The 56,829-nt window shown below is 71.4% G+C and carries 48 protein-coding genes (1 of these 48 cut by a window edge); 33 read left to right on the top strand and 15 right to left on the bottom strand.

Annotated elements, in window-relative coordinates; all coding sequences use genetic code 11:
* On the bottom strand, window positions 1-565 hold the 5' portion of the coding sequence (locus tag ACWCPI_RS23605) for an alpha/beta fold hydrolase (RefSeq protein WP_451039959.1). 218 nt of this gene lie to the left of the window's left edge; 565 of the gene's 783 nt are visible here — the first part of the coding sequence; its start codon is at window positions 563-565; its stop codon lies beyond the left edge, outside the window.
* A 37-nt stretch (window positions 566-602) separates the two neighbouring features.
* Complete coding sequence (locus ACWCPI_RS23600; protein ID WP_451039958.1) at window positions 603-926, bottom strand: DUF427 domain-containing protein; 324 nt, start codon at window positions 924-926, stop codon at window positions 603-605.
* A gap of 50 nt (window positions 927-976) precedes the next feature.
* On the opposite strand from ACWCPI_RS23600, the gene ACWCPI_RS23595 reads away from it, so the two are divergent.
* The 5 genes from ACWCPI_RS23595 (at window position 977) to ACWCPI_RS23575 (ending at window position 8,024) form a co-directional block, all read left to right on the top strand.
* Complete coding sequence (locus ACWCPI_RS23595; RefSeq protein ID WP_451039957.1) at window positions 977-1,552, top strand: LOG family protein; 576 nt, start codon at window positions 977-979, stop codon at window positions 1,550-1,552.
* A gap of 16 nt (window positions 1,553-1,568) precedes the next feature.
* Window positions 1,569-2,258: an SDR family oxidoreductase gene (locus ACWCPI_RS23590; protein ID WP_451039956.1), complete on the top strand. Its 690-nt coding sequence runs from the start codon at window positions 1,569-1,571 to the stop codon at window positions 2,256-2,258.
* 50 nt (window positions 2,259-2,308) lie between these two features.
* A complete protein-coding gene (locus ACWCPI_RS23585) occupies window positions 2,309-3,316 on the top strand; it encodes a methionine synthase (protein ID WP_451039955.1) in 1,008 nt (335 codons plus the stop codon).
* 15 nt (window positions 3,317-3,331) lie between these two features.
* Window positions 3,332-5,527, top strand: a complete 2,196-nt coding sequence (gene ligA, locus ACWCPI_RS23580) for an NAD-dependent DNA ligase LigA (RefSeq protein ID WP_451039954.1) — start codon at window positions 3,332-3,334, stop codon at window positions 5,525-5,527.
* Window positions 5,528-5,789: 262 nt separating this feature from the next.
* On the top strand, window positions 5,790-8,024 hold the full coding sequence (locus tag ACWCPI_RS23575; protein WP_451039953.1) for a putative bifunctional diguanylate cyclase/phosphodiesterase: 2,235 nt from the start codon (window positions 5,790-5,792) through the stop codon (window positions 8,022-8,024).
* An 18-nt stretch (window positions 8,025-8,042) separates the two neighbouring features.
* Here the strand turns inward: ACWCPI_RS23575 and ACWCPI_RS23570 are convergent, their stop codons facing one another.
* Entirely contained in the window at window positions 8,043-8,624 is a 582-nt protein-coding gene (locus ACWCPI_RS23570) for a TetR/AcrR family transcriptional regulator (protein ID WP_451039952.1), read from the bottom strand.
* Between the two features lie 108 nt (window positions 8,625-8,732).
* Here ACWCPI_RS23570 and ACWCPI_RS23565 point away from each other — a divergent pair, with 108 nt between their 5' ends.
* From ACWCPI_RS23565 to gatB, 5 genes are all read left to right on the top strand, one after another.
* Window positions 8,733-9,104: a DUF4267 domain-containing protein gene (locus ACWCPI_RS23565; protein WP_451039951.1), complete on the top strand. Its 372-nt coding sequence runs from the start codon at window positions 8,733-8,735 to the stop codon at window positions 9,102-9,104.
* 159 nt (window positions 9,105-9,263) lie between these two features.
* Window positions 9,264-9,560 carry an Asp-tRNA(Asn)/Glu-tRNA(Gln) amidotransferase subunit GatC gene (gatC, locus tag ACWCPI_RS23560; RefSeq protein WP_019754397.1) on the top strand — a complete coding sequence of 99 codons (297 nt, stop codon included), beginning with the start codon at window positions 9,264-9,266 and terminating at the stop codon, window positions 9,558-9,560.
* 6 nt (window positions 9,561-9,566) lie between these two features.
* On the top strand, window positions 9,567-11,075 hold the full coding sequence (gene gatA, locus ACWCPI_RS23555) for an Asp-tRNA(Asn)/Glu-tRNA(Gln) amidotransferase subunit GatA (protein WP_451039950.1): 1,509 nt from the start codon (window positions 9,567-9,569) through the stop codon (window positions 11,073-11,075).
* On the top strand, window positions 11,072-11,314 hold the full coding sequence (locus ACWCPI_RS23550) for a hypothetical protein (protein WP_451039949.1): 243 nt from the start codon (window positions 11,072-11,074) through the stop codon (window positions 11,312-11,314). Before gatA ends, ACWCPI_RS23550 begins: the two co-directional genes overlap by 4 nt.
* Before the next feature lie 15 nt (window positions 11,315-11,329).
* Window positions 11,330-12,844, top strand: coding sequence for an Asp-tRNA(Asn)/Glu-tRNA(Gln) amidotransferase subunit GatB (gene gatB / locus ACWCPI_RS23545; protein WP_388801127.1), 1,515 nt, complete (start codon window positions 11,330-11,332; stop codon window positions 12,842-12,844).
* A gap of 62 nt (window positions 12,845-12,906) precedes the next feature.
* Here gatB and ACWCPI_RS23540 read toward each other — a convergent pair whose 3' ends face one another.
* Entirely contained in the window at window positions 12,907-13,710 is an 804-nt protein-coding gene (locus ACWCPI_RS23540) for a methyltransferase domain-containing protein (protein WP_451039948.1), read from the bottom strand.
* A gap of 187 nt (window positions 13,711-13,897) precedes the next feature.
* Between ACWCPI_RS23540 and ACWCPI_RS23535 the strand changes: the two genes are divergently transcribed.
* The 6 genes from ACWCPI_RS23535 (at window position 13,898) to ACWCPI_RS23510 (ending at window position 21,394) form a co-directional block, all read left to right on the top strand.
* Window positions 13,898-14,239: a hypothetical protein gene (locus ACWCPI_RS23535; protein WP_451039947.1), complete on the top strand. Its 342-nt coding sequence runs from the start codon at window positions 13,898-13,900 to the stop codon at window positions 14,237-14,239.
* Between the two features lie 211 nt (window positions 14,240-14,450).
* Window positions 14,451-16,697 (top strand): MMPL family transporter, encoded by a 2,247-nt coding sequence (locus ACWCPI_RS23530; RefSeq protein WP_451039946.1) that lies wholly within the window; start codon window positions 14,451-14,453, stop codon window positions 16,695-16,697.
* Entirely contained in the window at window positions 16,675-17,250 is a 576-nt protein-coding gene (locus tag ACWCPI_RS23525) for a GNAT family N-acetyltransferase (RefSeq protein ID WP_451039945.1), read from the top strand. The genes ACWCPI_RS23530 and ACWCPI_RS23525 overlap by 23 nt, the downstream gene beginning before the upstream one ends.
* A 35-nt stretch (window positions 17,251-17,285) precedes the next feature.
* Entirely contained in the window at window positions 17,286-17,867 is a 582-nt protein-coding gene (locus ACWCPI_RS23520; RefSeq protein ID WP_451039944.1) for a hypothetical protein, read from the top strand.
* A gap of 207 nt (window positions 17,868-18,074) precedes the next feature.
* A complete protein-coding gene (locus tag ACWCPI_RS23515; RefSeq protein ID WP_451039943.1) occupies window positions 18,075-18,269 on the top strand; it encodes a hypothetical protein in 195 nt (64 codons plus the stop codon).
* A gap of 77 nt (window positions 18,270-18,346) precedes the next feature.
* Window positions 18,347-21,394: a helix-turn-helix transcriptional regulator gene (locus ACWCPI_RS23510; protein WP_451040019.1), complete on the top strand. Its 3,048-nt coding sequence runs from the start codon at window positions 18,347-18,349 to the stop codon at window positions 21,392-21,394.
* A 49-nt stretch (window positions 21,395-21,443) separates the two neighbouring features.
* Here the strand turns inward: ACWCPI_RS23510 and ACWCPI_RS23505 are convergent, their stop codons facing one another.
* Complete coding sequence (locus tag ACWCPI_RS23505) at window positions 21,444-22,577, bottom strand: PQQ-dependent sugar dehydrogenase (protein WP_451040018.1); 1,134 nt, start codon at window positions 22,575-22,577, stop codon at window positions 21,444-21,446.
* A gap of 232 nt (window positions 22,578-22,809) precedes the next feature.
* Complete coding sequence (locus ACWCPI_RS23500) at window positions 22,810-23,808, bottom strand: aldo/keto reductase (protein WP_451039942.1); 999 nt, start codon at window positions 23,806-23,808, stop codon at window positions 22,810-22,812.
* 76 nt (window positions 23,809-23,884) lie between these two features.
* Between ACWCPI_RS23500 and ACWCPI_RS23495 the strand changes: the two genes are divergently transcribed.
* The 6 genes from ACWCPI_RS23495 (at window position 23,885) to serA (ending at window position 33,964) form a co-directional block, all read left to right on the top strand.
* Window positions 23,885-24,838: a 2-hydroxyacid dehydrogenase gene (locus tag ACWCPI_RS23495; protein WP_451039941.1), complete on the top strand. Its 954-nt coding sequence runs from the start codon at window positions 23,885-23,887 to the stop codon at window positions 24,836-24,838.
* 450 nt (window positions 24,839-25,288) lie between these two features.
* Window positions 25,289-28,324 (top strand): putative bifunctional diguanylate cyclase/phosphodiesterase, encoded by a 3,036-nt coding sequence (locus tag ACWCPI_RS23490; RefSeq protein ID WP_451039940.1) that lies wholly within the window; start codon window positions 25,289-25,291, stop codon window positions 28,322-28,324.
* 237 nt (window positions 28,325-28,561) lie between these two features.
* Window positions 28,562-30,418 (top strand): acetolactate synthase large subunit, encoded by a 1,857-nt coding sequence (locus ACWCPI_RS23485; RefSeq protein WP_451039939.1) that lies wholly within the window; start codon window positions 28,562-28,564, stop codon window positions 30,416-30,418.
* Between the two features lie 25 nt (window positions 30,419-30,443).
* Complete coding sequence (gene ilvN, locus ACWCPI_RS23480) at window positions 30,444-30,968, top strand: acetolactate synthase small subunit (protein ID WP_003997672.1); 525 nt, start codon at window positions 30,444-30,446, stop codon at window positions 30,966-30,968.
* Between the two features lie 118 nt (window positions 30,969-31,086).
* Window positions 31,087-32,085, top strand: a complete 999-nt coding sequence (ilvC, locus tag ACWCPI_RS23475) for a ketol-acid reductoisomerase (RefSeq protein WP_451039938.1) — start codon at window positions 31,087-31,089, stop codon at window positions 32,083-32,085.
* A 289-nt stretch (window positions 32,086-32,374) separates the two neighbouring features.
* A complete protein-coding gene (serA, locus tag ACWCPI_RS23470) occupies window positions 32,375-33,964 on the top strand; it encodes a phosphoglycerate dehydrogenase (protein ID WP_451039937.1) in 1,590 nt (529 codons plus the stop codon).
* Window positions 33,965-33,997: 33 nt separating this feature from the next.
* Here the strand turns inward: serA and ACWCPI_RS23465 are convergent, their stop codons facing one another.
* Window positions 33,998-35,557 carry an MFS transporter gene (locus ACWCPI_RS23465; protein ID WP_451039936.1) on the bottom strand — a complete coding sequence of 520 codons (1,560 nt, stop codon included), beginning with the start codon at window positions 35,555-35,557 and terminating at the stop codon, window positions 33,998-34,000.
* Window positions 35,558-35,654: 97 nt separating this feature from the next.
* Between ACWCPI_RS23465 and ACWCPI_RS23460 the strand changes: the two genes are divergently transcribed.
* Window positions 35,655-36,233, top strand: a complete 579-nt coding sequence (locus ACWCPI_RS23460) for a TetR/AcrR family transcriptional regulator (RefSeq protein WP_451039935.1) — start codon at window positions 35,655-35,657, stop codon at window positions 36,231-36,233.
* Here ACWCPI_RS23460 and ACWCPI_RS23455 read toward each other — a convergent pair.
* The 5 genes from ACWCPI_RS23455 to ACWCPI_RS23435 form a co-directional block, all read right to left on the bottom strand.
* Window positions 36,220-36,900 carry an ATP-binding cassette domain-containing protein gene (locus ACWCPI_RS23455; protein WP_451039934.1) on the bottom strand — a complete coding sequence of 227 codons (681 nt, stop codon included), beginning with the start codon at window positions 36,898-36,900 and terminating at the stop codon, window positions 36,220-36,222. The two genes, ACWCPI_RS23460 and ACWCPI_RS23455, sit on opposite strands and share 14 nt — an antisense overlap.
* Window positions 36,897-37,886, bottom strand: coding sequence for an ABC transporter ATP-binding protein (locus tag ACWCPI_RS23450; RefSeq protein WP_451039933.1), 990 nt, complete (start codon window positions 37,884-37,886; stop codon window positions 36,897-36,899). The genes ACWCPI_RS23455 and ACWCPI_RS23450 overlap by 4 nt, the downstream gene beginning before the upstream one ends.
* Window positions 37,876-39,684, bottom strand: a complete 1,809-nt coding sequence (locus ACWCPI_RS23445) for an ABC transporter permease subunit (protein ID WP_451039932.1) — start codon at window positions 39,682-39,684, stop codon at window positions 37,876-37,878. Before ACWCPI_RS23445 ends, ACWCPI_RS23450 begins: the two co-directional genes overlap by 11 nt.
* Complete coding sequence (locus ACWCPI_RS23440; RefSeq protein ID WP_451039931.1) at window positions 39,681-41,171, bottom strand: ABC transporter substrate-binding protein; 1,491 nt, start codon at window positions 41,169-41,171, stop codon at window positions 39,681-39,683. The genes ACWCPI_RS23445 and ACWCPI_RS23440 overlap by 4 nt, the downstream gene beginning before the upstream one ends.
* 98 nt (window positions 41,172-41,269) lie before the next feature.
* Window positions 41,270-42,475 carry a PucR family transcriptional regulator gene (locus tag ACWCPI_RS23435; protein ID WP_451039930.1) on the bottom strand — a complete coding sequence of 402 codons (1,206 nt, stop codon included), beginning with the start codon at window positions 42,473-42,475 and terminating at the stop codon, window positions 41,270-41,272.
* Between the two features lie 172 nt (window positions 42,476-42,647).
* Here ACWCPI_RS23435 and ACWCPI_RS23430 point away from each other — a divergent pair, with 172 nt between their 5' ends.
* Both ACWCPI_RS23430 and pruA read left to right on the top strand, forming a co-directional pair.
* Window positions 42,648-43,574 carry a proline dehydrogenase family protein gene (locus ACWCPI_RS23430; RefSeq protein WP_451039929.1) on the top strand — a complete coding sequence of 309 codons (927 nt, stop codon included), beginning with the start codon at window positions 42,648-42,650 and terminating at the stop codon, window positions 43,572-43,574.
* 52 nt (window positions 43,575-43,626) lie between these two features.
* Window positions 43,627-45,258, top strand: coding sequence for an L-glutamate gamma-semialdehyde dehydrogenase (gene pruA / locus ACWCPI_RS23425; RefSeq protein ID WP_451039928.1), 1,632 nt, complete (start codon window positions 43,627-43,629; stop codon window positions 45,256-45,258).
* A gap of 65 nt (window positions 45,259-45,323) precedes the next feature.
* Here the strand turns inward: pruA and ACWCPI_RS23420 are convergent, their stop codons facing one another.
* Window positions 45,324-45,530, bottom strand: coding sequence for a DUF5988 family protein (locus ACWCPI_RS23420; RefSeq protein ID WP_451039927.1), 207 nt, complete (start codon window positions 45,528-45,530; stop codon window positions 45,324-45,326).
* Between the two features lie 87 nt (window positions 45,531-45,617).
* Here ACWCPI_RS23420 and ACWCPI_RS23415 point away from each other — a divergent pair, with 87 nt between their 5' ends.
* Both ACWCPI_RS23415 and ACWCPI_RS23410 read left to right on the top strand, forming a co-directional pair.
* Complete coding sequence (locus ACWCPI_RS23415) at window positions 45,618-46,175, top strand: GNAT family N-acetyltransferase (protein ID WP_451039926.1); 558 nt, start codon at window positions 45,618-45,620, stop codon at window positions 46,173-46,175.
* Between the two features lie 259 nt (window positions 46,176-46,434).
* Window positions 46,435-46,575 carry a hypothetical protein gene (locus ACWCPI_RS23410; RefSeq protein WP_451039925.1) on the top strand — a complete coding sequence of 47 codons (141 nt, stop codon included), beginning with the start codon at window positions 46,435-46,437 and terminating at the stop codon, window positions 46,573-46,575.
* A gap of 68 nt (window positions 46,576-46,643) precedes the next feature.
* Here ACWCPI_RS23410 and ACWCPI_RS23405 read toward each other — a convergent pair whose 3' ends face one another.
* Window positions 46,644-48,200 (bottom strand): purple acid phosphatase family protein, encoded by a 1,557-nt coding sequence (locus ACWCPI_RS23405; protein ID WP_451039924.1) that lies wholly within the window; start codon window positions 48,198-48,200, stop codon window positions 46,644-46,646.
* Window positions 48,201-48,342: 142 nt separating this feature from the next.
* On the opposite strand from ACWCPI_RS23405, the gene ACWCPI_RS23400 reads away from it, so the two are divergent.
* Both ACWCPI_RS23400 and ACWCPI_RS23395 read left to right on the top strand, forming a co-directional pair.
* Window positions 48,343-49,386 carry a 3-isopropylmalate dehydrogenase gene (locus tag ACWCPI_RS23400; protein WP_451039923.1) on the top strand — a complete coding sequence of 348 codons (1,044 nt, stop codon included), beginning with the start codon at window positions 48,343-48,345 and terminating at the stop codon, window positions 49,384-49,386.
* Window positions 49,387-49,645: 259 nt separating this feature from the next.
* On the top strand, window positions 49,646-50,734 hold the full coding sequence (locus ACWCPI_RS23395; RefSeq protein WP_451039922.1) for a branched-chain amino acid aminotransferase: 1,089 nt from the start codon (window positions 49,646-49,648) through the stop codon (window positions 50,732-50,734).
* Here the strand turns inward: ACWCPI_RS23395 and ACWCPI_RS23390 are convergent.
* Window positions 50,731-52,182, bottom strand: a complete 1,452-nt coding sequence (locus tag ACWCPI_RS23390) for a cytosine permease (RefSeq protein ID WP_451039921.1) — start codon at window positions 52,180-52,182, stop codon at window positions 50,731-50,733. The genes ACWCPI_RS23395 and ACWCPI_RS23390 overlap by 4 nt on opposite strands.
* A gap of 143 nt (window positions 52,183-52,325) precedes the next feature.
* On the opposite strand from ACWCPI_RS23390, the gene ureA reads away from it, so the two are divergent.
* The 4 genes from ureA (at window position 52,326) to ACWCPI_RS23370 (ending at window position 56,533) form a co-directional block, all read left to right on the top strand.
* Complete coding sequence (ureA, locus tag ACWCPI_RS23385) at window positions 52,326-53,033, top strand: urease subunit gamma (RefSeq protein WP_451039920.1); 708 nt, start codon at window positions 52,326-52,328, stop codon at window positions 53,031-53,033.
* A complete protein-coding gene (locus ACWCPI_RS23380) occupies window positions 53,030-54,742 on the top strand; it encodes an urease subunit alpha (protein ID WP_451039919.1) in 1,713 nt (570 codons plus the stop codon). The genes ureA and ACWCPI_RS23380 overlap by 4 nt, the downstream gene beginning before the upstream one ends.
* A 25-nt stretch (window positions 54,743-54,767) precedes the next feature.
* The gene (locus ACWCPI_RS23375; RefSeq protein WP_451039918.1) at window positions 54,768-55,817 is read left to right on the top strand and encodes an agmatine deiminase family protein; all 1,050 of its coding nucleotides are present in this window, start codon (window positions 54,768-54,770) and stop codon (window positions 55,815-55,817) included.
* Between the two features lie 167 nt (window positions 55,818-55,984).
* Window positions 55,985-56,533 (top strand): TetR/AcrR family transcriptional regulator, encoded by a 549-nt coding sequence (locus ACWCPI_RS23370; RefSeq protein ID WP_451040017.1) that lies wholly within the window; start codon window positions 55,985-55,987, stop codon window positions 56,531-56,533.
* Window positions 56,534-56,829: the final 296 nt, after the last annotated feature.

The raw sequence follows: 56,829 nt of genomic DNA, 5'->3' as shown, positions 1-56,829 counted from the left end.
CGGCGTCGTCGTACGCCAGGCTCGGCGCGATCGCCTCCATACCGGCCCACAGGGGGGACTGGCGGGCGCCTTGGATGGTCTGCTCGGCCATGCCCGTGAGCCGCAGGAACAGTTCGACGGCGTCCCCCAGCCTGCCCTGCGCGAGCGCGTCGGTCAGGTTCGCCCTGTACTCGGCGTACAGGGCGGCGCCGTCTTCCAGGAAGTCTCCGAACGGCACCTCGTACACCGCCACCTGACGCACCGGCAGCCCGCTAGCCGCCGCCTCCAGCGCCAGGGCGCCGCCCGACGAGACGCCGCACAGCGCCGCCTCGCCGCCCACCGCCTCGATCAGCGCGGCGAGGTCCTCGACCTCCCGCTGCACCGCGTACGGCGCCGTGTCACCGCTCTCGCCTCGCCCTCGCCGGTCGTAGGCGACGACGCGGAAGTGCCGCGACAAAGGCACGGCCAGGGGCGCCACGGTGCCCCCGGTGGACATCGCGCCGCTGACGAGGATCACCGCGGGACCCGCGCCGGTGCTCTCGTAGGCGAGGGAGGTGCCGTCGGCCGAAATGGTCTTCTTGTCCATGTCTGTGCAGATTGCCGTACGGCACGGAACTAATCGCCTACGACACTTCGACTTCGTAGAAGCAGAGGTGGTCCTTGATCGCGGCGACGTCCGGCTTCGGGTCCGGGTACGCCCAGACGAGGTCGGCCGCGTCCGGCAGCGACCAGTAGGAGGCCGTTCCCTTGAACGGGCAGTAGGTGTGGGTGTCGGAGGGGATGAGCAGGTCGAGCCGTACGTCCTCGGGCGGGATGTAGTACCGCACGGGGCAGCCCGTCTCCCGCAGGACGAGCGGTCGGTCGGTCTGCGCGAGGACCTGGCCGCCGTGGACGACCCGTACGCTCCGCGTGCCCCGCTCGACCGTGATCGTGTGTCCGTGAGTCATGTCCGGGAAGCGTTCACGGGCCGCCGGTTCTTCCCGCGTACGGTGGCTGCATGCGAATCTGCGTCTTCCTCTCCGCCGCCGACCTCGACGACCGTTACACGCGTCCCGCGCGCGAGTTCGCGGAACTGCTGGGCAAGGGCGGCCACACGCTCGTGTGGGGCGGCTCCGACGTCGGACTGATGAAGGTCGTCGCGGACGGGGTGCAGGAGGCGGGCGGCCGGCTCGCGGGGGTCTCCGTCGAGTTCCTGGCCTCCAAGGTCCGCCCCGGCGTCGACGAGATGGTGATCGCCAAGGACCTCGCCGAGCGCAAGAAGCTGCTGCTGGAGAAGGCCGACGCGGTGGTGATCATGGTCGGTGGCACGGGCACGCTCGACGAGGCGACCGAGATCCTGGAGCTGAAGAAGCACGGCCGCGCGGACAAGCCCGTCGTCCTGCTGAACACCGCCGGCTTCTACGACGGCCTGAAGGAGCAGTTCCGCCGCATGGAGGACGAGGGCTTCCTGCCCCGCCCACTGGCGGACCTGGTGTTCTTCGCGGAGGAACCGGTGGACGCGCTCGCGTACCTGGAGGCTGTGACCTCGGCGGCCACCGCCGCGGGGCCAGGGAGCGGAGTGGGCCCGCACTGATGCGAGCATGGCGGTCATGGCTACTCATGTGATCACCGGAGCGGGCTCCGGCATCGGCGCGGCCGTCGCCCGCCGTCTGCACGAGCGCGGGGACGATCTCGTCCTCCACGCACGCGACGCGGGCCGCGCGAAGGAGCTGGCTGCCCAGTTCCCCGGCGCGAAGACGCTGGTGGGCGACCTGGCGGATCCGGACAAGCTGTCCTGGGCCTTCTCCCACCAGACGTTGCCGGACCGGGTGGACTCCCTGCTGCACATCGCCGGCGTCGTCGACCTGGGCCCGGTGGGCGACCTGACCCCCAAGTCCTGGCGCCACCAGCTCAACGTCAACCTGATCTCCCCGGCCGAGCTGACCCGCCACTTCCTGCCGCAACTGCGCGCCGCCCGCGGTCACGTGGTCTTCGTGAACTCGGGCGCCGGCCTCAACGCCCACGCCGACTGGTCCGCGTACGCCGCCTCCAAGCACGGCCTGAAGGCCCTGGCCGACTCCCTGCGCCACGAGGAGCACGGCAACGGCGTCAGGGTGACCACGGTCTACCCCGGCCGGACGGCCAGCCCCATGCAGGCCAAGGTGCACCAGCAGGAGGGCAAGGAGTACGACCCGTCGAAGTGGATCGACCCCGAGTCGGTGGCGACGGCGATCCTGATGGCCCTGGACCTGCCGAGGGACGCGGAGGTCAACGACCTGACGGTGCGGCCGGGGCGCTGACGCGGCCGCACGGTTGAAGGCTCGCGGGCGGGGTTGCATAGGCTGCCCGGGTGAGTGAAAACAGTCCGTTCACCTTCGCCCCCGCCACCGGGATCGGTTCCCTGCCCGGCGGCGACGCCCGCGAGGCCGCCAAGGCCGCCACCGGATCCTTCGACGACTTCCCCTTCCTCGCCGAGCTGCCCGCCCGTGGTCCCGGCGCGGACATGATCGGGCGGACCGCCGGGATGCTCGTCGAGCTGTACGCGCGCGTGGAGCCCAGCGGCTGGCGGATCGGGGACCGGCCGGGACGGGACACCAAGCGGGCCCGGTCGTGGCTGGGGGAGGACCTGGACGCGCTGGAGGAATTCACCCAGGGCCACCAGGGGCTGTTGAAGGTCCAGGCCGTGGGCCCCTGGACCCTGGCCGCCGCGCTGGAGCTGAAGAACGGCGAGGCCGCGCTGTCCGACCCGGGCGCCTGCCGCGACCTCGCCGCCTCGCTCGCCGAGGGGCTGCGACTGCACCTGGAGGAGATCCGGCGCCGCGTCCCCGGCGCCCGGGTCGTCCTCCAGCTCGACGAACCCTCCCTCGTCGCCGTGCTGCGCGGCCAGGTGAGGACCGCCAGCGGGTACCGGACCCACCGGGCGGTGGACCGGCAGATCGTCGAGGCCACGCTCCGCGACGTCGTCGGGGTTCACGGAGACGGCCCCGTCGTGGTGCACTCGTGCGCACCGGACGTCCCGTTCGCCCTGCTGCGCCGGGCGGGCGCGGCGGCGATCTCCTTCGACTTCTCCCTGCTCACCGAGCGTGACGACGAAGCGATCGGTGAGGCGGTGGAAGCGGGGACCCGGCTCTTCGCCGGTGTCGTCCCCGGCACGGACGGCCCGTTGTCGGACCCTGCCGGTAGCGTCATGGGTGTCAGGACGCTGTGGCGCAGGCTGGGGCTGTCACCGGGGCTTCTCGCGGAGGCGGTCACCATCACGCCGTCGTGCGGACTCGCGGGGGCCTCCCCGCAGTACGCGCGCCGGGCCCTCGCCCACTGCGCCCGGGCGGCGAGATCCCTCGCGGACAACCCAGAGTAACGGGAGGACAACACGGTGGCCGGCGACAAGCAGGCGGAGACGACGGCGGTGCCAGCCGAGGCCCGCGAAGAGCACGCGAAGCTGGCGGAGCAGGTCGAGGAGCACCGCTTCCGGTACTACGTGAAGGACGCGCCGGTCATCAGCGACGCGGACTTCGACAAACTGCTGAAGACGCTGGAGGCCCTGGAGGAGAAGCACCCGGAGCTGCGCACGCCGGACTCCCCGACCCAGAAGGTCGCCGGGTCCTACGAGACGGAGTTCACGGCCGTCGAGCACCGCCAGCGGATGCTCTCGCTCGACAACACCTTCAACGACGACGAACTCGCCGCCTGGGCCGACCGCATCGCGCGGGAACTGGGCGAGCAGGAGTACCACTTCCTGTGCGAGCTGAAGGTCGACGGCCTCGCCGTCAACCTCACGTACGTCAACGGCCGGCTCACCCGCGCCGCGACCCGGGGTGACGGCCGCACCGGCGAGGACATCACCCCGAACGTCCGGACCATCGCGGAGATCCCGGACCGGCTCACAGGCGACGACGTCCCCGACCTGGTGGAGATCCGCGGCGAGGTCTACTTCCCGATGGAGAAGTTCCTCGACCTCAACGAGCGACTGGTCGCCGCGGGCGACAAGCCCTTCGCCAACCCCCGTAACGCCGCCGCCGGTTCGCTGCGCCAGAAGGACCCGCGGGTCACCGCCACCCGCCCGCTGCACATGGTCGTCCACGGCATCGGCGCCCTGGAGGGCTTCACGGGCATGACCCGCCTCTCCCAGGCCTACGACCTCCTCAAGACCTGGGGCCTGCCCACCTCGCGGCACAACCGGGTGGTCGACGACCTCGGCGGCGTACGGGAGTTCATCGCCCACTACGGCGAGAACCGCCACTCCGTCGAGCACGAGATCGACGGAGTCGTCGTCAAGCTCGACGAGATCCGCCTGCAGGGCCGCCTCGGCTCCACCGCGCGCGCGCCGCGCTGGGCGATCGCGTACAAGTACGCGCCGGAGGAGGTCAACACCAAGCTCGTCGACATCAAGGTCGGCGTCGGGCGCACCGGCCGGGTCACCCCGTACGCCCAGGTCGAGCCGGTCACCGTCGCGGGCAGTGAGGTCGAGTTCGCGACCCTGCACAACCAGGAGGTCGTCAAGGCCAAGGGCGTGCTCATCGGAGACACCGTGGTCATCCGCAAGGCCGGGGACGTCATCCCGGAGATCCTCGGCCCGGTCGTCGACCTGCGTGACGGCAGCGAGCGGGAGTTCGTGATGCCGGGCGAGTGCCCCGAATGCGGTACACCGCTCAGGCCCATGAAGGAGGGCGACATCGACCTCCGGTGCCCCAACGCCCGTACCTGCCCGGCCCAGTTGCGGGAGCGGGTCTCCTACCTCGCCGGCCGCGAGTGCCTGGACATCGAGCACTTCGGTGACGTGGCCGCCGCCGCGCTCACCCGTCCGCTGGAGCCGGCCGACCCGCCGCTGGTCGACGAGGGCGACCTGTTCGACCTGACGGTCGAGAAGCTGCTGCCGATCAGGGCCTATGTCCTCGATCCGGACAGCGGCCTGCCGAAGCGGGACCCCAAGACCGGCGAGGAGAAGGTCGTCACGGTCTTCGCCAACCAGAAGGGCGAGCCGAAGAAGAACACCCTCGCCCTGCTGGCGAACATCGAGGCGGCGAAGCAGCGTCCGCTGGCCCGGTTCCTCAACGGCCTGTCCATCCGGCACGTCGGACCGGTGGCGGCGCAGGCCCTCGCGCGGGAGTTCCGCTCGGTGGACCGCATCGAGCAGGCCACGGAAGAGGAGTTGGCGGGGACCAGCGGTGTCGGCCCCATCATCGCGGCCGCGCTCAAGGAATGGTTCGCCGAGGAGTGGCACCGCGAGATCGTCCGCAAGTGGAAGGCCGCCGGAGTCCCGCTGGAGGAACAGTCCACCGGAGAGGACGAAGGGCCCCGTCCGCTGGAAGGGCTTACCGTCGTCGTCACCGGCACGCTGGAGAACTTCACCCGTGACGGCGCCAAGGAGGCACTGCAAAGTCGCGGGGCGAAGGTGACCGGTTCGGTTTCGAAGAAGACCTCCTTTGTGGTCGTCGGTGACAGTCCTGGGTCCAAATACGACAAGGCCATGCAGCTCAAGGTGCCTGTTCTGAACGAGGACGGTTTCGGGGTCCTGCTGGAACAGGGACCCGAAGCGGCGGCCGAAGTCGCACTGCCGACGGAGCAGTAGCGGTTGAACTCGCCCTGATCGGCGCATACCAGATGCATACGGGTGGCTGGGGCGCATTCGGGCAACCGTCGACGACCGCTGCCCGTGGAAGCGTTCTGCGGCCTACTGTTGAGGGGTGCGCCTGCCGTGCCCAGCTGCGGTCGGGGCATCCCCCTTGCTCCTCGGGGGCGGGGGAAGGGTTTTCCATCGCGGTGCCGTTGAGGGTTGTCGTCGGGCATCGGGCCGCGTGGCGTGGGCACCGCCGGTTGTGAGAGGGACGGGAATGGAACCGACCGATAGCGCCGCCCCGCACTCACGGCTGCGCCGGATGACGGGCGTGTGGCGGGGGCGCGCGGCGCGCACCGCGGAGCGTTCGCGGGTGGAAAGTGGCGCGGGGAGGGCGGGGCGGCGCACCGTGGCGGAGACGCACACCGTCGCCGTGCAGCGCGACGCCGAGCGCGCCGACGCACTGGCGGGCTCCGACCACGACCGGCACCTGTCCTGGCCCGCGCTGCCCGCGGCGGTCGTCGCGGCCGCCGGGTTCGTTCTCGGCGCGGGGTTCTACCGGGCGTTCACCGGCGACCAAGCCCTCTTCCCGTCCGGCACCGTCGGCTGGTCCCTGGCCGTGCTGACCGGCATCATCGTCGGCCACCTCGTCGCCCTCGGGCGCGCCCGCTGGTGGGGCGGCACCGGCTCCGGCGCCGCCCTCACCCTCGCCGTGCTCATGCTGTACGGCTGGGTGCCCGCCGGCATGGTCAGCCTCACCGTCGTCGTCCTGGTCGGGGCCGCCCGCCGGGGCCGCTGGCGACAGGGCGTGCTGCACGGGTCCGTGGACATCCTCGGCATCGCCGCCGGTGCCCTCGTGCTGGCCGCCTTCGGACGTGTCCCGACGGTCGAGAACCCCTGGGACCCGGACACCTGGACCCTCTACACCCTCCCCGGGGTGGTGCTGGTCGCCGCCGCCTACCTCGCGGTCACCCGAGTCCTGATCTGGTATCTGCACGCCCCGCGCGGCGGTCTGCCCACCGTCGCCCGTACCGCGCTGGTCAGACAGGGCCTCGTCGCCGTCGCACTGCTCGGCATCGCACCGCTGGTGTGCGTGGTGGCCACCGCCAAGCCCCTTCTGCTGCCCCTGTTCGCCATCCCGCTCATCGCCCTCGACTCCACGCTGTGGATAGCCCGGGCCCGGGCGGAGGAGCAGCTGCGCGACCCGCTGACCGGGCTGCCCAACCGGCAGTGGCTGCTGGAGCGCATCTGGACCGCGCTCGACGACGCCGAGCGCATCGGCGCCCGGTCCGCCCTGATGCTGATCGACCTCGACCGTTTCCGATCGGTCAATGACACGCTCGGCCATCTCGCCGGTGACCGGTTGCTTCTGCAGATCGCCGACCGGCTGCGACTCGCACTGCCGCGCGGAGCGGAGGCCGCGCGGCTCGGTGGCGACGAGTTCGCCGTCTTACTGCCGGTCGCCGACTCCACGACGTCCGCCACCCGGGTCGCCCGTGGTCTCGTCGCGGCCCTCAGCTCCCCGCTCGACCTCGACGGCCTCACCCTGGTCCTGGAAGCCAGCGCCGGCGTCGCCGTCTTCCCCGACCACGCCCTCGACGCCGAGGGGCTGCTCCGGCGGGCCGACGTCGCGATGTACCAGGCGAAGCGGGACCGTACGGGCGTGGAGGTCTACGAATCGAAGCGGGACTCGAACACCCCGGACCGCCTGGGTCTGCTGGGCGATCTGCGCCGCGCCCTCGACGCGCACGAGGTCGACCTGCACTACCAGCCGAAGGTCCGCTTCGACGGACAGGTAGCCGGCCTGGAGGCGCTGGTCCGCTGGGTGCACCCCGAGCGCGGGAAGGTGCCGCCGGACGAGTTCATAGCGATCGCCGAGTCGTCGGGCCTGATGCCGCATCTGACCGAGTACGTGCTGGAGACGGCGCTCGGGCAGGTGGCGCAGTGGCGCTCCCAGGGCCTGTACGTGCCGGTCGCGGTCAACGTCTCCCCGCGTGACGTCCACACACCCGGATTCGCGGGCTCGGTCGCGGCGCGGCTCGCCCGGCACGGAGTCCCCGCGGGGGCGCTCCAGCTGGAGATAACGGAACACGTCCTCCTGGAGGACCCGCAGCGTGCCGCGGACACCCTCGCCGGTCTGACCGGTCACGGCGTGAAGATGTCGCTGGACGACTTCGGCACCGGGTACTCCTCGCTCGTGCACCTGAGACGGCTGCCCGTGAGCGAGCTGAAGATCGACCGCTCGTTCGTGGCCCGGCTCGCGGTGGACAACGAGGACGCGGAGATCGTGCGCTGCACCGTGGATCTGGCGCACTCCCTCGGCCTGCTCGTGGTCGCCGAAGGTGTCGAGGACGACGAGACGTGGGAGCGGCTGCGGGACCTCGGCTGCGACGCCGTCCAGGGCTGGCTGGTCGCGGCGGCGATGCCCGCGGAGGAGACGACGGCCTGGCTGCGGGCGCGGGGGTCGCGCGGATGGCAGCGCCCCCGGGCCGCGTTGCCGGCCGCCGAGTGACCCGTCCACCCCGCCGCCCTACGTTCCCGCGGTGAAGTGCCCCGTCAGCAGCTCCAGTCGCCGTTCGTGCGCCCCCTCCGGCAGCCGTCCGCTGCGCATCAGCGTCACCAGGCCGTGCAGACCCGCCCAGTAGGTCTCCGTCAGCAGACCCAGGTCCTCACCCTCCCGCGCGATCGGCTCCACGGCTCGCCGTAGCTCACCGAAGGCTTCCTGCAGCGGCGCCGGTGCCTCCGGCGTGGCGAACGGCAGGTCCACCCGGTGGGTGAACATCGCGTCGTACAACGCCGGTCGGCGCCGCGCGAACGCCGTGTAGGCCTCGCCCACCGCCGCGAGCGCTGCGCGCCTGCCGTTCGCCGCCGCGCGCGCCGTACGCAACTCGGCGGCCATCTCGGCGCAGCCCTGCACGGCCACCGCCGCCATGATCGCGTCCTTGCCCTTGAAGTGGCTGTAGAGGACGGGCTGGCTGTACTCGATCTCCGCGGCCAGGCGGCGTGTGGTGACCGCTTCCCAGCCCTCCGCCTCCGCCAGCTCCTGCGCGGCCCTGACGATCAGCCGCTCGCGCTCCGCTCGTTCGCGCTCCCGGCGCGTCTGGATGGACATGACCGTCATCCTAGCAGCGCTAGCCAATCTGTCATTGCTCTGCTAGCTTCGCTCTTGTCGCTAGCACTGCTAGCGACACCGCCCCGGCCACCGACGAGGAGACCCGCCATGACCGTGACCGCGTACACCCTGGCCGTCGTGCTCAACCTGTTCGTCCTGTACATCGGGGCCCGCTTCCTCCTTCAGCCCCGCCCCTCCGCCGCCGGCTACGGCGTCCCGGCCGATCCCGACGGCGACGCCTCCGCGTACCTCACGGTCAAGGGGCTGCGCGACGGCACCCTGGGGCTGCTGGGCCTGGCGCTGCTGGCGTTCGCCGGTGCCGAGGCCGAAGCGTGGTTCATGCTCTGCGTGGCGGTGATCCCGCTGTGCGACACCGTGATCGTGCTGCGCCACGGCGGGAAGAAGGCGGTGGCGTTCGGGGTCCACTTCGCCACGGCCGTCGTCGTGCTGATCAGCGCGGCGCTGCTGTTCACCGTCTGAGCCGGCGGATCCGCCGGGCGGCGAGCGACGAGTGTCGGCCGCCGGGGGACGTACCGCTGGATGCCGCACCGCCGGGCGGGGCGAAACCGTTTCACGCGCATCGGTCCCCGCCCCATAGGATTGCGCCAAACCACACACACTCACCCAGAGGATCGCTGCATGCCTGGCATCACGCGCGAGGAGGTCGCCCACCTCGCCCGGCTGGCGCGTCTGGAGCTGAAGCCCGAAGAGCTCGACCACTTCGCAGGCCAGCTCGACGACATCATCGGCGCGGTCGCCCGCGTCAGCGAGGTCGCCGACCAAGACGTACCGCCGACCTCGCACCCGCTCCCGCTGACGAACGTCATGCGCGAGGACGAGGTCCGTCCCTCGCTCACCCCCGAGCAGGCGCTCTCCGGCGCCCCGGCCCAGGAGCAGCAGCGTTTCAAGGTGCCGCAGATCCTGGGGGAGGACTAAGAAGCCATGACGGCCAAGAACATCGAATACTGCATCAAGCTCACCGCCGCCGAGACCGCCGAGAAGATCGCCTCCGGCGAGCTCACCGCGGTCGAGGTCACCGAGGCCCACCTGGCCCGCATCGAGGCCGTCGACGAGAAGGTGCACGCCTTCCTGCACGTCGACCGAGAGGGTGCCCTCGCGCAGGCCCGCGCCGTCGACGAGAAGCGGGCCAAGGGGGAGAAGCTCGGTCCGCTGGCCGGTGTCCCCCTCGCGCTCAAGGACATCTTCACCACCGAGGGCATCCCCACGACCGTCGGCTCGAAGATCCTCGAAGGGTGGATCCCGCCGTACGACGCCACCCTCACCAAGAAGCTCAAGGCCGCTGACGTCGTCATCCTCGGCAAGACCAACATGGACGAGTTCGCCATGGGGTCCTCGACCGAGAACAGCGCCTACGGGCCGACCGGCAACCCCTGGGACCTCACCAAGATCCCCGGTGGTTCGGGCGGTGGCTCCTCCGCCGCGCTCGCCTCCTTCCAGGCGCCCCTCGCCATCGGCACCGACACCGGCGGCTCCATCCGCCAGCCGGCCGCCGTCACCGGCACGGTCGGCGTCAAGCCGACGTACGGGGCCGTGTCCCGCTACGGCATGGTCGCCTTCTCCTCCTCCCTCGACCAGGGCGGGCCCTGCGCCCGTACGGTCCTGGACGCGGCCCTGCTCCACGAGGTCATCGCCGGGCACGACCCGCTGGACTCGACCTCCATCGACGCCCCGGTCCCGCCGGTCGTCGAGGCCGCCCGCAACGGCAGCGTCCAGGGCATGCGCGTCGGCGTCGTCAAGCAGTTCCGCGGCGAGGGCTACCAGGCCGGAGTCATCCAGCGGTTCGACGAGTCCGTCGAGCTGCTGAAGGAACTCGGCGCCGAGATCGTCGAGCTGGACTGCCCGTCCTTCGACCTCGCGCTGTCGGCGTACTACCTGATCGCCCCCTCCGAGTGCTCCTCCAACCTCGCCCGCTTCGACGGCCTGCGCTACGGCCTGCGGACCGGCGACGACGGCACGCACTCCGCCGAGGAGGTCACCTCGCTCACCCGTGAGGCGGGCTTCGGCCCGGAGGTGAAGCGCCGCATCATGCTCGGCACGTACGCCCTGAGCTCCGGCTACTACGACGCGTACTACGGCAGCGCCCAGAAGGTCCGCACGCTCATCACGCGCGACTTCGAGAAGGCCTTCGAGCAGGTCGACGTGATCGTCTCCCCGACGACGCCGACCACCGCCTTCGCGATCGGCGAGCGTGCCGACGACCCGATGGCGATGTACCTCGCCGACCTGTGCACCATCCCGACGAACCTCGCGGGCAACGCGGCCATGTCGCTGCCCTGCGGTCTGGCACCGGAGGACAACCTCCCGGTCGGCCTGCAGATCATCGCCCCGGCGATGAAGGACGACCGCCTGTACAAGGTCGGGGCGGCCGTCGAGGCGGCCTTCGTGGAAAAGTGGGGTCACCCGCTGATCGAGGAGGCTCCGTCGCTGTGAGTAAGGCAATGTCCAAGGCCAAGGGCTTCAAGAAGTCCAAGTCCGGCCTGTACCTGTCCATGGCCACCACCGCGTTCGGTGCGGTCAACGTCGTCAAGCAGGCCAAGAAGGCCCGCCTGGAGAGCGACACGCTGCGCCTGATCGACGCCGCAGTGTCCGCCACCGCCATCGTCACCGGCCTCGCCATCCTCTACCGCGAGCTGAAGCGGCTGGGCGACGACGACGTCCTGCTGGGCTGAGAGGGAAGTTTCACCGTGACCACCACGACCGACCTGGTGTCGTACGAGGACGCGCTGGCGTCGTACGACCCCGTCATGGGCCTTGAGGTCCATGTCGAACTCGGCACCAAGACCAAGATGTTCTGCGGCTGTTCGACCGCCCTCGGGCAGGACGCCAACACCCAGACCTGCCCCGTCTGCCTCGGCCTGCCCGGCGCGCTCCCGGTCGTCAACGCGACCGGCGTCGAGTCCGCGATCAAGATCGGTCTCGCGCTGAACTGCGAGATCGCCGAGTGGTGCCGCTTCGCCCGGAAGAACTACTTCTATCCGGACATGCCGAAGAACTTCCAGACCTCCCAGTACGACGAGCCGATCGCCTTCAACGGTTACCTCGACGTCCAGCTGGAGGACGGCGAGACCTTCCGCGTGGAGATCGAGCGCGCCCACATGGAGGAGGACACCGGCAAGTCGACGCACGTCGGCGGCGCCACCGGCCGTATCCACGGCGCGTCCCACTCCCTGCTGGACTACAACCGCGCCGGCATCCCGCTCATCGAGATCGTCACCAAGCCGATCGTGGGCGCGGGCGAGCGCGCCCCCGAGGTGGCGAAGGCGTACGTCCGTGAGCTGCGCGAGCTCATCAGGTCGCTCGGCGTCTCCGAGGCCCGCATGGAGATGGGCCAGATGCGCTGCGACGTGAACCTGTCGCTGCGCCCGAACGGCACCGAGAAGTTCGGCACGCGCTCCGAGACGAAGAACGTCAACTCGCTGCGTTCCGTGGAGCGGGCCTGCCGTTACGAGATCCAGCGCCATGCGGCGGTGCTGTCGTCCGGCGGCACGATCGTCCAGGAGACCCGCCACTTCCACGAGGACACCGGGTCCACGACCTCGGGCCGGGTGAAGGAGGAGGCCGAGGACTACCGGTACTTCCCCGAGCCGGACCTGGTGCCGGTGGCCCCCTCGCGCGAGTGGGTCGAGGAGATCCGGGCGGCCCTGCCCGAGCTGCCGCTGGCCCGCCGTACCCGGCTCCTCGCGGAGTGGGGCATCTCTGCCGTCGACATGCAGGCGATCCTCAACGCCGGTGCCCTGGACCTGATCGTCGCCACGATCGACGCCGGTGCCGACGCGGCCTCCGCCCGCAAGTGGTGGATGGGCGAACTGGCCCGCAGCGCCAACGAGTCGGGCAAGGCGCTCGACGAGCTGGCGATCACTCCGGCGCAGGTCGCCCGGGTCACCGAGCTGGTCTCGAAGGGTGACCTGAACGACAAGCTGGCCCGCCAGGTCATCGAGGGCGTCCTCGCGGGCGAGGGCACCCCGGACGAGGTCGTCGACAAGCGCGGTCTGAAGGTCGTCTCCGACGAGGGCGCGCTCACCGCCGCCGTCGAGGAGGCCATCGCCGGCAACCCGGCCATCGCCGACAAGATCCGCGGCGGCAAGGTGGCCGCGGCCGGCGCCCTGGTCGGCGCGGTCATGAAGGCCACTCGTGGTCAGGCGGACGCGGCCCGCGTCAAGGAGCTGATCCTTCAGAAGCTGGGCGTCAGCGAGGGCTGAGGCCCGCCCTTTCACCAGCGAGGGGGACACACCGCGACCGGTGTGTCCCCCTCGGCTCGTTCTCAGTAACGGCGTCCCACGAGTCGTACGAAGCCCAGCGCGCGGCCCTCGTCCGCCCGCACCAGGTCGCCGTTCCGGCGGGCCATCGTGCGGTGGAACTCCTCGGGGCTCTCCTCGGCGACCACCTCGCACCACAGCAGCCAGTCCCGCCAGCCGTCCTCCAGCCAGTCGGCGGCCTCGACCTCGACGGCTGCGCTGCGGGTCCAGTGGCGCCGCCACCACCCGGCGGAGTGGAAGGACCAGAAGTCGGGCTCCCACCACGGCTCGAGGTGCTCCGGCGGCTCGGTGCCCGCCGGCTCCTCCCGGAGTGCGGGAACGACGACACCGATCCGCCCGCCGGGCTTCAGCAGCCGGGTGAGCGTGGGCAGATAGAGATCGTTCGTGCCGAAGTAGTGGTAGGCGTCGATGCTCACGATCGCATCGAAGCTGCCCTCGGCGAACGGCAGGTCGTGCGCCTCGGCGTGCACGGGCAGCACGCGGTCGGCGAACCCGGCCTCGGCGATGCGCCCGGCGTTGTCGTCGGGCTTGATCCACAGATCGGCGGCGGTGACCTGGACGTCGTACTCCCTGGCCAGGAAGATCGACGTCATCGCCCGGCCGCAGCCCAGGTCGAGGACGCGAGCGCCGGGGCGCAGGGCGTCCAGGCCGAGCGCGGGGGCCAGCCACTCCAGCAGCCACAGCGCGTTCGGGCCCATCTCGTTCTCGATGACCCAGCGGGGGTCGTAGCCGTTGCTGCGCGGGTAGCAGGCGTGGGTCAGCCGCTTGTGGAGGTCCTCACTCGAGGTCCTCGGGGTGATGTCCGGCATCGGTGAACGGGCTCCTTGAGTCCGGTGAAGCGGAAAGGGGTACGTCGGAGCTCGATCGGACGCTCAAACAATGCACCTGCCCAGGTCGGCGGCGATGTGCCGCGGGACGGCCGACCTTCGGAAGCTAGCAGCCGGCGCCACCGCCCCGCCTCCGGTTTTCCGGCGCGACGCGCTACGCTCGCCCGCCATGAGTGGACGCGGTGATTCCGAAATAGCCGAGACTGTGGAGGAGCAGTCCGACCTGGGCGACGCGGAGGCCCTGGAGGACGACGAGGACCCGGCGCACGAGGCGCGGCGGGCCCGTTGGACGGCTGCCGGGACCGGGGCGCTTCTGGCCCTCGCCGGGCTGGCCGCCGCGGCGCTGCGCATCACCGGTTCCGCCCCGGCCCTCGTCCCGGCCGCCTACGCCTTCGGCGCCGCCGTCTGCGCGCTCGCCGCCGCCCTCGGCCATCGGGGGCGGACCCGGCGGGCGCTGTGGCTGCTGATCGCCGGGGTGATGGTGATGGCGCTGGGGGACCAGTTCGACTGATGTGAAAGGCGTCACTCCCGCACGACAGAGCGGCCGTGACTGTCCTGTGATCTGCCTCCCACTTGTGTGAATAACCCCACGAACGCGGCAAACGATCATTTTCGCCTGCGAGAGTTTGCTTCACATCGCTCAAGCGTTCTTTGCGGGCTGTTCACTTCATGGACGACTGTTCCCGATCAAAGATCCACACATCGCCCCCGGGAGCACGTTCGTGGCAGCCCTTGCACGCTGGTGTGTCCAACGCCGCCTCGTCGCCGTACTGCTCTGGCTGCTCGCCTTCGGCGGGGTGTCCGCGGCCGCGGTCGTGACGGGCACCGCGTACTCGAACGACTACGAGGTCCCCGGCACCGAGTCGGGCCGTGCCACCCAGCTGCTCCAGGACGGTTTCCCCGGCCTCGGCGGCGACAGCGACACCGTCGTCTGGCACACCACGTCCGGCACCGTCCGCGCCCCCGACGTCGAGCAGACCATGACCCGGACGCTGGACAGGATCGCGCAACTGCCCGGCGTCGCGGCCGTCGGCAGCCCGTACGACAAGCAGGGCGCCCCCCAGATCAGCGCGGACGGGCACACGGCGTACGCCACCGTCACCTTCGACGACAGCGCGGAGAACCTCGACGAGGGCGAGGCCGAGGCCGTCGTGAGCGCCGCCGAGGCCGCCGAGGGCGACGGGCTCCGGGTGGAGCTGGGCGGCAGCGCCGTCGGGCTCACCGAATCACCGGGCGGGCACCTCGCCGAGGTCGTCGGGGTCGCCGTGGCGGCGGTGGTGCTGTTCCTCGCCTTCGGCTCGCTCGCCGCCTCCGTGCTGCCCATCGCGACCGCGCTGGTGAGCGTCGGCACCGCCTATTCCGGGATCGCGCTGCTCGGGCACGCCATGACCGTCGCCGACTTCGCGCCCATGCTCGGCATGCTCATCGGACTCGGCGTCGGCATCGACTACGCGCTGTTCATCGTCACCAGACACCGGCGCGGGCTCAAACGCGGTCTGCCCGTCGCCGAGTCGATCACGAACGCCGTGGCCACCACCGGACGCGCGGTGGTGTTCGCGGGCGCGACGGTCTGCATAGCCCTGCTCGGCATGCTGATCCTCCAGCTCAGCTTCCTGGGCGGCGTCGCGATCGCCGCCTCGCTGACCGTGGTCCTCACGGTCGCCGCCTCCGTGACCCTGCTGCCCGCCCTGCTGTCCTTCATCGGCATGCGCGCCCTCAGCCGCCGTGAGCGCCGCCGGCTCGCCGAGCACGGGCCCGAGCCCGAGCTGCCGACCGGGTTCGCCGCGCGCTGGTCGGCGTTCGTCGAGCGCCACCCCAAGGCGCTCGGCGCGACAGCCCTCGCCGTGATCACCGTCCTCACCCTGCCCACCTTCGGTCTGCGCCTCGGCACCTCGGACCAGGGCAACAACCCGCAGACCTCCACCACCCGCCAGGCCTACGACCTCCTCGCCGACGGCTTCGGCCCCGGCGTGAACGGCCCGCTCACCCTGGTCACCGAGGTCGACGGCGGCCACGACAAGCTCGCCCTCGACAACCTCGACGCCACCCTGCGCACCACCGAGGGCGTCGCGTCGGTGACTCCCGTGACGTTCGACGCGGGCGGGGACATCGCGTACCTCACCGTCGTACCCACGTCCTCCCCGCAGTCGCAGCAGACCAGCGACCTCGTCGACCGGCTGCGCTCCGAGGTCCTGCCGCGCGCCGAGACCGGCACCTCGCTCGACGTGCACGTCGGGGGCATGACGGCCGGCTACGACGACTTCGCCGACGTGATCGTCGGCAAGCTGCCGCTGTTCGTCGGCGTCGTCATCGGCCTCGGCTGTCTGCTGCTCCTGCTCGCCTTCCGGTCCGTCGGCATCCCGCTCAAGGCCGCCGCGATGAACGTCGCCGCCGTCGCCGCCGCCTTCGGAGTCGTCGTGGCGATCTTCCAGTGGGGGTGGGGGAGCGAACTGCTGGGCCTCGGCCGCGCGGGCCCGATCGAGCCCTTCCTCCCCGTGATCATGGTGTCCGTCCTCTTCGGCCTGTCCATGGACTACCAGGTCTTCCTGGTCAGCCGGATGTACGAGGAGTGGCTGGAGACCGGCGACAACCGGCGTGCCGTCCGGGTCGGCCTCGCCGAGACCAGCCGGGTGATCAACTCCGCCGCGGTCATCATGATCTCGGTCTTCCTCGCCTTCGTCCTCAGCGGTGACCGCGTGATCGCCATGTTCGGCATCGCCCTGGCCGCCGCCGTCGCCCTGGACGCCTTCGTCCTGCGCACCCTCCTCGTCCCCGCCCTGATGCACCTGCTCGGCGGCGCCAACTGGTGGCTGCCCCGCTGGCTCGACAAGCGCATGCCGCGCATCAGCATCGAGCCGCCCGAGTCCCGTGCCGCCCATGAGAGGCTGGCCGCCGCGACGGACGCCGAGGTGGCGGACGTGCTGGCGGAGGAGGAACGACAGCGGGATGTACGCGATATCGCTGGGTGACGACGGAGCCGAGCTGCGCCCCCTGGAGCTCTGGCACGCCGAGGAGTTCCTGGCCCACCTGGAGCGGGGAAGGGACTTCATCAACCAGTACGTGCCCTTCGGCTCGACGGCCACGGACCCGGCGTCGGCGCGGGAGGTGCTCCAGCGGTACGCCGACATGCGTGCCGCCGACACCGGGTCCCTGCACGGCCTGTGGCTGGAGGAGAAGCTGGTGGGCGGTGTGCTCTTCCTCAACTTCGACGCCGAGAACGCCAACTGCGAGGTCGGCTGCTGGCTGGAGCCCGCCGGCACCGGGCGAGGGCTCGTCACGCGCGCGATGCGGGTGCTCATCGACTTCGCGATCGAGCGGCGCGGCATCCACCGCGTCGAGTGGATCGCCTCCGCCGGGAACACGCCGAGCCTGAACGTGGCCCGGCGGCTGGGCATGACCTGCGAGGGCGTGCGCCGGGAGAGCTACCCCTATCGTGGGGTGCGGCACGACCTCGAGGTCTGGTCGATCCTGGCCCCCGAGTGGCGTGAGGCACGCACGCGTGCCGCCCACGAGGATCATTAAGCAACCTCTCAGACAGCGTCCGTACGGTGCGAGGCATGGGAACGAAGACAGTGGACGAGACCGGCGCCGACACCGGCACCAAGGCGAAGACCGACGACGAGAACGTGGACACGGTCGAGACGACCGACACCCACACCGACGCCGGTGCCGCCGGTGAGGCGACGGAGCACGACGACGCCGAGGCCGGGGGCGAGGTGACCGCTCAGGCCACGGAAGAAGGCCCCTCCGGCGTCGGCCAGGGCGCGGGCGCGGTCGTCTCCGCGGCGCTCGGACTCGTCTCCCTGACCGGCAGCTGGGTGGGCACGATCGCCACCGCGCGCGAGAACCTCCTCGGTCAGCTGGAGAACTCCTCCAACTCGAACGTCGACAAGCTGATCCAGGAGGGCTATGTCGACGGCTGGCACGCCGCCGCCCTCTGGGGCGGGCTGTTCGCGCTCGCCGGGCTGCTCGTGGGCGTCTTCGTGCTCATCCGGCCCGCGTTCGGGGCACCCGGCAAGCCGCAGGCCGGATGGATCAAGGCGGTCGCCTGGGGCGGTGTCACGCTCGGTGTCATCGGCCTGCTGCTGGCGGTTCTGAAGTACACCGACGTGCTGCTCGGCATCCCGTCCGTGGGCTGAGACGCCGCGAGAACCCGGGGCCTCAGAGCCACCGTAAGGACCTCTTACGGCGGCTCTGAGGCCCCTTACGCATGTCCGGAGCCCCGCCCGCCGCGGAAGATGCGGAACTCTCCCGATGTGCCGGACCCCCCTGGGCGGCGAAGGTGGGGACATCGCGTCGAACGACGCCGAAGCCCCTCCCTCACCAGGAAAGACAAGGGATCCGTCATGTACGAGTACGAGTTCCACCACCTCCGTTCCGTCGAGCTGATCCGGCAGGCCGAGCACGAGCGCCTGGTCCGGGAGGCCGCCCGTGTCCGCCGTGCCGCGCGCCGTGCGGCCGCGAAGCGCTCCGCGGATGAGGGGGAAGCGGAGGCGCATACGCCGCGCCTCCGGCGGCACCGTCACGCGCGCGCCGCGTGACGGTTCAGGCCGGGCGGACCGGTCGGGCTCGTCCGGCGGACGAGCCCGGGACCGCCCGGTTGTCGGCGCCGCATGCGATGCTCGGCCCCGTGGAGACCAGGTCAGTCAGTCCCGTGTTCGTCGGTCGGACAGCCGAGTTGGAGACGCTCGACGACGCGCTCGCCCGTGCCGCCACGGGCGAGCCGCAGGCGTTGGTGATCGGCGGCGAAGCCGGCGTCGGCAAGACCCGCCTCGTCGAGGAGTTCGCCGCCGCCGCCGTACGCGAGGGCGCCGTCGTCGCACTCGGCGGCTGCGTCGAGATCGGCGCCGACGGGCTGCCGTTCGCCCCCATCTCCACCGCGCTGCGCGCCCTGCGCCGCGAACTGCCCGACGAACTGGCCACCGCCGCCGCCGGCCAGGAGGAGGAACTGGCCCGACTGCTGCCCGAGTTGGGGGAGACGGCGCCACCCCGGGGATCCGACCGGTCCGACGAGGAGGGCATGGCCCGCCTCTTCGAACTCACCGCCCGCCTCCTGGAACGGGTCGCCGCCACCCGCACCGTCGTCGTCGCCCTGGAGGACCTGCACTGGGCCGACGCCTCCACCCGCCACCTGCTCGCCTACCTGTACCGCACCTTGCGCACCGGCCGCCTGGTCGTCCTGGCCACCTACCGCTCCGACGACATCCACCGCCGGCACCCGCTGCGCCCGCTCCTCGCCGAACTCGACCGTGTGCGCACCGTCCGCCGTATCGAACTCGGCCGCTTCACCCGCGCCGAGGTCGGCCGGCAGATCGCCGGCATCCTCGCCGCCCGACCCGACCCGGCCCAGGTCGACGAGATATTCGAACGCTCCGACGGCAACGCCTTCTTCGTCGAGGAACTGGCGGTCGCCGCCCATGAGGGCTGCCGCACCGGCCTCACCGAATCCCTGCGGGACCTGCTCCTCGTCCGGGTGGAGGGGCTGCCCGAGAGCGCCCAGCGGGTCGCCCGGATCGTCGCCGAGGGTGGTTCCACCGTCGAGTACCGGCTGATCGCCGCCGTCGCCCAGCTCGCCGAGGACGACCTCATCGAGGCGCTGCGCGCCGCCGTCAACGCCCACATCCTCATCGCCGCGCCCTCCGGCGACGGCTACCGCTTCCGGCACTCCCTGGTCCGCGAGGCCGTCGGCGACGACCTGCTGCCGGGCGAACGCTCCCGTCTCAACCGCCGCTACGCCGAGGCTCTCCAGGCCGATCCGACACTCGTCCCGGCCGACGAGCGCGTCATGCGGCTCGCCAGCTACTGGTACCACGCGAACGACCCCGCCAAGGCCCTGCCCGCCGTCCTGGACGCCTCCGTCACCGCCCGCCGCCGGCACGCCCACTCCGAGCAACTACAGTTGCTGGAACGCGCGATGGAGCTGTGGGACACCGCCCCCGAGGCCGTGCGGGCCACGCTGCGCCCCGTCGACTGCACGGAGGCCTATCCCCCCTGCGGCTGCGACCCCGCCACCACACCCCTGCGCTATCTCGACCTGATGGCCGAGGCCGCCGTCGCCGGCCGGCTGTGCGGCGAACGGGACCGCGCCCTGAAGATCACCAAGCGGGCGCTGCACCTGCTGGAGGACGAGAACGACCCCCTGCGCGCCGCCTGGTTCTGGGTCCAGCGCTCCCGGCTGGTCCAGGCCCAGGCCCGCGGCGACGGCTGGCAGGAGCTGGGCACCGCCCAGGAACTGGTGCGCGGCCTGCCGCCCTCGGAGGTGCACGCCGAGGTACTGGCCCTGGTCGCCAAGTGGTCGATGCTGCGCCGGCCCGGCCCCGAGGCCCTGTCGGCCGCCGAACGTGCCGTCGCGTACGCACGCATGGTGGGAGCCGAGGACATCGAACTGAACGCGCGTCTCACCCTCGGCGGACTCATGGTCGAGGCCGGGGACATCGAGGCCGGGCTGGCCGAGATGTACGAGGTGCGGGACCAGGTGACCGCCCTCGGCCTGGCGGCGGTGGTGGGCCGCAGCCATGTGAACCTGCCGTCCGTCCTCGAAGGCATCGGCCGCTCCGAGGAGGCCGTCGGCCTCCTGCGCGAGGGCCTGCGGCTCACCCAGGAGATGGGCCTGCGCGGCACCGAGGCCTGGGTCTGGTCGAACCTGGCCGACTCACTGATCTCCCTGGGGCGTTGGAGCGAGGCCGCACAGGCCGCGGTCAACGCCCAGCGGGCCGGGCAGTCCGCGCAGCCGCGCGGCGGAGCCTTCAACAGCCTCGCCTTCCTCGCGCTCGCGCGCGGCGAACTCACCGAGGCGGCCCGCCATCTGGCCGCCGGCCGCGCCTCCTACGGTCCGCACGACGCCATGCCGCAGCACGAGCTGCCGATGTCCTGCCTGGCCCTCGGCATTGCAGCCGCCGAGGGCCGCCTCCTGGACGCCCGCGCCGAAGCCGACCGCGCCCTGGACACCGGCTTCCCACCCGGCACCCAGCGCTATGCCTGGCCACTGCTGCTGGCCGCCGCCGTCGCCGAGTCCGACGCCGGCCAGACGCCGCACCCCGTGCAGGAGGGCCGCGCCGCCTTCCTGGAACGGCTCTTCGAGGCCGTCCGCAAGCTCACCACCGGCGTGCCCCTGTGGCTGGCCTACGAGAAGTGGACCCGAGCCGAACTCGACCGGGCACAGCACCGGGCCACCCCCGACACCTGGTCCGACGTCATCACCGCCTTCGAAGCCCTGGAACGCCCCTACGACCTCGCCCGCGTCCGCCACCGCACGGCCGAGGCGCTGCTCATGGTCGGGGGCGACGACGAGCGTGCCCGCGCCACCGAACTGCTCCGCCTCACCCTGGCGACCGCCGACCACCTGGGGGCCCGCCCCCTCGCCGAAGCCACGGCCCGACTGGCCCGGCGGGCCCGCCTCTCCCTCACCTCGGCCCCACCCCCTTCGGACCCGGCCGACGCCCTCGGCCTCACCACCCGGGAACGGGATGTCCTGCGCCTGGTCTCCGCCGGCCGCACCAACCGCCAGATCGCCGAGGAACTGTTCATCTCCCCGAAGACGGCCAGCGTCCATGTGTCCAACATCCTGGGAAAGCTCGGCGTCTCGGGGCGGGGCGAGGCGGCGGCCGTGGCGCATCGGACGGGCTTGTTCCAGGTGGGAGCCGAGGAGCGGCTCGGCGCCGGATGACGCCGGGCCCTCGCCCGGTCTCCCGCCGCCGGGGAGGTGAGGCAGTCCCCTACTGCACCTGCACCTGCAGAATCCGGTCGTCCCCGTCCTTCGGCCCGCCACGTCCGTCCGTGTTGCTCGTGGTCACCCAGAGCTTGTCGCCGCCCGCCGCGACGACCGTGCGCAGGCGTCCGTACTCGCCCTCCAGGAACGCCTGCGGATCCGCCGACGCCTGCGTGCCCTTCAGCGGGACGCGCCAGAGCCGCTGCCCCTTGAGGCCCGCCATCCAGACGGAGCCCTCGGCGTAGGCGACGCCGCTGGGGGAGGCGTCGTCGGTGCCCCACTGGGCCAGGGGGTTGACGTAGCCGGCGGCGTCGGACTTGCCCTCCGCCTCCGGCCAGCCGTAGTTGCCGCCCGGCTTGATCGCGTTGAGCTCGTCCCAGGTGTCCTGGCCGAACTCCGCCGCGAACAGGCGCTGTTCGGAGTCCCAGGCCAGGCCCTGGACGTTCCGATGGCCGTACGAGTACACGGGGGAGTCGGGGAAGGGGTTGCCGGGGGCCGGTTCGCCCTCCGGGGTCAGACGAAGGATCTTGCCGCCCGTGGAGTCCTTGTCCTGGGACAGGCCCGTGTCACCGCTCTCACCGGTGCCCGCGTACAGCATCTTGTCCGGGCCGAACGCGATCCGGCCACCGTTGTGGACGAAGCCCTTGGGGATGCCTCTGAAGATCGTGTCAGGTGCGCCCAACTGCTCGCCGGACGGCTTCTGCTCGTCGTAGAGCATGCGGACGATGCGGTTGTCCGAGGCCGAGGTGAAGTACGCGTAGACCATGTGGTCCGAGGCGTAGTCCGGCGACAGGGCGAGACCCATGAGCCCGCCCTCGCCCGCCGGGGAGACGCCCGGTACCTCGCCCAGCTCGGTCTTCTTCCCCGACTTCCCGTCGACCCGGGTGATCGTCGCGTCGTCGCGGGAGGAGACGAGCAGGTCGCCGTCGGGAAGCGGGGCCAGGCCCCACGGGGTGTTCAGGCCCTCGGCGACCGTGCGCACCACCTTGACCGAACCTTGCGCGGGCGGGGTCTCCTCGGACGCCTTCCCGGCCGACGGGGACCCGGTGGTGCTGCTCGGCGCCGCGGCCGTGCCGCCGCTCGGTGATCCCCCGTCCTCGGAGGAGCAGGCGGCGGTCAGCAGGAGTGCGGCCGTGGCCATCACGGCCGTCACGACTCGACGCTGCACGATCTTGGTCCCTTCGACGCGGCGGGTACTACTGTTCTTACACCGCTCGCGCCTCACAGGTTCCCGATCCATGAACCTTCAATCGAAGGCCCCGCCTTCCCGACCGGTTTCGGTTCGGTGCCCCCGGTTTCGGCCCGGCCCCCGGTTTCGGCCTTCCACCGCTGCCGGCTTGCCCGGCCGGCTCCGGCATCGCGTGGTTTCGACGTCAGTCCCAGGAGCCCTGCCCCCGGGGCAGCTCCGCCACCTCGGCCAGGTCCTCCGCCGTCAGCCGTATCCCCGCGGCCGAGGCGTTCTCCGAGACATGGCGTTCCTGCTTCGTGCCGGGCACCACGACCACGTGCCGCCCCTGCGCCAGCACCCAGGCCAGCGCCACCTGCGCCGGAGTGACCCCGCCCCCGTGCCGGGCCGCGATGCGGCGCAGGCCCACGACGATCGGCTGGTTCGCCGCCATCATCTCGGCGGTGAAGCGCGGATGCCGGGCACGCACGTCGTCCGGTTCGAAGCCCTGCCCCGGCTTCAGGGTGCCGGTCAGGAAGCCGTTGCCCAGGGGCATCGCCGCCAGGAATCCCACCCCGCGCGCCGCGCACCAGGGCAGCAGCGTCTCCAGCGCCTCCGGCGACCACACCGACAACTCGGCCTGCACGGCGCTGACCGGGAAGACCTGCTGCACGCGCTGCAACTGGCGGATCGTGGAGTCGTGCAGGCGGGTTCCGGACCGTCGGCCACCTCGCGCGCCCACCGCGCACAACCCCAACGCCCGTACCTTTCCGGCCTGGACGAGTTCCGCCATCGCGCCCCACGTCTCCTCGACCGGGACCTCGGGGTCCGCACGGTGCAACTGGTAGAGGTCGATCACGTCCGTCTGCAGGCGGCGCAGCGAGGCGTCGCAGGCCCGCTTCACATAGCCGGGACGGCCGTTGGCCACGATGTGCTGCTCGCCCACCAGCAGACCGACCTTCGTCGACACGAACGCGTCCTGGCGGCGTTCCTTCAACACCCGCCCCACCAACAGCTCGTTGGTGAACGGCCCGTACATGTCGGCCGTGTCCAGCAGCGTCGAGCCCACGTCGAGCGCCCGGTGCACGGCCCTGACCGACTCCTCGCCCCGCTGCCGCGACGAGCTGTAGGCCCAGCTCATCGGCATGCACCCGAGCCCGACGGCTCCCACCGCGAGTGCCGCCGCGCCGATCGTCCTGCGCTCCACCTGGCCGTAACCCTCCCTCTTCCGGCACCCCAACCTAACCTCTGCACTCCTGTTCGCCTGACATAGCCTCCTGGGCATGACGACCGTTGACGTGTGGCTCCCCATCCCGCCGGAACAGATCGAGGGCCTTCCCGAGGGCCCGCGCTACCGTTTCTGGGACGGCGCCGAGGACTTTCCAGCCGACCCGGCCGAGTGCGCCTTCTACGTCGTGCCGTACATGAAGCCGCCCGCCCTGGGGCAGCGTCCGCTGCCCCGGATGAGCTCGGTGGAGGTGGTGCAGACGCTCTCCGCCGGCACCGACCACGTCGAGGCGGGCCTCAAGCACCTGCGGCCGGGTGTGAAGCTGTGCAACGCGCGTGGGGTGCACGAGGCGAGCACCGCCGAGCTCACCCTCACGCTCATCCTCGCCTCGCTGCGCGGCGTCCCCGACTTCGTGCGGGCGCAGGACAAGGGGGAGTGGCTCGGCGGATTCAGGCCCGCGCTGGCGGACAAGAGCGTCCTCATCGTGGGATACGGCGCCATCGGCGCCGCGATCGAGGACAGGCTCGCGCCCTTCGAGCTGGCGCGGGTGGCGCGCGTCGCGCGCTCTGAGCGCACCACGGCGCGCGGACTTGTGCATCCGCTCACCGAACTGCCCTCTCTGCTCCCGGAAGCGGACGTCGTCATCCTGTCCACGCCCCTGACGGACGCCACCCGCCACCTGGTGAACGCCGACTTCCTCGCCCGCATGAAGGACGGCGCGCTGCTGGTCAACGTCGCCCGCGGAGCCGTGGTCGACACCAAGGCGCTGCTCACCGAGTTGGAGACCGGGCGCGTCACCGCCGCCCTGGACGTCACCGACCCCGAGCCGCTGCCCCGGGAGCACCCCCTGTGGCAAGCGCCGGGTGTGCTGATCAGCCCTCATGTGGGCGGTCCGACCTCGGCGTTCCTGCCGCGCGCCGAGCGGCTGCTGGTGGACCAGTTGAGCCGTTATGTGAACCGGGAGCCTCTTCGGAACGTGATCCTCACGACGGGCGAGACGCGCGTGTGACGCTCAGCGGCTGAGAGGCGCGCGGGTCCCGCCCGCCGCGCGCACCGTGCCCGTCATCCGATTCGAGTACCCTCCGCAGTCCCACGGAAGCGGTCCGTACGCGCATATGCGCTGGTCGTCACGGAGCGTAGAGGCGCTATGTCCCTGAGTGACGAGACTGGTGTATCGTCCGGACAGGGGATGCGCCGCTCACAGTTCGGCGCCGGGGATGGACAGTTCAGATGTGTGAGGGGGGCGACGGGCGATGCACGGCCTATGGACGAGCGATCCGACGCGGCGGGGCCGCCGCCGGCGACCCTGGGGTACGGCTGCGCGCAGAAGTGGCCGGCACGGCGGCCACGGCTGCCGTCACAGCCATCTCCACCGCAGGCACAGCACGCGCAGGCGCCATGCGCAGCCCACGCACCCGGACCCCCGGGAGCCGGGAGCGGCGCGGACCGGGAGGGCCCGGTGAGCTCGCCGCCGCCCCCCACGACCACCCTCGACTCGACGCGGCGGGCGAAGCCCTCGCAGCCGACGACGCCGCCCCGCCTGTCGTCCTCGGGCAGCGGCTCGGGAGTCGTCCCCCAGCTCGTTCTGGCCCTGGTGTGCGCGGCGTACGCCGTCGGTTCCGCGCTCGGCTGGGGTTCGGACCAAGTCGCGCTCATCATGGGCGACTTCGGGCTGGCCGCCGCGGCCGCCGCCGCCTCCGTGTCCTGCTTCCGCTACGCCCGTGGCCGCCGTATCCGTTTTCGACCCGCCTGGCTGCTGTTCGCGCTCTCCTCGGCGATGGCGGCTCTCGGCAACCTGGTCTGGGGGTGGTACGAGGTCGTTCTGGAGCGACCCGTGCCCAGCCCCTCCTACGCCGACGGGTTCTTCCTGTGCTTCGCGCCGCCCGCGATCGTGGGACTCCTGGTGCTCGCCAAGCGGCCCGTCACGAAGGCCGGCTGGGTCTGCCTCGCACTGGACGCCTGGCTGATCGGCGGCTCGCTGCTGACACTGGCGTGGAGCCTGGCCCTCGCCCAGGCGGCCAAGATCGACTCCGGCGGCGGGGAGAGCGTGGCGCACACCGCGCTCTCGCTCGCGTACCCGCTGCTCGACATCGCCCTCGTCAGCATGGTGCTCGCGCTGCACTTCCGGCGCTCCTCGTCGAACCGCACCGCGGTCAACACAGCGATCGGCGCGCTCGCGCTGACCGTGATGTGCGACGCGCTGTTCACCTCGCCGTTGCTGCACAACAGCTACCGCTCCGGCCAGCTGCTCGACGCGGGCTGGTTCGCCGGCTCGCTGCTCCTGGCGTACGCCCCGTGGGCCGCGCCCCGGCGCGGGCAGGAGGAGGGCGACCGGCACGGCACCGGGCACACGCGCGTGGTGCACGAGCACGTCCCCGGGCAACGCACCGGGAGCCACCACCAGACCCCCGCGCCGGGAGGTGATCACGGCCGGTATCCGGCCAACCGGCCGATCGCCGGGTCCCTGGCCGCACTCACCCCCTACCTCGCCGCCGCCGTCTGCACACTGGGGATCCTCTACAACGTCCTCAACGGTCGCAGCGTCGACCGCGTCGTGCTCATCACCGGCGGCACCGTCGTGCTCGCCCTCGTGGTGCGCCAAGGCATCATGCTGCTCGACAACATCACCCTCACCCAGGAACTGGCGCAGAAGGAGAACCACTTCCGCTCCCTGGTGCAGGGCTCCAGCGACGTCATCATGATCGCCGCCCCCAGCGGCATCCTCCGGTACGTCTCCCCGGCCGCCGCCGGGGTCTACGGCCGCCCCGCCGAGGACCTGGTGGGTACGGAACTGGCCACTCTCATCCACCCGGAGGACCTGGGCTGCGTGGTGCACGAGGTGCGCCGCTTCCTCGCCGCCAGCCCCCTGGAGGAACCCACCACCCGCATCGAATGCCGCTTCCGCTCCGGCGAGGGCGGCTGGCTCAACGTCGAGTCCACCGTCAACCGTCACCACGGCGGCCTCATCTTCAACAGCCGGGACGTGACCGAGAGAGTGCGCCTGCAGGCGCAGCTCCAGCACAACGCCGAGCACGACCCGCTCACCGATCTGCCCAACCGCGCGCTGTTCACCAGGCGCGTCCAGCAGGCACTGTCCGGCCGTCGGGCCACCGACCGCGGCATCGCCCTGCGCAACACGGCCGTCCTCTTCATCGACCTCGACGGCTTCAAGGGCGTCAACGACACCATCGGGCACCAGGCCGGGGACGAACTGCTCGTCCAGGCCGCCCGCAGACTCCAGGACGCGGTCCGGCAGGGCGACACGGCGTCCCGGCTGGGCGGCGACGAGTTCGCGGCCCTGATCGTCGGGGACACCACGCGTGACCGCACCGCCCGCGAACGGCACATCCTGGAGCTGGCCGACCGCCTCAGGGTGACGTTGTCACAGCCGTACCTCATCGACGGCAACGATGTCCGTGTCAACGCCTCCATCGGCGTCGCCTTCGCCGAGCCGGGCCTCGGTGCCGGGGAGCTGCTGCGCAACGCCGACCTGGCCATGTACCGCGCCAAGGCCGGTGGCAAGGGCCGCGTCGAGCTCTACAAGCCGCAGATGCAGCAGGACGTCGTACGCAAGGCGGAGCTGGCCACGCGGCTGCGTGCCGCACTGCACGACGGCGAGTTCGCGCTGCTGCACCAGCCGGTGGTGTGCCTGCAGGACGGCCGGATCGCCTCGGTCGCCGCCCAGGCCCGGTGGCGCTCGTCGCAGGGCGTGCTGTTCACGCCCGCCGAGTTCCTGCGGGTGGCCGAGGACAGCGACAAGACCGCCGAGCTGGGGCGCTGGATGCTGGAGGAGGCCGTCGAGCAGGCCGCCGAGCGCACCGCGACCGGGCTCGCCGTCCCCATCACCGTCCGCATGGGCGCGAGGCGGCTGCTGGACCGGTCGATGGCGCGCGGCTCGATCGAGTCGCTGCTGACCCGGCACGGGCTGCCGTCCGGGTCGCTGATCATCGAGCTGTCCGACCTCGACCCCCGGGCCTCCCTGGACGAACTGGAGCGCCGTCTGAGCGGCCTGCGCAGAATCGGCGTCCGGGTCGCCCTGGACGGCTTCGGCAGCGGTTACGCGGCGATCACGGCCCTGCGCAGGCTTCCCGTGGACGTGCTCAAACTCGAGCGCGGCCTGGTCGAGGGAGTGGTCGAGTCGGCGCGGCTGCACAAGATCACCAGCGGGCTGCTGCGGATCGCCGGCGACCTCGGGCTGCAGTCCGTCGCCGACGGCGTGGACCTGCCGGAACAGGTCGTCGCCCTGCGCGAGATGGGCTGCACCCATGGGCAGGGCATGGCGTTCTCCGGGCCGCTGGACGAGTACCGGCTGCGCCGGGCGCTCGGTTCCGGCCACTATCCGGTGCCGCACGGCCCGGTGGAGCCCGCTTTCGCGGGCGGTGTGCCCGAGCCCATGGACCGGGGTACAGGGGTGTACACGAGCGGTGTGCCCGCCGTACTCGGAGGCGGCAGCGCCCTCCGTTCACATAATGAGACTCCCGTCCCACCCACTTGACAGTGGGTGCGTGCCGGGGGGAGGGTCTGTGCCATGCGCACCCGAATTCTCGTACTTGGAAAGCGCGTCGGCTGAAGCTGGTGACGTCCGGGCAGAACCGGAACTCCCAGCCTCCACACCCGGCGCGCTCCCCTCGCTTGCCTTATGGCACGAGGGGTTTTTTGTTGCACAGGCGCCACTCGTGCAGCATCGCAACTCCGCCCAAACCTCGCAAAAACCCTCAGCATCGAGAAGAGAATGCCGATGACCGAGCAGGCCACCGGGGCCCATCATCCGCAGCCGCGGCCCCGATCCGGAGGACAGCAGTCCGCCCCCGAGCACGTCACGGGTGCGCAGTCCCTCATCCGTTCGCTCGAGGAGGTCGGCGCCGACACGGTATTCGGCATTCCCGGCGGTGCGATCCTTCCGGCGTACGACCCGCTGATGGACTCCACCAGGGTGCGCCATGTGCTGGTCCGGCACGAGCAGGGCGCCGGTCACGCCGCCACCGGTTACGCGCAGGCCACCGGCAAGGTGGGAGTCTGCATGGCGACCTCGGGGCCGGGCGCGACCAACCTGGTCACGCCGATCGCCGACGCCCACATGGACTCGGTGCCGCTCGTGGCCATCACCGGCCAGGTCTCCTCCAAGGCGATCGGCACGGACGCCTTCCAGGAGGCGGACATCGTCGGCATCACGATGCCGATCACCAAGCACAACTTCCTGGTCACCAAGGCCGAGGACATCCCGCGGGTGATCGCGCAGGCGTTCCACATCGCGGCCACCGGCCGGCCCGGCCCGGTGCTGGTGGACATCTCCAAGGACGCCCTGCAGGCGAAGACCACCTTCTCCTGGCCGCCCACCATGGACCTGCCCGGCTACCGGCCCGTCACCAAGCCGCACGCCAAGCAGATCCGCGAGGCCGCCAAACTGATCACGGGCGCCAAGCGGCCCGTCCTCTACGTCGGCGGCGGCGTGATCAAGGCCGGTGCCACCGCCGAGCTGAAGGTCCTCGCCGAACTCACCGGAGCGCCCGTCACCACCACCCTGATGGCGCTCGGCGCATTCCCCGACAGCCACCCGCTGCACGTGGGAATGCCGGGCATGCACGGTGCGGTCACCGCCGTCACCGCGCTGCAGAAGGCCGACCTGATCGTCGCCCTCGGAGCCCGCTTCGACGACCGCGTCACCGGCAAGCTGGACAGCTTCGCCCCGTACGCCAAGATCGTCCACGCCGACATCGACCCGGCCGAGATCGGCAAGAACCGGGCCGCCGACGTGCCGATCGTCGGGGATGCCCGCGAGGTCATCGCGGACCTGGTCCAGGCCGTTCAGAAGGAGCACGCCGAAGGCCACAAGGGCGACTACAGCGCCTGGTGGAAGGACCTGAGCCGCTGGCGCGACACCTACCCGCTCGGCTACGACCAGCCCGAGGACGGCTCCCTGTCCCCGCAGCAGGTCATCGAGCGCATCGGCCAGCTCGCACCCGAGGGCACGATCTTCGCGGCGGGCGTCGGCCAGCACCAGATGTGGGCCGCGCACTTCATCCAGTACGAGAAGCCGGCGACCTGGCTGAACTCCGGCGGCGCCGGGACCATGGGCTACGCGGTCCCGGCCGCGATGGGCGCCAAGGCCGGAGCCCCGGACAAGCCGGTCTGGGCGATCGACGGCGACGGCTGCTTCCAGATGACCAACCAGGAGCTGACCACCTGCGCCCTGAACAACATCCCGATCAAGGTCGCCATCATCAACAACGGCGCCCTCGGGATGGTCCGCCAGTGGCAGACCCTCTTCTACAACCAGCGCTACTCCAACACCGTGCTGCACAGCGGCCCCGAAGCGGACGGCAAGCAGCCCAGCGCCGGCACCCGCGTCCCCGACTTCGTGAAGCTGTCGGAGGCCATGGGCTGCTACGCGATCCGCTGCGAGGACCCGGCCGACCTCGACAAGGTCATCGAAGAGGCGAACTCCGTCAACGACCGTCCGGTCGTCATCGACTTCATCGTCCACGAGGACGCGATGGTGTGGCCGATGGTCGCCGCCGGCACCTCCAACGACGAGATCATGGCCGCCCGGGACGTCCGCCCCGACTTCGGCGACAACGAAGACGACTGAGAGCCGTAGGTAAAGGAAGCAGACCATGTCCAAGCACACGCTCTCCGTCCTGGTGGAGAACACGCCGGGCATCCTCGCCCGGATCGCCGCCCTGTTCTCCCGCCGCGGCTTCAACATCGACTCGCTCGCGGTCGGCGTCACCGAGCACCCCGACATCTCCCGCATCACCATCGTGGTGAACGTCGAGGACCTGCCGCTGGAGCAGGTGACGAAGCAGCTGAACAAGCTCGTCAACGTGCTGAAGATCGTCGAGCTGGAGCCGGGTTCGGCCGTTCAGCGGGAACTCGTTCTGGTGAAGGTGCGCGCCGACAACGAGACGCGCTCCCAGATCGTCGAGATCGTCCAGCTGTTCCGCGCCAAGACCGTCGACGTCTCCCCGGAGGCCGTCACCATCGAGGCCACCGGCTCCAGTGACAAGCTGGAGGCCATGCTGAAGATGCTGGAGCCGTTCGGCATCAAGGAACTCGTCCAGTCCGGCACGATCGCCATCGGCCGCGGGGCGCGTTCCATCACGGACCGCTCGCTGCGCGCGCTCGACCGGTCGGCATAAGCACGCATCCGGGCGCCCGGGGGAAACCGGCCGCCCGGATACCGAGACTCCGAGACCTCCCTCATCCCCGCCGTCATACGGTGGGACGCAACACCTGCACACAAGGAGAGAACCCAAAGTGGCCGAGCTGTTCTACGACGCCGACGCCGACCTGTCCATCATCCAGGGCCGCAAGGTCGCGGTCATCGGTTACGGCAGCCAGGGCCACGCCCACGCGCTGTCGCTCCGTGACTCGGGTGTCGACGTGCGTGTCGGTCTGCACGAGGGCTCCAAGTCCAAGGCGAAGGCCGAGGAGCAGGGCCTGCGCGTGGTGAGCCCGTCCGAGGCCGCCGCCGAGGCCGACGTCATCATGATCCTCGTCCCGGACCCGATCCAGGCCCAGGTCTACGAGGAGCACATCGCCCCGAACCTGAAGGACGGCGACGCGCTGTTCTTCGGTCACGGCCTGAACATCCGCTACGGCTTCATCAAGCCCCCGGCCGGCGTCGACGTCTGCATGGTCGCCCCGAAGGGCCCCGGCCACCTGGTGCGCCGTCAGTACGAGGAGGGCCGCGGCGTTCCCTGCATCGCCGCCGTCGAGCAGGACGCCACCGGCAACGGCTTCGCGCTCGCCCTGTCGTACGCGAAGGGCATCGGCGGCACCCGCGCCGGCGTCATCAAGACGACCTTCACCGAGGAGACCGAGACCGACCTGTTCGGTGAGCAGGCGGTCCTCTGCGGCGGTACGGCCGCCCTGGTCAAGGCCGGTTTCGAGACGCTGACCGAGGCCGGCTACCAGCCGGAGATCGCGTACTTCGAGTGCCTGCACGAGCTGAAGCTGATCGTGGACCTCATGTACGAGGGCGGCCTGGAGAAGATGCGCTGGTCGATCTCCGAGACCGCCGAGTGGGGCGACTACGTCACCGGCCCGCGCATCATCACCGACGCCACCAAGGCCGAGATGAAGAAGGTCCTCGCCGAGATCCAGGACGGCACCTTCGCCCAGGCCTGGATGGACGAGTACCACGGCGGTCTGAAGAAGTACAACGAGTACAAGAACGCCGACTCCGAGCACCTGCTGGAGACCACCGGCAAGGAGCTGCGCAAGCTCATGAGCTGGGTGAACGAGGAGGCGTAAGCCTCACTTCCGTGGCGGTACCCTCGATCGGGGGTACCGCCACGGGGCTTTGCCCCGGACCCCTTGGAAAGCTTCCTTGGAAAGCTCCCTTGAAAAGCCCCATACAAAATGGAGTTTCCCGTCCGGGTGATCCTTCCGCAGAGGCGTAAGACGCCCTCCGCCACGGCACTACACTGCCGTACTACATACGCGTCAGGCCCACAGCGTCGTGCGTCTTCCACGCGGCAAGCCCCCTCCACCGCCTGCGGCCGTCGGGACGGCCGTCCGCATTGGACATGTGAGGACTCACGTGAGCTCGAAACCCGTCGTACTCATCGCTGAAGAGCTGTCGCCCGCCACCGTCGACGCGCTTGGCCCCGACTTCGAGATCCGCCACTGCAACGGAGCAGACCGAGCCGAACTGCTCCCGGCCATCGCCGAGGTGGACGCGATCCTGATCCGCTCCGCCACCAAGGTCGACGCCGAGGCGATCGCGGCCGCGAACAAGCTGAAGGTCGTCGCGCGCGCCGGCGTCGGCCTGGACAACGTCGACGTCTCCGCCGCCACCAAGGCCGGCGTGATGGTCGTCAACGCCCCCACCTCGAACATCGTGACCGCCGCCGAGCTCGCCTGCGGTCTGCTCCTCGCCACCGCCCGCAACATCCCGCAGGCCAACGCCGCGCTGAAGAACGGCGAGTGGAAGCGCAGCAAGTACACGGGCGTGGAGCTCGCCGAGAAGACCCTCGGCGTCGTCGGCCTCGGCCGCATCGGCGCGCTCGTCGCGCAGCGCATGTCCGCCTTCGGCATGAAGGTCGTCGCCTACGACCCCTACGTGCAGCCCGCGCGCGCCGCGCAGATGGGCGTGAAGGTGCTGTCGCTGGACGAGCTGCTCGAGGTCTCCGACTTCATCACCGTCCACCTGCCCAAGACCCCCGAGACTCTCGGCCTGATCGGCGACGAGGCGCTGCGCAAGGTCAAGCCGAGCGTGCGCATCGTCAACGCCGCGCGCGGCGGGATCGTCGACGAGGAGGCGCTGTACTCCGCCCTCAAGGAGGGCCGGGTCGCCGGTGCCGGTCTCGACGTGTACGCGAAGGAGCCCTGCACGGACTCCCCGCTGTTCGAGTTCGACCAGGTCGTCGCCACCCCGCACCTCGGTGCCTCCACCGACGAGGCGCAGGAGAAGGCCGGTATCGCCGTCGCCCGCTCGGTGCGCCTCGCCCTCGCCGGTGAGCTGGTCCCGGACGCGGTCAACGTCCAGGGCGGTGTCATCGCCGAGGACGTCAAGCCGGGCCTGCCGCTCGCCGAGCGCCTCGGCCGCATCTTCACCGCGCTCGCCGGTGAGGTCGCGGTCCGTCTCGACGTCGAGGTGTACGGCGAGATCACCCAGCACGACGTGAAGGTGCTGGAGCTCAGCGCCCTCAAGGGTGTCTTCGAGGACGTCGTCGACGAGACGGTGTCGTACGTCAACGCCCCGCTGTTCGCGCAGGAGCGCGGTGTCGAGGTGCGGCTGACCACCAGCTCGGAGTCGGCCGACCACCGCAACGTCGTCACCGTGCGCGGCACGCTCGCCGGCGGCGAGGAGGTGTCGGTGTCCGGCACGCTGGCCGGCCCCAAGCACCTGCAGAAGATCGTCGCGGTCGGCGACTACGACGTGGACCTCGCGCTCGCCGACCACATGGTCGTCCTGAAGTACGAGGACCGTCCGGGTGTCGTCGGCACCGTCGGCCGTATCGTCGGCGAGGCGGGCATCAACATCGCCGGCATGCAGGTCGCCCGTGCGGCGGCCGGCGGCGAGGCGCTGGCCGTGCTGACCGTCGACGACACGGTGCCGGCGAGTGTGCTCGCCGAGGTCGCCGAGGAGATCGGAGCGACGTCGGCTCGCGCGGTGAACCTCGCCTGACGTAGCACCCCGAACGCCGGACGGGCTGGTCGATCAGCCTGTCCGGCGTTTTTCGTGCCCGGCCCGGACGCCGGCCTTCTCGGGCGTGTGCCGCTGCGACGCCGTCCACGCGGGCTCTCGCCGCAGGGTGACCACCGCGAGCGCCGCCGCTCCGGTCAGCACGGCCACGCCCGTGAGGGCCGCCCCGTGCATCCCGCTGGTGAACGCCTCCCGTGCGGCCGTCGCCAGCCCCGGGACCCGATCGGCGACCGCCAGCGCTCCGCCCAGGGTCTCGCGGGCCGCGTCCGGGGCCGAGCCCGGCATCTCGTGGCGGTAGACGGCCATGCCGATCGAGCCGAGGAACGCCATGCTCAACGCGCCGCCGAACTCGGTACCCGTCTCCAGCAGGGACGAAGCGGCGCCCGCCTTCTCCATGGGAGCGGCGCTCAGGGCCAGGTCCGCCAGCTGGGCGGTGGCGACGACGACCCCGCAGGCGAGGACGGCGCAGGCGGTCAGCAGCAGCCAGAGTGAGTCGGTGCCGGTCAGGGCCAGCAGCACATAGCCGCACGCCGTGAGCGTGAAGCCGCCGCCGACGACGTAGGCCCGGGGGACGCCTCGCTGGACGAGCTGAGCGCCGACGGGGGCCGCGACTGCGATGGGCAGCGACGGCAGCAGGCTCCACAGCGCGGCCTGAAGAGGGCTGTTGCCCAGGACCGACTGGATGTACTGGGTGGTGAAGTACGCCGAGCCCATCATGCCGAAGGCGGCGACCAGGTTGAGGGTGACGGCCGGGCTGAAACCGCGGCCTCGGAAGAGTTCCGGCGAGATCAGGGGTGAGGCCGCCGTGCGCTGACGGTGGACGAACAGCGCGGCGAAGAGCAGGCCGGTCGTCACGGCCATCACGTGGCGCACGTTCCATCCCTCGGCGGCGATCTCCTTCAGGCCGTAGATCACGGGCAGCACGGCCGCCATCGACAGGGGGACGCTCGGCCAGTCGAAGCGTCCGGGACTCGGGTTCCTCGACTCCGGCAGCAGGACGGGGCCCAGGACCAGGAGCAGCAGCATCGCCGGGAGATTGACCAGGAAGACCGAGCCCCACCAGAAGTGCTCGACGAGCAGCCCGCTCATCACCGAGCCGAGGGCGATGCCGGCCGTCATCACCCCGGACCACAGGCCGATCGCGGTCGTACGCTGCCTCGGGTCGGTGAACATCGTGCGGACGAGCGCCATGGTCGAGGGCATCAGGGTCGCGCCGCCGATGCCGAGGACCGCCCGCGCCGCGATCAGGGTCTCGGCGCTGTTCGCGTACGCCGCCACCAGTGAGGCGGCTCCGAAGGCGGCGGCGCCCGTCAGCAGGAGACGTCGGCGGCCGACGCGGTCGCCGAGCGAGCCCATCGTCATGAGCAGGCCGGCCAGCACGAAGCCGTAGATGTCGAAGATCCACAGCTGCTGGGTGCCGCTCGGCTCCAGGTCGGCGCTGATCGCCGGGACCGCGAAGTAGAGGACCGAGACGTCCATGGAGACCAGCAGCAGCGGGAGCATCAGCACGCCGAGGGCGGTCCATTCGCGGCGACCGGCGCGGGTGCCGGTGGAAGGGCTCGTCGAGTTCGTCATGACGGCGACTGTACGAGTGTCTTAAACGCTTGTCTAGGACGAGCGTGTAAGTCGTGCGTATAGGACGGTTGTATGGACCGAAGGTAGGGTGGCCCGCATGGGACACCGTGAGGATCTGCTCGAAGGCGCCAAGCGCTGCCTGCTGGCGAAGGGTTTCGTGCGCACGACCGCGCGCGACATCGTCAAGGAGTCGGGGACCAACCTGGCGTCGATCGGCTACCACTACGGCTCGAAGGACGCGCTGCTCGCGCAGGCCTACGTCGAGATGGTGGAGGGCATGTCCGATGCCTTCGAGGGCGGCGGCGAGATCCGTGGAGAACCGGGGTCGGTCGAGCGGTTCGCCGAGGTGTGGGCGAACATCATCGGCACCATGCGGGAGCCGGGTTCCCTGTGGCGGCTCAGCCTGGAGGTCGTGGTCATGGGCGACCAGGTGCCCGAGGTGCGCGAGCATCTGGCGCGGGCCCAGCGGGAGGGGGCGCGCGGCATCGTCGCGATCTTCCAGGGCGGCCGCGAGGAGGACGTGCCGGAGGAGACCGTCGACACCCTGGGCTACTTCTATCTGACCCTGATGATGGGCCTCATGGCGCAGTGGACCTTCGACCCGAAGACCGCCCCGGAGGCCGACCAACTGGCGGAAGGCCTCCGGCAGGTGATCGAGGCAGCTACCCGGAGGTGACGCGACCCTCGCGCATCTCGATCGCCCGGTCCGCGAAATGCCGTACGACCGCCCGGTCGTGGCAGATGAACAGGTAGCCCAGGCCGAGGTCGTCCCGCAGGTCGGCGAGCAGGTTCAGCACACCGGCGCGCACGGAGGGATCGAGGGCCGACACCGGCTCGTCCAGGACCAGCAGCCGGGGTTCGCAGGCCAACGCCCGGGCGATTCCGGCGCGTTGGCACTGGCCGCCGGACAGCTCGTGCGGACGGCGTTCCCCGTACGACGGGTCGAGACCGACCCGGTCCAGGAGTTCGGCGACTCGGGCGGGGCCGTCGGCGGCGGTCCACCGCCCCTGCGCCTTCAGCGGTTCCGCCACGGCGTCGCGGATGCGGTGGCGGGGGCTCAGCGAACCGTACGGGTCCTGGAATACGGGCTGCATACGCGGGCGCAGCGGGCGCAGCTCGCGCTCGCTGAGGGACGTCAGCTCCCGTCCCTCGAAACGGACTTCACCGGCGTCCGGGCGGCGCAGCTGGAGGACCGCGAGGCCGGTCGAGGACTTGCCGCAGCCGGAGGGGCCGTTGAGGGCGAGGGTCTCGCCGGCGGCCAGGGTGAGCGAGACCTGGTCGACGGCGGTGACGCCGCCGTAGCGGACCACGAGGTCATGGACTTCGAGCAGGGCGTCGCTCATGCGGGCTGCCGCTCCTTTCCCCGGTCCTGGAACAACTCGGTCGCGGGATACGGGAGTTGCGCCCAGCGGTCGCAGGCCACCAGGCGTCCCTCCACCTGGTGCGGCTCAGGCTCCGCCGCATGGCAGGCGTCCGCCGCGAGCGGGCATCGGGGGGCGAAGGCGCAGCCCGCCGGGAGCGCGGCCGGGGAGGGCGGGGTGCCGCGCAGGGCCGGGAGCCGGCGGCCGGGCGGCGCGTGCTGGGGGAGGCAGGACAGCAGGCCCGCGGTGTACGGGGCGCGGGGCCGGCCCAGCACCTCCTGCGCCGGACCGAGTTCGGTGAGACGGCCGGCGTACATGACCAGCACGCGGTCCGCGTGCTCGCCTACGACGTCCATGTCATGTGTGACCAGGACCAACGCGGCCCCGACGGCTTCCCGCCGGTCGGCGAGCACCCGCAGCACCTGGTCGCGGTGTTCCTCGTCCAGCGCGGTGGTGGGCTCGTCGGCGACGACGACATCGGGCTCGTTGATCGTCGCCATGGCGATGACGGCGCGCTGCCGCATACCGCCTGAGTACTCGTGCGGGTACGCCCGCGCCTTGCGGGCGGCGTCCGGGATGCCCACCCGGTCCAGTGCGGCCACCGCCCGGGACCGGGCCTCCTTGCGGGAGACACCGGCCACCGACCGCACGGCGGCGGCGAGCTGGTCCCCCACCGGGTGCACGGGGGAGAGGGCGGACAGGGCGTCCTGCGGGACGAGGGAGATCCGGCGGCCGCGATGGGCCGCCAGGTCCGGCCGGATCGTCCCGCTCGCCGTCGCGCCGCGAGGCAGCATGCCCAGCAGCGCCCGGGCCGTGAGGGACTTGCCCGCGCCCGACTCCCCGACGATCGCCAGGACTTCGCGCGGCAGGACGTCGAAGGAGAGACCGCGCACGGCCTCGACCCCGTCGAAGGCGATGCGCAGCGCGCGTACCGACAGCAGTGCCTCGGGGCGGCTCTCAGGTTCCAACGGGGGTCTCCTTCCGTGTGGTGGCGGATGCGTCACCCGTGACGCGTGCGCCACCACGACGGTGCCGCGAGCGGCCGTCGCCGCGTGGCCGCCGCCCCCGCGCGGCCGCCGCCCCCGACACCGCCAGCCCGGCCAGCAGGGCCAGCGCGACGGCCGGGGCGAGGGCCGCCCAGGGCGCGCGCTCGACGTAGGCCCGGGACTCGTCGAGCAGCAGGCCCCACTCGGGCGTGGGCGGCTGCGAGCCGAGCCCGAGGAAGCCCAGGGACGCCAGGGCGAGGGCGATGCCGGGCAGGCGCAGCAGCGCGTGACGGGCGACGGGGGCGGCCACGGACGGCAGGACGTGCCGGGTGAGGATCCACCACGGGGTGGCGCCCATGGCCCGTTGGGCGGTCAGGAACGACGACGCCCGCACCTCCTGCACCAGGGCCGCCGCGTGCGCGGACAGCGCCGGCCAGGAGATCAGGGCCACGGCGAGGGCCGCGCCCGCGGCACCGGGACCGGTCGCCGCCGCGACCAGGATGCCGACGATCACCGGCGGCAGGGCGTTGGCGATGTCCGCGGCGCCCGCCGCGACGCCGGGCAGGAAACCCAGCGCGAGGGCGACCAGCAGACTCAGGGCGCAGATCGCGGCGGCCGTGCCGACCGTCGAGGCGGCACCGTGACCGAGCCGGGCGAGCACGTCGCGGCCGAGGGCGTCGGTGCCGAGCGGGTGTGCCCACGAGGGGGAGGCGAGACGGTCGGCCGTCGTCACCGTGTACGGGTCGCGCAGCAGGCCCCAGCCGATGGTCAGGGCGAGGACCGCGAACAGCGTCACCGCAATCGCCGGGTGGGCGCGGACCGGGCGGGCCGGGGGCAGCGTCAGACCGGCGTCACGCAGCGCGGGCCCCAGCAGCCGGCGCCGCGCGAGTGTCGCCGACGCGCCCGCGACGAGACCGAGCAGCAGCAGGGCCAGGACCGAACCCTGGAGCAGCGGAAGGTCCTGCGACTTGGCCGCGCCCAGAGCCGTACGGCCGATGCCCGGCACCGCGAACACCACCTCCACGGCGACCGCGCCGCCGGTCAGCCCGACGGCGACCATCCCGAACTGGGGGACCAGCGGCGGCAGTACGCGCCGCAGCGCGGCACCCGCGATCCGGGCCCGGCTCACCCCGGCGCCCCGCCACAGCTCCACCCAGCGCTCGTCGAGGACGGCGGGCAGCGCGTCCGCGACGAGCCGGCCGAGCAGACCGCCGGCCGGAACGCCGAGCGCGAGGGCGGGCAGCACCAGGTACTGCGGGCCGGCCCAGCCGGCCGTCGGCAGCCATCCCAGCCACACACCGCACACCAGCAGCGCGACGGTGGCCAGCAGGAACTCGGGTACGGCGGCCAGCATGGCGGCGAACGCCCCGGCCGACCCGCGCCCCCGCACCAGCACCGGCGCCACCAGCAGCGCGGCCAGGACGACCGCCGTGGCGAGCGCCGCGCCCATCAGCCCCAGTGACACCTGGAGGCCGGCGACGACGGACGGCAGGACGCCGGCACCGGACACCCAGGAGGTGCCGAGGTCGCCGCGCAGCAGGCCCGCGGCCCAGTTCCCCAGCAGGGACAGGGGGCCGGCGCCCAGGCCGAGGTCCTCACGGATGGCGGACAGCGCCTCCTCGGTCGGCTCCTGCTCGGCGGACCGGGCGCGCAGCACGGTGAGCGCGGGGTCGTTGCGCGAGAGCCAGGGCAGCAGGCCGACGGTGGCGAGGACGGCGACGAGACAGAGGAAGCGGGTCAGCCCGGCGGAGCTGACCGGCTGCTTCGCGGCGGACCTCACTTGACGTACGTGTCCACGGTGACGAGTTCCCGCTCGCGCGGGTCGTGGGCCGCGTCGACGACACCGGTGGCGTCGCCCTGGATCACGCGCTCGTGGAGCATGGGCACCGCCGCGTCCGCGGCGAGGACGGCGGCCTCGCCCGCGATGATCGCCTTGCGGCGGGCCTCGCCGGCTTCGGTGTCCGAGGCCTTCTGCAGGGCCTTGTCGACCTCAGGGGCGGACAGCTGCGAGAGGTTGAAGCCGCCGGAGGAGGCGAAGTCGCTGTAGAGGTACGCGGCCGGGTCGCCGGAGTCCAGGACGGTGGCACGGGAGAGGATGAACGCGTCGAAGCGGCCGGCGAGCGCGTCGGCCTCGATGTTGGCGTACTCGCGGATGTCCAGCTTCACCTTGAACCCGGCCTGCTGCAGCTGCTGCTGCAAGGTGGCGGCCACCTCGGGCAGCTCGGCCCGGTCGGTGAAGGTGCCGATGGTGATCTGCCTGCCGTTCGGCTTGCCCGCCTCGGCGTGCTCGACGGGCGAGCGCAGTTCGGCGGCCCAGGGGAGGGCCGGGCCGAGCAGGCCCTCGGCGACGTCGGCGCGGCCCTCGTACACTCCCTCGACGATCGACTCGGCGTCGATGGCCTCACGGGCGGCGGCCCGCAGCGAGGCGTCCTTGAAGACGCCCTTCTCGGTGTTGAGGTAGAGGGTGTTGGTGCGCGGCATGGGGACCTCGGTGATCAGGTCCTGGTCCAGCACCGCGGCCTGCGACACCGGTACCGCCTCGACGATGTCGGCCTCACCGGTGCGCAGGGCGGCGGCGCGGGCGGTGCCGTCCGGCACGAACTTCACATCGATGCCCAGGGCCTTGGCCTTCTCGCCCCAGTAGGCGTCGTAGCGGTCGAGGGAGGCGGCGGCGGTGCCCTCGACCTTCGTCAGCTCGAAGGGGCCGGTGCCGGCGCCGACCGGGTCGACCGTCTTGCCCTTGTACGCCTTCGCCGCCAGAATCGACAGCTGCGGGGAGCTCAGCCGCTGCGGGACCAGGGGGTCCTCGGTGGCGGTCGTGACGATGACCTTGTCGCCGTCGGCCTTCGCGGTCAGCTCCACCCCGTCGAGGATGCGGGGCTTGGGGGCGGCGGTGGCGGCCTTGGTGAGCGAGTTCACGACCGCCTCGGCGGTGAGTCTCGTGCCGTCGTGGAAGGTGACGCCGTCGCGTATCTCGAAGGTCCATGCACGACCGGACCGTTGCCACTCGGTGGCGAGCGCGGGCACGGCGTCGCCGTCCTCGTCGAGTTTCACCAGCGTCTCGGCGGTGGACCACCGCGACAGTTTGAACGCGTCGTCGGAGAGCGGGGACAGCCCCGAGCGCGGGGGCAGCATCATCGCCACGCGGACGCGCTTGCCTTCGCCGTCGCCGGACGGCCCGGAGTCCGTTGCCGCGAAGCAGCCGGTGAGCAGGGGGAAGGACGCGGCGGCCGCGGTGAGGGGGAGGAGACGGTGAGGGAGGCGCACGGGGACACTCCGGTAAAGGCGTGGTCAATAGTTGAACGCGCCACGAACCGTAGCATGATGACAATCATTTTCAGAAGCGGTCTCATGTACGACCCCGGTCACAGCCGCGCCCCCTTCAACGTCATGTGCAGCAGCAGCCGGTCCTCCCCGTCGTCCAGGTCCAGGCCCGTGAGCTGTTCGACGCGGGAGAGGCGGTAGTACAGGGTCTGGCGGTGGATGCCCAGTTCGGCGGCCGTACGGCCGGCCTGGCCCGCGCAGTCGAGGTAGATCTCGGCGGTGCGGGCGAGGTCGTGGTGGGCGGGGGCGAGGAGTGGCGCGACCGACGGGTCGCGCAGTCGCTCCGGAGGGAGGGAGGTCAGCAGGCGGTACGGCCCGATACGCGACCACTCGGCCACCGGCCCGAACCGCGGTTCCGCCAGCGCCGCGCGCGCCGCCGCCGACGCCTCCCGCCAGGCGGCGCCCAGACCGGTCAGCCCCGAACGGGCCTCGCCGACTCCGGCCGCGACCTGCGCCCGGCCCTGAGCGGGGGCGAACCCGTCCTTCAGCAACCGGGACGCCGTCGCCAGCGCCGCCGTCCTGACCTCGGGTGAGCGCAGCCGTACCAGCACGGCCAGGCTCTGCCCGGCCGCCCCCCACGGGACCGTGCACAGCGCGGTCGCGTGCGGCACGGTACGCACCGACGGAGCGTCGTCCGGGTCGGCCGAGAACCAGGGGGTCACGCAGACGACCGTATGGACGCCGTCGGCGCGTGCGCCCAGGGCCGTACGCAACTCGGCGATCGCCATGTCGCCCTGCCAGCCGGGCTCCGCCGTCAGCACGGCCCGCAGCTCCCGGCTCAGATCCGCCCCGTGCTGCGCCTCGTCGGCGAGCAGCGCGCCGATGCGGGTGGTCACCGCCATCGCCGCCGACAACTGCTGGTCGCCGGGGCCCGGATCGTCGTCGAGCAGCCAGACATAACCCAGCACGACACCCTTGTGGCGTACGGGCAGGCAGATGCGTCCGCGGTAGACCCCCGCCTCCGGGGTGGGCGGGATCCGCACCGGCCCGGTCGCGCGGGTGATGCCGAAGCCCTCGAACCACCGGCGCACCGCAGACGTGGAACGACGGGTCAGGATCGAGCGGGTGCGGACGGGGTCCAGGGCCGACGCGTCGAGTTCGCCCTCGCTGTCGTAGGCCCCGAAGGCGATCAGCTCGAAGTCCCGGTTCTCCAGGGTCGCGGGGACGCCCAGCAGCTCCGAGATCTCGTCGACCAGCTCCTGGTAGTCACCCCTGTGTTCCGACGTCACCCGGGCATTCTCCCGCATTTCCCCGGACCCTTCATACATCTGTCTGAGATCTGCGGCACGGATGCGTGACAGCTGTCGATGGCAGCCGTGCGGAGGGATCCTTAGGTTTCACGGTGGTTCTCCGTGCCGTACCCGGAACATCACCGATCGGGGTGTCGGCCGTCATGTGGCTGTGTTTGGGAGGTGCCCCGTGCTGGGTCCCGTGATTCTCGCCGCGTCGCGCAGCGACCGGATGCGACGCCTGATCTCGGCGGCACCGGTGACGAAACAGGTCGTCGACCGGTTCATCCCCGGTGAGGACGTCGACGACATCGTGCCGATCATCGAGGAGCTCACCGGCAAGGGCCTGGAGCTGACGATGGACGTCGTCGGCGAGGACATCACCCGCCCGGAGCAGGCCGAGGCCGCCCGGGACGCCTATCTGCGCCTCGTCGACCGGATCAAGGACCTCGAACTCGGTGAGCGCGTCGAGATGTCCGTCAAGCTGTCCATGTTCGGGCAGGCGCTGGACGGCGGCCACGAGCTGGCCCTCGCCAACGTCCGGCCCGTCGTCGAGGCCGCGGCCGCCATCGGTACGACGGTGACGCTCGACGCGGAGGACCACACCACCCTCGACTCGATGTTCGCCATCCACGAGGACCTGCGGAAGGACTTCCCGCAGACCGGCTGCGTCATCCAGGCCTACCTGTTCCGCACCGAGGCCGACGCCCGCCGCCTCGCCGCGAGCGGCAGCCGCGTGCGGCTGGTGAAGGGCGCCTACAAGGAGCCCGCCGAGGTCGCCCACCAGAACAAGCACGAGATCGACCGGGCGTACGTCAGAATCCTGCGGATTCTGATGGAGGGCGACGGGTATCCGATGATCGGCTCCCACGACCCGCGGCTGATCTCCATCGCCCAGGAGCTCGCCCGGCGCGCCGGGCGCAAGCTGGACGAGTACGAGTTCCAGATGCTGTACGGCATCCGCAGCGACGAGCACCTGCGCCTCGCCGCCGAGGGCCACCGCATGCGCGTCTACACGGCCTACGGAACCGACTGGTACGGCTACTTCATGCGCAGGCTCGCCGAGAAGCCCGCCAACCTGCGGTTCTTCCTCCGCTCCATGGTCAGCAAGGGCTGAGCCCGACCCAACGGCTCGAAAACACACCGCTCAGTAAGGAGTTACGGAACACATGGACGCTGTGACCCAGGTCCCCACCCCCGTCAACGAGCCGGTGCACGGCTACGCCCCCGGCTCGCCCGAGCGGGCCCGGCTGGAGACCAAGCTCAAGGAGCTCGCCGAGAACCCGATCGACCTGCCCTGCACCATCGGCGGCGAGAAGCGGATGGGCGGCGGCGAGCGCTTCGACGTCGTGCAGCCGCACAACCACAAGGCCCGCCTCGGCACCTACGGCAACGCCACCCGGCAGGACGCCCAGGACGCCATCGACGCGGCCCTCGCCGCCGCGCCGGCCTGGCGCGCGATGTCCTTCGACGACCGTGCCGCGATCATCCTGCGCGCCGCCGAGCTGCTGGCCGGCCCGTGGCGCGAGACGCTGGCCGCCTCCACCATGCTCGGCCAGTCCAAGACGGCTCAGCAGGCCGAGATCGACACGCCCTGCGAGCTGGTCGACTTCTGGCGCTTCAACGTCAAGTACGCCCGTGACCTGCTCGCCGAGCAGCCCCCGGCCAACTCGCCGGGCGTGTGGAACCGCCTCGACCACCGCCCGCTGGAGGGCTTCGTCTACGCGATCACGCCGTTCAACTTCACGGCGATCGCGGGCAATCTGCCCACCGCCCCCGCCCTGATGGGCAACGTCGTCGTCTGGAAGCCGTCCCCGACGCAGACCCACGCCGCCGTGCTGCTCATGCAACTGCTTGAGGAGGCCGGTCTGCCCAAGGGCGTCATCAACCTCGTCACCGGTGACGGCATCGAGGTCTCCGAGGTCGCCCTGAACCACCGCGACCTCGCCGGTATCCACTTCACCGGCTCGACCAAGACCTTCCAGTACCTGTGGAAGACGGTCGGCAACAACATCGAGAAGTACCGCTCCTACCCGCGCATCGTCGGCGAGACCGGCGGCAAGGACTTCGTCGTCGCCCACCCGAGCGCCGACAAGGCGATCCTGAAGACGGCCCTGACCCGCGGTGCCTTCGAGTACCAGGGCCAGAAGTGCTCGGCGACCTCCCGGGCGTACATCCCGGCGTCGATCTGGAACTCCGGCTTCAAGGAGGAGTTCGCCGCCGAGGTCGACTACCTCACCATGGGTGACGTCACCGACCTGTCGAACTTCATCGGTGCCGTCATCGACGAGCGTGCCTTCGCCAAGAACAAGGCCGCCATCGACCGAGCCAAGTCCGACCCGAGCTGCACGATCGTCGCGGGCGGCTCCTACGACGACTCGGTCGGCTGGTTCGTGCGCCCGACCGTCGTCGAGTGCACCGACCCGGAGAACGAGGTCTTCACCACCGAGTACTTCGGCCCGTTCCTCGCCGTGCACGTCTACGAGGACGACAAGTACGACGAAATGCTCGACCAGATGGAGTCGGTGTCCGCCTACGCGCTGACCGGCTCGGTCATCGCGAGCGACCGCGCGGCGGCGGCGCACACCATGGAGAAGCTGCGCTACGCGGCGGGCAACTTCTACATCAACGACAAGTCGACCGGCGCCGTCGTCGGCCAGCAGCCCTTCGGCGGCGGCCGTGCCTCGGGCACCAACGACAAGGCCGGCGCCCCGCAGAACCTGATGCGCTGGACGCTGACCCGCGCCATCAAGGAGACGCTGGTCCCGCCGACCGACTACACCTACCCGCACATGGGCTGACATCCCCACGCGCCCTCGGAAGGCCGGGTCCCGAACGGGCCCGGCCTTCTCGCGGTGCGGGCGGACTACTCGGCGATCTCCGTCCGCTCCCACCACTCGTACACCGGCAGCCTGCCCTGTGCCGTGTCCGTATGCCGTTCCGTCGGCCTGAAGTGCTCGTATCCGCCGCGCAGCTTGATCTTCGCGTCCGGGCCGGGGGACGGGGTCGCGACGATCCGTTCGGGCAGGTCGTCGGGGCCGCCCTCGAGGAACACTTTCGACGTGTCGTTCATGGGTTCACCGCTTCCCCTCGTCCGGGCCCGGTGTCCCGTGCCCCGCGCAGGATCAGCCGAGTGGGCGATCCCGTCGATACTGGTCGGATGACCGCACCCTCCTGCGCCCTCACCCCGCGCACCGCCCACACCGCCGACCTCACCCCCGACGAACTGCGCGCGATCCGCGCCCTGTTGGACGACGCCTTCGACGGCGACTTCTCCGACGAGGACTTCGACCACGCACTCGGCGGCATGCACGTCCTGGTCCACGACGAGGCGGGGCGGCTCGTCGCGCACGGTGCGGTGGTCATGCGGCGGGTGCGGCACCGGGACCGGTGGCTGCGGGTCGGTTACGTCGAGGCGGTCGCCGTACGGTCCGACGCGCGGCGGACCGGGCTCGGCGGACTGGTGATGGCCGAGCTGGAGCGGGTGATCGACCGGGCGTACGACGCCGGGATGCTGTCCGCGAGCGACGAGGGGGCCGCGCTGTACGCCGCCCGCGGCTGGCAGGTGTGGAGCGGGCGGGTCTGCGCGCTGGGCCTGCAGGGTGTCGTGCGGTTGCCGGACGAGGAGGGGAGCACGTTCGTCAGGCCCGCCCTGGCCGGTCGGCCGGACCCCGCGTTCGAGCTGGTCTTCGACTGGCGGGACGGTGACGTCCTCTGACGGGGTGACCCTCAAAAGCGCAGGTCAGGGATGTGTGACCCAGTCCACCGTCTCAGATAGTAGGAAGTCCGAGTAATTGTGGAGACAGACCCGCTCTCCTCCCTTAGCTTTGTAGGAGCCGAACGTCTCGCTCGATCAAGCGAATGGCGGTCGTGAGCCGGGCCCCGTGCAGGCAACCCCTGCGGCACCGCTCCCCGCCCAACCGGCGTCTCGTAACCCCTTTCCGCACTCCCGGTTCTGTCGAAGGAGTCGATTTCCCATGGCCGAGACGACCGCCCGCCGTCGAGTCCGTCACCTCTCCCGCACGAGCGACAACGACCGCAAGAACGCCGCCGCCGCCCTCCAGCGCGCCCTCGACCGCAGGGACAACGGCGGAGTCACCGGCCACCAGGCCGCCTGACCCCCGTCACCCGAGCCCTGTAACGCCCACAAGCCGGGAGCCGCACCCGCTCGGGGTGCGGCGCGGGGTCATGCTCCGCGCCGCACCTCGAAATGGTCGATGCGCTCGCCGCTCCGCGTCAGCGCCGACACCTTCAGACGAGGCCGCGCGCCGCTCACCGCCTCCACCGAGAGGAACGAGAAGCCCCGGTAGCGCACGCGCGACCACTGAACGCTCTCCGGCTTCGTCTCGCGCGACCTGGTCCACCGGAAGGTGTCGACCGACTCCCGCTCGCTCACGTGCCCCTCGTAGCTCTCCTCGACGCCCACGGGGAAGCCGTACAGCTCCTTGCCCCCGCCGCCGGCCGTGACGTACACGATCCCGTCCCGCGTCGGATCGGTGGCCGAGCCGATCGGCACCTGCGCCCCCACCTCGCCGTTCTTGATGGCGTCCGTGCGCTCGTAGACGTGGTTGTGCCCGTTGATCACCAGGTCCACCTGGTGCCGGGCGAACAGCGGCACCCACTGCGCGCGCACCCCGCCGTCGGAGGCGTGCGAGGACGTCGAGTACGCGCAGTGATGGAAGTAGACGACGACGAAGTCGACGTCCCGTGCCGCCCGCAGCTGACCGAGCCGCTCGTCCAGCCACTTCGTCTGCCGGCCGTCGGTGTGGCCGCGGTTGGCGGGGATCTCGTACGACACGTCGTTCGCGTCCAGCGCCACGAAGCCGACGTTGCCGTAGGTGAAGGAGTAGGCGCCCGGCGCCGTCCGGGCGTCGAAGCCGCTGTCCGGCAGGGACCAGCGGGCCAGCTGTCCGCCGTAGCCCTCCGGCGAGTACCAGGCCTCCATGTCGTGGTTGCCGGTCGTCACCATCCACGGCACCGACCTGGCCACCGACTCGGTCTGCCTGAGGTACAGGTCCCAGAAGCCGGGGTCGTAGCCGTCCGACTCCTTGCCCAGGCCCTTGGCGTCGGCGTAGCAGATGTCGCCGGCGTGCAGGTGGAACGCCGGGTCACGGCGCAGCAGGACGTGCTCGTTGGCCGCCGCGGCCTCGCTGACGCCCTGGTCGCCGAAGGCCGTGAAGGTGAAGGTCTCCGGGGTGGCGGGAGCGGTGCGGAAGGAGGTGATCGTCGAGCGGTGCCGCGGGGCGGCCGGGTCGAAGCCGTCGTGACCCACGCCGTAGTAGTACGTCGTGCCGGGGCGCAGGGCGTCCAGGGCGGCATGGACGTAGTACTGCTCCAGTGCCGCGCGCACGCCCCGCAGTTCCGGGGTGTGCAGCGCACGGACCTCGGCCTCGATCCGGCGGCCGAGGTCGTCCGGGCGCAGACCGATCCGGACGAACGGCCGCCGCACCGCGGCCGGCACCTGCCAGGAGATCCGCATCTGCGTCCTGGGGTCGGCGCCGAAGGCGAGATGGCGGCCGAACGGCGTGACGACCGAGCCCGGCACCCGGGACGCGGACCTCGAAGGACCGGGCGCCGAGCCCGGCCCGGAACCGGAGCAGCCCGTCAGCAGGCCGCCCGCCACCGCGCCCGCGGTCACCAGGGTGCGGCGCCTGGTCAGTCTCGACCGCAGGTACTCGTGCTGTTCCGCCATGCTCATCCGGCGGGCGAGCTGCGGGGGGATGCCGAAGTCGGGAAGGTCCATGGGGAGGAACTTCCCAGCGGAGGCCAACACCCGCCGGACGTACGGGTGAACGGCAGCCGACGCCCAGACGCCGTCCCCCGTCCGGCTGTCCGTATCGCGGACACCGCATGTCATCCCATGGGACGAGGAGTAGGGTGCCGACATGTCTCGCAGCATCAATCTCGCAGTGATCCCCGGTGACGGCATCGGGCAGGAAGTCGTGGCCGAAGGCCTCAAGGTCCTCTCCGCCGTCCTCCCGCAGGATGTGAAGCTGGAGACCAAGGAGTACGACTTCGGCGCCAAGCGCTACCACGCCACCGGTGAGACCCTCACCGACGCCGACCTCGACGCACTGAAGAAGCACGACGCGATCCTGCTCGGCGCGATCGGCGACCCGTCCGTGCCGTCCGGCGTCCTGGAGCGCGGCTTCCTGCTCAAGCTCCGCTTCGCCTTCGACCACCACGTCAACCTGCGGCCCTCGAAGCTGCTGCCGGGTGTCGCCACCCCGCTCGCCGGTGAGCCGTCCATCGACTTCGTCGTGGTCCGCGAGGGCACCGAGGGCCCGTACACCGGCAACGGCGGCACGATCCGCAAGGGCACGCCCCACGAGGTCGCCACCGAGGTCTCCGTCAACACGGCCTACGGCGTCGAGCGCGTGGTCCGTGACGCCTTCGCCCGCGCCCAGGCCCGCCCGCGCAAGAAGCTCGCGCTCATCCACAAGAACAACGTGCTGACCTTCGCCGGTCATCTGTGGACGAACGTCTTCAACGAGGTGGCCGAGGAGTTCCCCGAGGTCACCACCGAGTACATGCACGTCGACGCGGCGACCATCTACCTGGTCACGCAGCCCGAGCGCTTCGACGTCATCGTCACCGACAACCTCTTCGGCGACATCATCACCGACCTCGCCGCGGCCGTCTCCGGCGGCATCGGCGTCGCCGCGAGCGGCAACATCAACCCGAGCGGCGAGTTCCCGTCCATGTTCGAGCCCGTCCACGGCTCGGCCCCGGACATCGCCGGCCAGGGCAAGGCCGACCCGAGCGCCACGGTCCTGTCCGTCGCCCTGCTGCTGCGGCACCTCGGCTACGACGGCGAGGCCGCCCGCATCGAGGAGGCCGTCTCGGCCGACCTCGCCGAGCGCACCGGCAAGCCCGCCCGCAGCACGTCGGAGATCGGTGACGCGCTGGCCGTACGAGTAGCCGGCTGACCCGCCGCGCCTCACTCACCTCGAAGCCGCCGGGTCACTCGCACCCCGGCGGCTTCCCCATGTCCGCCGCCGGGTGCCACTATCGACCCCTGGGTCGCGATTCACGCCGATCACGCCGATTTCTTCCGCGGCTGCCGCTTGCGATAATCGAACGCGGAGCCGCCGAATGAGGGAATGCTCGGACGTCCTAGCACTGGACACCGACAGTACTGGCGTGAGCGCGGCCCGCCACAACCGAACCGGTGAAGGACACCTACTCATGACGACGCCCACGATCGAGCTCAAGCCTTCCGCCAGCCCGCTCGCCGCCGCAGACCGCGAGGCGATCCTGGCCGACCCCGGGTTCGGCCGCCACTTCACCGACCACATGGTGACGATCAAGTGGACCGAAGGCCGCGGCTGGCACGACGGCCAGCTCGTGCCGTACGCGCCGATCTCCCTCGACCCGGCCACCATGGTCCTGCACTACGCGCAGGAGATCTTCGAGGGCCTGAAGGCCTACCGCCAGCCCGACGGCACGGTCGCCACCTTCCGCCCGGAGAAGAACGCCACCCGCTTCCAGGCGTCAGCCCGCCGGCTCGGCATGCCCGAGCTGCCGGTGGAGACCTTCATCGAGGCGTGCGACGCGCTGGTGAAGCAGGACGAGGCCTGGGTGCCGGCGCACGGCGGCGAGGAGTCCCTCTACCTGCGCCCGTTCATGTTCGCGACCGAGGTCGGCCTGGGCGTGAAGCCCGCCGGCGAGTACCTGTTCATGGTCATCGCCTCCCCGGCCGGCGCCTACTTCCCCGGCGGCGTGAAGCCGGTCTCCATCTGGGTCTCCGAGGACCACGTCCGTGCCGTGCCCGGCGGCATGGGTGACGCCAAGACCGGCGGCAACTACGCCGCGTCCCTGCTCGCCCAGGCGGAGGCGGCGGCCGAGGGCTGCGCCCAGGTCTGCTACCTGGACGCGGTGGAGCGCAAGTGGGTCGAGGAACTCGGCGGCATGAACCTGTACTTCGTGTACGGCGACAAGATCATCACCCCGTCCCTCACCGGCTCCATCCTGGAGGGTGTCACCCGGGACTCCCTCCTGTCCGTCGCCCGTGACCTCGGTTACCGGGCGGAGGAGGGCCGCATCTCCGTCGACCAGTGGCAGCGCGACTCGGAGAACGGCACCCTGACCGAGGTCTTCGCCTGCGGCACGGCCGCGGTCATCACCCCGGTCGGCACGGTCAAGCGCACGGGCGCCCAGTGGCAGCAGAGCGGCGGAGAGCCCGGCGAAGTGACCCTCAGGCTTCGCCAGGCGCTCCTCGACATCCAGCGCGGCAAGGCCGAGGACAAGCACGGCTGGATGCACACGCTGGGCTAACGCTCGGCCGTGACCGCCAGGGCCGCCGTGGACTCCGCGTCCGCGGCGGCCCTCTCGCGTGCCGGTGCACGGTCACCGGTCGTCAGCAGCGCGTACGCCACACCGCCCACCAGCCCCGACAGCAGGAAGCTGCAGTCCACGCCGGCCGTCAGGGCCAGCAGGGGCCCCTCGTACCACGGCAGCGCGACCGCGGCCACGCCGATCACCGCGCCCAGCGCCCAGGACGCCGTCGCCCGGATGTTCCAGCCGCCGCGGTACCAGTAGATCCCGCCGCGGGCCCGGCGGTTGAACACCTGGAGCGCCTCCGCGTCGTACGCGCCGCGGCAGCGCGCGAAGCCGATGAGGGTGATGACCGCCCACGGTGTCCCGATCGCCGTCAGCAGCAGGACGAACGACGTCATCGCGTCCTGGGCGCTGGAGGCGTAGTGGCCGACGAAGACGCACACCGTGGCCACGACCGCGACCGCGTACGTCGCCTTCGCGCGCGAGGCCCGCGGCACGATGGCGTCCAGGTCCAGGCCCATGGAGTAGAGCATCAGTCCGGCGTTGCCGACCGAGCCGGCCGAGGCGGCCAGGAGGAGCGGCAGCAGGTACCAGGTGGGGGAGGCGTCGACCAGCGGCCCCGCGTAGTCGAGGGCCGCGCGTGCCGCGTACGCCGTGAAGGTGCCGAACAGCTGCGGGACCAGCAGCCCCAGGAGCAGGCCGAGCCATGTGGCGTGCAGGACCCGGCGGGAGGAGTGGCGGGCCGGTGAGATGTAGCGGGTGTAGTCGCCGAGCAGGGTGATGAAGGCGATCGGCCCCGAAAGGCCCGCGGCCACCGTCGCCAGCAGCCAGGTCGGCCAGAAGCCGCCCAGCAGATGGCCGCCCGCCTCCGGCAGCGCGGCGGTCGTGAAGTCGGGGGCGTAGGCGAACACGCCGAGGACCAGCAGTGCCGTCATGCCGATCGCCAGGACCCGGGACATGGCGAGCAGGACGCGGTAGCCGTACACCGCTCCGGCGACGGTCGCGGCGGCGAGGAGGGCGTAGACGAGGCCGTACGACACGTCGTTCGCCGGGGTGCCGAGCAGCCGGCCCAGGACGCTCACCATCACGTCGCCGCCGATCCAGATGGTCAGCGCGGAGTAGCCGAGCGCCAGCAGCAGGCCGACGACCGAGCCGACCAGCCGGCCCCGCACCCCGAACTGGGCGCCGGAGGACGTGGACAGGTTGGTCGCGGTGCGCAGGGAGATCAGGGCCAGCGGGGCGGTGAGGGCCGTACCGGCCAGGGTTCCCACCACGATCGAGCTGACCGACGCCCACCAGTCCAGGCCGAACGACGGCGGCAGCCAGCCGAAGACGATCACTCCTAGGCAGAGGTTCGAGCCCAGCAGGATCGCGACGAGGTCCCGTGGGCCGCTCGTGCGTTCCTCCTCGGGGACGGTGTCGACTCCGCGCTGTTCCATCGGCATGGCAGGTCTCCTTCGATCGGCCGCCAGGGTTAGAGCGACGTTCAATGTGGGGGATCCCGATGGCTGAGTCAACACTTCGCTTCTGAGGGATTCGTGTTTAGAGTGATGCTCTAATCTGGGAGAGGCAAGGAGGTGCCCACCGCATGAGACTGACCCCCACGGAACGTGACCGGCTGCTGCTCTTCGGAGCCGCCGAGCTGGCCCGTGCCCGCCGTGCACGCGGTCTGCGGCTCAATGTGCCGGAGGCCACCGCGCTGATCGCGGACACGGTGTGCGAGGCCGCCCGCGACGGCGCCCGGCTGGCCGAGGCCGTCGAGCGCGCCCGTGGCGTGCTCGGCCCGGACGACGTGCTGCCGGGCGTCGCCGACGTGGTCACCGAGGTGCATGTCGAGGCGGTCTTCGACGACGGTTCACGGCTCGCGGTCGTCAGCGACCCGATCGGGGGTGGCCTCGGCGACGGGGCGCCGGGCGCTGTGCTGCCGGGGCCCGAGCACGCCGAGCCGGAGGCCGCCGTACGTCTGACGGTCACCAACACCGCCACCGTGCCGGTCTCCGTCACCTCCCACTTCCATTTCTTCGAGGCCAACCCGCGCCTGGACTTCGCGCGGGAGAAGGCCTACGGGACGCGGCTGGCCGTACCGGCAGGGTCGTCGGTGCGGTTCGGGCCGGGGGAGAGCGTCGAGGTCGGGCTCGTGCCCATCGGGGGCGACCGGATCGCGATCGGGTTCGCCGGTCTGGTCGACGGGGCGCTGGACGCCCCCGGCGCCCGAGAGGAGGCGCTGCGCCGCGCCGCCGCCTGCGGCTACCTCGGCGTCACCAGGACAACTGCTGATCAGGAGGCCGAGCGATGAGCCGTCCAGGAGGACACCCCGCCGAGGCCCGCCGCCTCACCCCGTACGAGTACGCCGCCACCCACGGCCCGCGCGCCGGTGACCGCGTCCGGCTCGGCGACTCGGGCCTGACGATCCGCGTCGAGTCCGACTCCCAGCGCCACGGCGACGAGTTCCTCGCCGGGTTCGGCAAGACCGCCCGGGACGGGCTGCACCTCAAGGCGGCCGCCGTCCGCGAGACCTGTGACGTCGTCATCAGCAACGTGGTGGTGATCGACGCGGCGCTCGGGATCCGGAAGGTCTCGATCGGGATCAGGCAGGGACGGATCTGCTCCCTCGGGCGGGCCGGAAACCCCGACACCCTCGACGGCGTCGACGTCGTCGTCGGCACCGGGACCTCGATCGTGTCCGGCGAGGGGCTCATCGCCACCGCCGGGGCCGTCGACACCCACGTCCACCTGCTGTCGCCACGTGTCATGGAGGCGTCGCTCGCCTCGGGGGTGACCACGATCATCGGCCAGGAGTTCGGTCCGGTGTGGGGTGTCGGCGTCAACTCGCCGTGGGCGCTGCGGCACGCGTTCGGCGCATTCGACGCCTGGCCGGTCAACATCGGCTTCCTGGGCCGCGGTTCGTCGTCCTCCTCGGCGCCCCTGGTCGAGGCCCTCGCCGAGGGCGGCGCTTGTGGCTTCAAGGTGCACGAGGACATGGGCGCCCACACCCGGGCGCTGGACACGGCGTTGCGCGTCGCCGAGGAGCACGATGTCCAAGTCGCGCTGCACAGCGACGGGTTGAACGAGTGCCTGTCGGTCGAGGACACCCTCCGTGTCCTGGAGGGCCGCACCATCCACGCCTTCCACATCGAGGGCTGCGGCGGCGGACACGTCCCGAACGTGCTGAAGATGGCCGGTGTCCCGAACGTCATCGGCTCCTCCACCAACCCCACCCTGCCCTTCGGCCGGGACGCCGTCGCCGAGCACTACGGCATGATCGTCTCCGTCCACGACCTCAAGACCGACCTGCCCGGCGACGCCGCCATGGCCCGCGACCGCATCCGCGCCGGAACCATGGGCGCCGAGGACGTGCTGCACGACCTGGGCGCGATCGGCATCACCTCGTCCGACGCGCAGGGCATGGGACGGGCGGGGGAGACGGTCCGCCGTACGTTCGCCATGGCCGGGAAGATGAAGGCCGAACTCGGCGCCCCGGACGCCGACCACGACAACGAGCGAGTCCTGCGCTACCTGGCCAAGCTGACCATCAACCCGGCCATCGCGCACGGCCTCGCGCACGAGGTGGGCTCGATCGAGGTCGGCAAGCTGGCCGACATCGTGCTGTGGCGGCCGGAGTACTTCGGCGCCAAACCGCAGCTGGTGCTCAAGGCGGGCTTCCCGGCGTACGGGGTGGTCGGCGACCCGGGCGCCGCCACCGACACGTGCGAACCCCTCGTCCTCGGACCGCAGTTCGGGGCGTACGGGGCCGCGCCCGCCGACCTCTCGGTCGCCTTCGTCGCGCAGGCGGCCGTCGACCGGGGCGGTGACTCGATGCCCACCCGCCGCCGCAGGGTCGCCGTGCGCGGCACGCGCGGCATCGGGCCCGCCGACCTGCGCCTGAACTCCCGAACCGGAGCGGTCGACGTGGACCAGCGCACCGGGCTGGTCACCCTCGACGGAGAGCCGCTGCGCTCCGAACCCGCCGAGTCCGTCTCCCTCAACCGTCTGTACTTCCTGTAAATGCCACAGCCTGTGAGGATCACTGATGTCCGCTGCCGCCGACGGCTTCCGCATGCCCGCCGAATGGACCCCGCACGAACGCACCTGGATGGCGTGGCCGGGTCCGAACGCGACGTTCGACGACCCCGGGGAACTCGCCGCCTCCCGTCTGGCCTGGGCCTCGGTCGCCCGTGCCGTCCGCCGTTTCGAACCGGTGACGGTGGTGTGCGGCCCGGGACAGTCCGAGGAGGCCCGGACGCTGCTCGGACCGGGTGTCGACACGGTCGAACGGGACCTCGACGACGCCTGGATGCGCGACATCGGCCCCACCTTCCTGACCGACGGCAAGGGCCAACTCGCCGCCGTCGACTGGACCTTCAACGGCTGGGGCGGCCAGGACTGGGCCCGCTGGGAGCACGACGCGAAGATCGCCGCGTACGTGTCCGACCTCGCGGGGTCGACGAAGACCTACGCCTCTGACCTCGTCAACGAAGGCGGCGCCATCCACGTGGACGGCGAGGGCACGGTCCTGCTCACAGAGACCGTCCAGCTCGGCCCCGAGCGCAACCCGCACTGGACGCGCGAGCGTGTCGAGGCGGAGATCCACGCCATGCTCGGCACCCGCAAGGCGATCTGGCTGCCGCGCGGCCTCACCGGCGACTACCCCCCGTACGGCTTCGGCACCCTCGGCCATGTCGACATCGTCGCGGCCTTCGCCCGCCCCGGTGTGGTGGTGGCCCACCACCAGCCGGACCCGGCCCACCCCGACCACGAGGTGACCAGGGAGGTCATCGGCGTCCTGAAGTCGGCGACGGACGCGCGCGGGCGCCGCCTGGAGGTCGTCGAGGTGCCCGCCCCGACCGTCCTGGAGGCCGACGGGCACTGGGCCGACTACTCCTACATCAACCACTACCTCTGCAACGGCGGCGTGGTGCTGTGCGGCTTCGACGACCCGCGCGACGAGATCGCGGCCGGGATCTTCCGCCGGCTCTTCCCCGAGCGGACGGTGACCTTGGTCGACGCGCGGACGATCTTCGCCGGCGGGGGCGGCATCCACTGCATCACTCAGCAGCAGCCGAGGGCCGGGGTCAGGTAGAACGTACGGGTGAACGTACTGCTCTGCGCCACCCGCGGAACACGGCTGACCGAGCCGGTCCGGCTCGACGAGATGCCCGAGGCCCCGCATCCGCGGGTGAAGGCCGCCCGGTGAGCACCCGCCGCCGCACTCCCGCCCCGCCCCGCGAGGACGTCCTCGCCGCCGCCATGCGGATGATCGCCGAGCGCGGTCTGGAGAAGCTCACCATGGCGGCGCTCGGCCGTGAGGTGGGGATGAGCAGCGGGCATCTCCTCTACTACTTCCACTCCAAGGACGAACTGCTGCTTCAGGCCCTGGAGTGGAGCGAGGGCCGGCTCGGCGCCGAGCGCGGGCGGCTGCTGACGCGGGTGTCCGCCACGGTGCGCGAGCGGATCGAGGCGTACGTCGACCTGTACGTCCCCGATGGCCACCGCGACCCGCACTGGACGCTCTGGCTGGAGGTCTGGAACCGCTCGCAGAACGCCGACGACGACGGCCGCGACCGCCAGGCCGCCATCGAGGGCGCCTGGCACCGGGACCTGGTGGCGCTGCTGGCGGAGGGGGTGTCGAGGGGGGAGTTCCGGCCGGTGGACCCGGACCGGTTCGCATCCCGGCTGCGGGCGCTGCTCGACGGCTTCTCCATCCATGTGGCCATCGGTCTGCGTGGCACGGACCGGGCGCAGGTCCTGCGCCACGTACGGGAGTTCCTGGACGAAAGCCTCCTCGCGGACGCCTGAGCCCACGCCCTGGTTGTACACAAAATGCTCGCATCCTGAGACGGACGGTGAGCACGCGGGTGACTTGTGCCAGACTGCCCCCGTGCTCTCGTTCGCCATGATTATTGGCAGCAGGCGCGCCGGTCCGCAGTGACCGCCACGTACGACCAGGTACGGGTGGACACCGTCGTCCTCGACCCGCGCGCAGACCTCTCGCACCCGCGAGAGGTTTTTCTGTTTCCCGGCCCACCCGCAGCCGGGCGGAGAGCGTGAGGGACCATAGGTGGGGGCGGTGGAACCGGTCATTCCGGTAGACC

The sequence above is a fragment of the Streptomyces sp. NPDC001920 genome, assembly GCF_053594495.1.
This window is presented reverse-complemented; position numbering and strand designations above follow the sequence as displayed.

Excerpts from the sequence above, each read along its gene's own strand:
- ACWCPI_RS23600 (WP_451039958.1), bottom strand. The coding sequence starts at position 926 with ATGACTCACGGACACACGATCACGGTCGAGCGGGGCACGCGGAGCGTA.
- ACWCPI_RS23595 (WP_451039957.1), top strand. The coding sequence starts at position 977 with ATGCGAATCTGCGTCTTCCTCTCCGCCGCCGACCTCGACGACCGTTAC.
- ACWCPI_RS23590 (WP_451039956.1), top strand. The coding sequence starts at position 1,569 with ATGGCTACTCATGTGATCACCGGAGCGGGCTCCGGCATCGGCGCGGCC.
- ACWCPI_RS23575 (WP_451039953.1), top strand. The coding sequence starts at position 5,790 with ATGGAACCGACCGATAGCGCCGCCCCGCACTCACGGCTGCGCCGGATG.
- ACWCPI_RS23570 (WP_451039952.1), bottom strand. The coding sequence starts at position 8,624 with ATGTCCATCCAGACGCGCCGGGAGCGCGAACGAGCGGAGCGCGAGCGG.
- ACWCPI_RS23565 (WP_451039951.1), top strand. The coding sequence starts at position 8,733 with ATGACCGTGACCGCGTACACCCTGGCCGTCGTGCTCAACCTGTTCGTC.
- gatC (WP_019754397.1), top strand. The coding sequence starts at position 9,264 with ATGCCTGGCATCACGCGCGAGGAGGTCGCCCACCTCGCCCGGCTGGCG.
- gatA (WP_451039950.1), top strand. The coding sequence starts at position 9,567 with ATGACGGCCAAGAACATCGAATACTGCATCAAGCTCACCGCCGCCGAG.
- ACWCPI_RS23540 (WP_451039948.1), bottom strand. The coding sequence starts at position 13,710 with ATGCCGGACATCACCCCGAGGACCTCGAGTGAGGACCTCCACAAGCGG.
- ACWCPI_RS23535 (WP_451039947.1), top strand. The coding sequence starts at position 13,898 with ATGAGTGGACGCGGTGATTCCGAAATAGCCGAGACTGTGGAGGAGCAG.
- ACWCPI_RS23525 (WP_451039945.1), top strand. The coding sequence starts at position 16,675 with ATGTACGCGATATCGCTGGGTGACGACGGAGCCGAGCTGCGCCCCCTG.
- ACWCPI_RS23520 (WP_451039944.1), top strand. The coding sequence starts at position 17,286 with ATGGGAACGAAGACAGTGGACGAGACCGGCGCCGACACCGGCACCAAG.
- ACWCPI_RS23515 (WP_451039943.1), top strand. The coding sequence starts at position 18,075 with ATGTACGAGTACGAGTTCCACCACCTCCGTTCCGTCGAGCTGATCCGG.
- ACWCPI_RS23510 (WP_451040019.1), top strand. The coding sequence starts at position 18,347 with ATGCTCGGCCCCGTGGAGACCAGGTCAGTCAGTCCCGTGTTCGTCGGT.
- ACWCPI_RS23505 (WP_451040018.1), bottom strand. The coding sequence starts at position 22,577 with ATGGCCACGGCCGCACTCCTGCTGACCGCCGCCTGCTCCTCCGAGGAC.
- ACWCPI_RS23495 (WP_451039941.1), top strand. The coding sequence starts at position 23,885 with ATGACGACCGTTGACGTGTGGCTCCCCATCCCGCCGGAACAGATCGAG.
- ACWCPI_RS23485 (WP_451039939.1), top strand. The coding sequence starts at position 28,562 with ATGCCGATGACCGAGCAGGCCACCGGGGCCCATCATCCGCAGCCGCGG.
- ilvN (WP_003997672.1), top strand. The coding sequence starts at position 30,444 with ATGTCCAAGCACACGCTCTCCGTCCTGGTGGAGAACACGCCGGGCATC.
- ACWCPI_RS23465 (WP_451039936.1), bottom strand. The coding sequence starts at position 35,557 with ATGACGAACTCGACGAGCCCTTCCACCGGCACCCGCGCCGGTCGCCGC.
- ACWCPI_RS23460 (WP_451039935.1), top strand. The coding sequence starts at position 35,655 with ATGGGACACCGTGAGGATCTGCTCGAAGGCGCCAAGCGCTGCCTGCTG.
- ACWCPI_RS23455 (WP_451039934.1), bottom strand. The coding sequence starts at position 36,900 with ATGAGCGACGCCCTGCTCGAAGTCCATGACCTCGTGGTCCGCTACGGC.
- ACWCPI_RS23435 (WP_451039930.1), bottom strand. The coding sequence starts at position 42,475 with ATGCGGGAGAATGCCCGGGTGACGTCGGAACACAGGGGTGACTACCAG.
- pruA (WP_451039928.1), top strand. The coding sequence starts at position 43,627 with ATGGACGCTGTGACCCAGGTCCCCACCCCCGTCAACGAGCCGGTGCAC.
- ACWCPI_RS23420 (WP_451039927.1), bottom strand. The coding sequence starts at position 45,530 with ATGAACGACACGTCGAAAGTGTTCCTCGAGGGCGGCCCCGACGACCTG.
- ACWCPI_RS23415 (WP_451039926.1), top strand. The coding sequence starts at position 45,618 with ATGACCGCACCCTCCTGCGCCCTCACCCCGCGCACCGCCCACACCGCC.
- ACWCPI_RS23410 (WP_451039925.1), top strand. The coding sequence starts at position 46,435 with ATGGCCGAGACGACCGCCCGCCGTCGAGTCCGTCACCTCTCCCGCACG.
- ACWCPI_RS23405 (WP_451039924.1), bottom strand. The coding sequence starts at position 48,200 with ATGGACCTTCCCGACTTCGGCATCCCCCCGCAGCTCGCCCGCCGGATG.
- ACWCPI_RS23400 (WP_451039923.1), top strand. The coding sequence starts at position 48,343 with ATGTCTCGCAGCATCAATCTCGCAGTGATCCCCGGTGACGGCATCGGG.
- ACWCPI_RS23395 (WP_451039922.1), top strand. The coding sequence starts at position 49,646 with ATGACGACGCCCACGATCGAGCTCAAGCCTTCCGCCAGCCCGCTCGCC.
- ACWCPI_RS23390 (WP_451039921.1), bottom strand. The coding sequence starts at position 52,182 with ATGCCGATGGAACAGCGCGGAGTCGACACCGTCCCCGAGGAGGAACGC.
- ureA (WP_451039920.1), top strand. The coding sequence starts at position 52,326 with ATGAGACTGACCCCCACGGAACGTGACCGGCTGCTGCTCTTCGGAGCC.
- ACWCPI_RS23380 (WP_451039919.1), top strand. The coding sequence starts at position 53,030 with ATGAGCCGTCCAGGAGGACACCCCGCCGAGGCCCGCCGCCTCACCCCG.
- ACWCPI_RS23375 (WP_451039918.1), top strand. The coding sequence starts at position 54,768 with ATGTCCGCTGCCGCCGACGGCTTCCGCATGCCCGCCGAATGGACCCCG.
- ACWCPI_RS23370 (WP_451040017.1), top strand. The coding sequence starts at position 55,985 with ATGCGGATGATCGCCGAGCGCGGTCTGGAGAAGCTCACCATGGCGGCG.